Source organism: Streptomyces sp. NPDC031426, from assembly GCF_055581585.1.
This window is the reverse complement of sequence record NZ_JBVIJE010000015.1, coordinates 114,766-170,856: the sequence shown is the minus strand read 5'-3', so window position 1 is coordinate 170,856 and position 56,091 is coordinate 114,766. Positions and strand designations below refer to the sequence as shown.

Sequence of the window (56,091 nt, the reverse complement as noted above, 5' to 3'; positions counted from 1 at the left end):
CGGCTCATCCCGCCCGTCCTCTCCCCCGTCGGCGCCGTCCAGGACCAACTCCGGCCGCAGCCGGGCCACGAGCTCCTCGGCACCGTCCTGGAGGTCTCCGGGGACGGCGAGTTCGCCCTCCCGGGACCCGTCGGCGAGGGCGCCGAGCACGGTGCAGCCGCCGAGGTATGCGAGCCAGGCGAGCTGGACCTCCATGGTTTCGCGGGCCACCCGGCCCAGGCGTTCGCCGAAGCGCGTCCGGTAGGCGCCCTCCAGGCCCTCGCCCATGGCGACGAGGGTGCGGTCGACGGTCGCCCACAGCTCCTCGGGCGTCGTAGCGGCCTCTCCGGGCGCATCGACGGGGAGGGCGGGTTCGCTGTCCGGGGCGAACCGGTGGACCAGCTCGGCCCACTCCTGCACCCAGTCGGCCCGGGTGACGGTGTTGCCGTTGACGGTGACGAGCCGCAGCTTTCCGCTTGCCGCGCCTGCGACCTCGGCGGTCAGATAGCGCGCCCAGGCCGAGGCGGAGCAGTACGACAGCACCAAGGCCGGCCCGTTCACCCGGCCGACGGCCTCGCGACTTGCCTCCAGCGCCTGCCGGAACTCGTTCCCTTCCAGGCTCCGGGGCACCGTCAGTTCGACCACCAGGCACTCGGGGAACCGTTCGCGGACGAAGTCGGCGAGCGCCGGCTCACTGCGCGCCCCCGGGTAGTCCACGGTGAACACCGTGAGTTCACGGGCGCGTTCGCCGGCTGCCTCCCGTACCCGCTCCACCAGGTCGCCGACGGTCGCGGCGGCGCCGGCCGGGTCGGTCAGCCGCGCCACACCGGCCCGTACGGCGGCGAGGATGCGCCGGGCGTCCGCCTCACCGACGAGCGCGAGGCTGTAGTCCAGGTCGAGGGCGAGGGTGTCCGGGGTGTCGACGAGGTGGATGTTGCAGTGCCGCTTGATGCTGCCGGTGCCCAGCGAGTGGGCCGCCCAGCTGCCGTCGCGGATCGCGGGCGGGTCGATGGGGGCGTCCGCCGCCTGGAAGAGGATGTTGGCGTACGGGGCGAGGGTGCGGGCCTTCGTGTACGCGTCGAGCTCGTCGAGCACGACCTCGACGGGCAGTTCACTGCGGCCCAGGCTCTCCACCACGTCCGCGTGGACGTCCCGCACGTAAGCGGCGGCCGGCCCGCCGGTGCGGCGGAAGTCGCCGAGGAAGAAGATCTGGTTGGTGAACAGGCCCACGGTGTCCCGGACGCGCGCGGAGTTACGGTTGGCGACGCCGCTCATCACGATCACGTCGTCCTCGCCGGACAGCACGTGGGCCGAGGCCAGCAGGACGGAGAGCAGCAGGCTGTAGGTGGTGACGCCGAATTCCCGGGCGGCGGCGCGGACGGCCTCGGCCTCGCCGGGACCGTCCCAGCCCAGCCGGAGCGAGCCGGCCCGCTGGCCGCCCGCTCGCGCCTCGCGCCTCGCGATGGTGAAGTCGGGCGAGACCCGCTCGAACTTCTTTCGCCAGTACGCGATGTCGTCGGCATAAGCGCCTTGGCGGGCACGTGAGTCCAGCATCAGCGCGTAGGTGCTGAAGGGGGTGGCGGCGGGCAGGGGGGCCTGAGGATCGGTGTACAGCTCCAGGAACTCGCCCGCGAGCAGGTCGGTGGACCAGCCGTCGGCGGCGATGTGGTGGATGGCGAAGTACACGACGCCCCCGCCGTCCGGCAGCGGGACGCAGCCGCCGCGGACCGGCGGCTCCTGCCCCAGGGAGAAGGGCCGTCCGACCGCGGCGCGGATCGCCGCGGTGGCCTCCTCAGGGGAGCCGGCCTCGCTGTGGGACTCGAAGACGACCCGGGCCGGCCAGTCCGGGACCTCACGCAGCATCAGGCGCTCTTCCTCGTCGAGGAGGTAGACGCTGCGGAGCGACTCGTGGCGGGCGACCAAGGCGCGGAAGGCGGATTCGGCCCGGTCGGCGTCGAAGTCCCGTACGCAGCGGATGGCATGGCCCATGTTGAGGAAGGCGGCGGAACCCTCGCCCTGCGCGTGCCGCCAGTGCCGCCGCTGGGACGCGGTCGCCGGCACGGCCCGCCCATCGGTCCAGGTCTCCTGGAGGACCGGCGCGGCGGGAGCCGTCGGGACCGAGGCGAGTACGTCGTCCAGCGACTGGGGGCCGAGGAGCCGGGCCACCGGTACGACGACGCCCAGTTCCTGCTCGATGCGCATCACCGCGGCGTACGCCTGAAGGGAAGTGCCGCCGTTGCGCGCCCAGGACCGTCCGGGGGCGGCCGCGGTGTCCTGGTCCTCCTCGAGGTCGAGCTGCTGGAGGAGGACGGCCGTCATGGCCGCCTTCAGTTCTTCGGTGCTCATGCTGTCCCACCCGGGGTCGTCGTGAGGGTCCTGGCAGGTGTGTCGAGGGTCTGCCGGACCAGTTGTTCGATGGCGCGCAGGTCGGTCTTGCCGTTGCGGAGCCGGGGCAAGGAGGTCACGCGCACGAGCGTGCGGGGGCGCGCGTACTCCCGCAGCCCGGTCGGTTCCGGTAGCGCCGCGTCGGGATCGGCGGTCTCGACGACTGCGTGCAGGGCGTCGTCGAGCACCAGGGCCCGTACGTCGGTCACGCCAGGCAGCAGGCCGAGTTCGGCCTCCACCGCGGAGAGGTCGACCCGCTTGCCGCGGACCTTGGTCTCGTGGCCGATCCGGCGCCGGTAGACGAGGCCCTCGTGGGTGTCCTCGACGATGTCGCCGGTGCGGTACCAGTCGGAGGGCGAAGGTGTCTCCTCGCCGAGGATCCGGAGCCGGCCGTCGCCCTCGTCGCGGTAGAAGCGGCCGGCGTTGTCCCGGGGATCGAGGTAGCCGTCGAACAACTGGGCCCCGCGCACGCAGAGTTCGTGCTCGTCGGGGGTGTCGTCCGGGGCGACGAGCCGTCCCTCCAGGTGCGGCAGGACACGCCCGATGGGGATGTCGTCGCCGTCGAGGCGCCGCCCGGGCGGAAGTTCGAACTCGGCGCAGGCGATGGTCACCTCGCTGGGGCCGTAGCTGTTGACCACCATGGAGGCGGGGGCCGCGGCCCGCCACAGCTCCAGGGCGCGGGGGCTCAAAGCCTCCCCTCCGAAGACCGCGGTCCGCACCCCGGGCAGCGAGCCGGGCGCCAGCTGTCGTAGCCGGTGCGCCATCGTGACCTGCGAAGGTACCGAGTTCCACACGGTGATGCCCCAGCGCTCGCAGAAGCGCTGGACGAGCATGTGCTCGCGGCCCTCGGGCACCACGACGGTGGCGCGGCCGAGTGCGGCCATCATGAGCACCTCGTAGAACGGGTCGAAGAGGGGCTGGTAGTTCTGGACGGTCCGGTCCCCCGGGACCATGCGGCCGACTGCGCGAAGATGCCCCGCGTAGCTCTCCAGGTTCCGCTCCGAGACGGCCACGTCCTTGGGCGCGCTGGTCGAGCCGGAGGTGGAGAGCACATACGCCTCCGCCTGCGCCGCGCGGCGCGGCGCGCGGGCGGCGTCAGCCGGCACCACCACGGGTGCGTCCTGGCCGGCGGCAACGGTGCCCCAGACCCCGAGCCGGTCGAGGCGCTGGTGCTCGCCGTCCCGGCCGTCCGCCAGGTAGGGCACGATCGAGCAGTCGAGGGCCGAGACTGCGAGGACAACGGTGTGCAGGTCAGCGCCGAGGTCGTCGGCGACGCCGATGCGCAGCCCCGGGACCGCGCCGGCCCGGGACAGGCGGTCGGCGAGCCGGTCGACACGCGCGAGGAGGTCGGCGTACGTGAGGGGTCCGCCGCTGCCGTCGAAGGCGAGCGCGCCACCGGCATCGGCCGCGGCCTGCGCGTAGAGGGTGTTCAGGAGCCCCATGTCAGACTCCCGCCTCCGAGGACGCGGGAGCCGGCGCTGCTGCGTCCGTGCTCGGCGCGAGGGGTGCGTCCGCGGTCAGCCGGGCGATCATGGTCTCCGTCCAGTCCCCCTGGCCGACGCCGTCGGCGGCGAAGAGCGTACGGACTCGGTCGAGGAAATCCGCCGCGCCATATCGCAGTTCACGCAGGTCGGTGTGGTCGAGGACGACGTTGCAGGCGATGCCGTCGCTGTCCGCGCGGGCCGCGCCGGCCCGCGCGACCTCGTCCACAGACACCGCGCCGACGGCGCGCAGATCGGCGGGCGAGACCTCTGAGGCGACGGTGCCGTCCACAGTGGCCAGGGGTACGAACATCCCGGCCACGGCACGGTCGCCGGCCGCCTCCGGGAGCGGCTGCGGGTCCAGTCCGGCGGTGATCAGCAGGGCCTGCCGCACCAGGTCGAAGCCGCTGCGGCGGCGCAGCAACCGGCTGAGGTGGCCGCCGACCCGGCAGTTGATCTCGATGATCTCGGGGCCGTCGGCCCCGAGTTTGACCTCCGTGTGGCTCACGCCGTCACCGATACCGAGCGCCTCGTGCGCCTTGAGGACCAGCGCGGTGACCCGGCGCCGGGTCTCGTCACCAAGCCCGTCCGGCAGGATGTCCCCGGTGGTGGCGACCTGGCCGGCGGTCCCGGCGCGGGTGTACACGGGGAACTTGCCGAAGACGGTGATCACGTCGTGCCGGCCGGCGACGCTCTGGACCTCCACCGAGACGTAGTCCGCCCGCCAGGCCCCGGTCTGCGCGGGCGCGTCGGGGATGAACCCCTCGGCGAAGCGGTAGGCCTCGCGGGGCCAGGACTCCTGGAGTGCCCGGAGCTGCTCCTCGGTACGGACCACGGTGACGTCCTCGCCGCCGGCGCCGCGCCGCGGCTTGACGACGAACGGCAGGCCCAGCCGGTCGCAGGCGGTGTCGAGGTCTGCCGGACCGCTCAGCGGCAGGGCGCCCATGCGGGTGAGGCCGGCCTCGGCGAGCGTGCTCCGCTGGACGTACTTGTCGGCGGGGCGCGCGTTCCGGTGGCGCACGGCGAGGCGGCGTCCGATCTCAGCGGCGAGCTCCAGCTCGGCGTCGCCGAAGGTGACGACGCCGGCGAGTGGGGGGCCGGGGACGACGGGGTCGGCGGCGTCGACCTCGAAGACCTCGCCGAAGAGCCGGGTGGCGAGGGTGGTGAGCCCCGGCCATCGGGCGGACACCTCACGGCGCAGCAGGGGGACGATCCGTACGTCCGGTCCGGCGGCGACGAGGAGGTCGCGGACGCCGGCTGCGCCTCGGGGCGACAGGACGACACCGACGCGGGGCGGGGCGGGGGCGGGCGAGGGGTCCGTCCCCGCGGGGGTGGCGGCACGGTGGGGGCTGATGACAGCGGTGTTGGAGGCGGGCTCGCCCGGTTCGAAGTGGGACTCGTGCGGTCTCATGCCCGGACCGCCTCGGTGGTGGCCTCGACCAGAGCGGCCAGTGTGCCGTCCAGGAACAGGACGTCGACGGGGACCTGGGCGGCGAGGTCGCTCTCGATGCGCTCGATGAGTTCGATGGCGAGCAGCGAGTCGCCACCCAGTTCGAAGAAACGATCCTGCGGGCTGCTCTCGGTGACACCGAGCACGGCACGCCAGTGGCCCTCGACGACGGAGGGAACGGAGGAAACGGAGGACATGGACACGGAGTTGCTCCCGAGCGTGAGTAGGCGAATCGGAAAGAAGGGGCGAGCGGAGACGAGGACGGGTGTCGAGGAGGCGGTGAGGAGCTACCGCAGAGCACTGCTCGCGGCCGCGCCGCCCGCAGCGTCGGACCTGCCGGCGTCGGGGCCGGCGGCGGTGACGTCGGCGTCGGCGTCGGCCACGCTGACCGCGGTGCTGTCGGGGTTCTTGCCGGCCGTGTCCGGGCCGTCCCCGGACGGGAGGTTCTCCTCGGAGGCGTTGTGGATGCGACGGACCCCGGGTGCCAGCATCACGGCGGCACGCACGCCCAGGTTGAGCACGGCGACGGTCAGAGTGATCGTCACGGGCGAGGCCACCTCCACGACCAGACCGGTGGCCGCCATGCCCAGCGGGTTGAGGGCCAACGAGCCCAGCCACTCGTACGAACTGACCCGGGACAGGGTCTCGTCGGGGATCTCGCGCTGGAGTGTGCTCAGCCACAGCGCGTCCGCCATGGTGACCCCGATGGAGCCGATGAGCGCCGTCAGCGCGACCCACTCCACCCGGGAACTGCCCGCCATTGCGAACAGGAAGAGGGACTCCAGACCGACGAGCAGGTTGCAGGCGGCCAGGGGGCGGCGGGGACGCCACCACATCAGCAGCAGACCGCCGAGGACCGCGCCCACCCCCTGGGCGACCAGGACCGCGGACCAGCCCGTCGAGCCCATGCCGCCCTCGCCGGCCGCGAGGGCCGGACCGATCACGAACATGGTGGGCAGGATCAGGCCCTGGTAGAAGCCGAAGCCGGCCACGTTCGCCCAGACCCAGCTGCGACCGGCGAACTCCCGCCAGCCGCCGACCAGCGACTCCCGCAGCGACTCCTCCGGCCGGCCCTGCGGGCGGCTCAGCGGCAGTCTGCTGAGCAGCAGAGCGCTGGTGAGGAACAGGAGGGTGTCGATGAGGACGACATAGCCGGCGTCGCAGAGCAGCAGCAGGCCGCCGGCCGCCGCGGGCCCGCCGATCGAGGCGAGGCTCCTGCTGAGTGTCACCAGTGCGGTGGCGTCCTGGATCCGCTCGGGCCGCACCAGATCGGGCACGACACCGGTGTTGGCCGGGGTGAAGAAGGCGCGGGCGGTGCCCCAGAGCGCCTGCAGCGCCATCATCGGCACGAGGCTGACGTGGCCGAGGACGATCAGGGCCGCGGTGCCTGCCTGGCAGCCGGCCATCACCAGGTTGGTGGAGACCAGGATCAGCTTGCGCGGGGCCCTGTCGCCGACGGCCCCGCCGACCAGGATGAAGAGCAGCTGCGGGGCTGTCTGGGCAGCCAGGACGAGCCCCAGGAAGGAGGCCGGGTGGTCCGCATCGAGGACGGCGAAGGCAAGGGCGACCGGCGCCATCGTCGCGCCGAACATGGTGAGGGCGCGGGAGACCAGATAGGGCGTGAATCCGGGCACGTCAAGCATGGTGAAGCGGCGCAACGCCTGCATGGGGGGTGTTTCCGTCCTATGGGCTCGTACGGGTGGAGAAGGGAGCGCTCGGCACGAGGATCCGGTGAGCGGGTCGCCGGGAGTCGGTACGCGCCGACGCCTCGGGGACCCGTCCGGGGGCGGGCTCCGGGAGGCGCGCGGTCAAGCCGCTGAGGCGTCCGGACCGGCCGTCTCCGTGGCCGCGTCCGTGACCGTCACGAGCCAGGTGGCGCTGATGACCGCGCCGCGGCGCTGCTTGACGGTGCTCGAGGAGAGCCCGAGGTCGATGCTGCGGCAGCCGAGCTCGAAGGCATGGTCGACGGGCCCGTGGATCATGGCCTGGAGATAGGCGAACTCCCGGCCGGGCAGCTCGTCGACGAGCCCGATCTCGTACCCTTCCAGGACCTCGCCCTGCACGGTGAAGAACGAGACCGCGACCAGACGTCCCGCACCGTCGCGGACGACGCTCGCGTGACAGGCTTCCTCGCCGAAGGCCCGGACCCACTCCTGAAGCCGGAACAGGCTCAGGCGGGGGTGGTCGGCGACTCCGTACTTCGCCTTGACCGCGCAGACCAGCGGGGCCGCCTCGGCCAGGACGGACGCCGCGGGCACCCTGGCCGCCAGGTAGCCGAGGGCCTCGAACCGGCGCCGGTCCTTGCGGCACCGCTCCCGCTGCGAGGGGCGCAGCGCCATCACGTGCTGTTCCGGGTCGTCGCCGGTGAGTGGGAGCTCGGCCGTCTCGTCGAGGACGCGGGCCGAGGCGCGCGGGCCGAGGCCGGCGACGAACGCCTCGGCCTCCTTCTCTCGTACGTGCAGGCCGACCGGCAGGTCTCCGGCGGCGTGTGCCGCGCCGAAGGCGTGGGCGGCGAGCGCCCGGCGGACACGGTCGGTGTCCGCCTCGCTCAGCCCCCCGGCGGTCACCGCGCCGGCGGCGAGGTCGCGGCAGCCGCCGACGAAGACCCAGCGCCGGGGGTCCTCGGGAACGGGCCGTGCCAGTCGGTCGTGGAGGAACGTCAGGTCGTACGGGCCGCCGGAGAACCGGGAGGTGGTCGGACGGTGCGTGCTGAGAGTGCCGACCGGGCGACCGTCCAGCCGGGCCACGGCCCAGCGGGTCTCCCACCGGGCGTCCTCGGACAAGGCGGCGAGCCGTCGCGGGGAGAGACTGACCGCGCTGTAGCGGCAAGGGCCGGCGAACAGGTCCTCGGGGGGACGGTTCAGGGTCTCGACGATGAGGCTCATGGGCGTCCCTCCCCCGTTGCCGTCTCCGGCACCCGCTCCGCGTCCGTCCCGCACCCCGTGAAGACCGGGACGACGAGCAGCAGACCGCCGAGGCCGCCGCCCAGCGGACCGACACCCCCCGGAATCATCCGGTGCAGGGCATCGGCCCAGCCGCGGAGTCCGTCTGAGGTGTGGCGCTGGCGCCAAGAGACCGCCATGCCTCTCCATTGCTTAAGTGAGCAGGTGAAATGCCCTCCGATCGACCAGAATTGATCATCCGTCAGAGGTGCTTGAGTACTACGAGCACGCATTCAACCATGTCGCGGGCGAAGACAGAAGTCTCAGATTGCGAGACGTTCCTGTCTCAGACTATGGACGCTTCGGGTGAGCGGGAAGTTCGCCAAGTCGGCGCGCGAACCAACGGTCAGGAAGGGGATTCAGTCTGACCACACGTCGGTTCCGGACGCCCCGACGGTGAAGACCGCTTCGGACCACTCTTCCGAAAGTTGACATGGACCTTACCGCAATCCGCGAGCCGCCGCCCCGGGACACTCCGCCCACGACACCTGCGGCCGCGGGGCGTTGGTACCTCCCGCGAGGGACACCCCCTTCCCACCCGGGCACCGACAGCACCAACCGGGCCCGTGACGCGCCTCCTTCCCCTCCCTCGGCAGGCTGGCGGAGTTCGCCGACCTCAAGCTCTGGAAGTGGGCGCACATGCTCGGCTTCCGGGGCCACATCTCCACCACGTCCCGCTCCTACTCCACCACCCTCGGCGCGCTGCGCGCCGCCCGCCGCGCTTGGCGCACCGAACAGGCCCGCGTCCACGCCAACCGGCCCGAACACGACCCGGACACCACGCTCGTAATCGGTCACTGGGCCTACCTCGGCACCGGCTACAGCCCCGGCGCCGCACTCCTCGCAGCCGCCCTCTGGCATCGAAGAGAACTCGCACGGCAGTTCATCGCCGAAGAAGGCTGCTGATCACCACGCATGCGCCGCGCCCCACCTGGGGGGCCGAGCACGCCGGAGGAACTGCTGACGGTTCCCAGGTCATGGCCCGCCTCCAGCTCGGCCGCTCCGTCTACGACCTGCTCCGCACCCGACAGCTCGCCCCGATCACCCTCGGCCACGCCCGCCGCGTCCCCGCCCACGCCCTCACATCTGCCCGCCAAAACCCGAGCATCCGAACGCCGCCTCGCCACCCACCGAATGCATCCGCTCCCTCAAGGAACACAAGGAGCGGCAGGACATGGAGCGCGAGACCGTCGGGTCGGATTGGAAGGACAGCGGCCTGGTCTTCACCACGCCGACCGGTGGACCTCTCGACCCCGCCAACATCACCCGTCGCTTCCGCAGCTTCCTCGACCGGGCCGGACTCCGCCGCATCCGCTTCCACGACCTCCGACACTCGACGGCGACCGTGCTCCTGGGGCAGGGCGTGGACCTCGTCGTCATCAAGGAACTCCTCGGCCACTCCCACATCGGCGTCACCGCCGGCGTCCACGCCCACGTCCGGCTCCGCCTCCAACGCCAAGCCATCGACTTCCTTACGAGTTGGTGCGTGATAGCGGGTGGGCATGCTCGTGTGGTGAGGGGCATGGTCGATCGGACGGTGTTGGCGCATCCGTTGTTCACGGGCGTCTCGATGGCTCATCTCGCGTCCCTGGTCGAGGAGTTGGACCGCCCGTTGGGCAGCCGCGGTGGAGGGGCGGCGTTTCCAGCAATGAGGCGGTGTGAGGAGACGTGCGCAAGGTGCCGGTGCCGACTATCGGCTGGTGTTTGTGGACCGGCTGTTGGCCACGCTGATTCATCTGCGACACGATCTGCCGCACGCTGTGCTGGCAGTACTGTTCGGTGTCGATCGCTCGACCGTCACCCGAGCCGTCGGTGAGATGCGCCGGCTGCTGGCGGAGCGGGGCTTTGCTGTTCCCGACAGGCCTGGGATGCGGCTTCGAACGCTGGAGGACGTGTTCGCCTACGCCCAGGCCGAAGGTGTCGAGCTGTGGTTGGTCGCCACCGAGGTGCAGGTCCGACGGCCGGCCGCGGGCCGGGGCGGCAGGCGGGCATTCGTGTCGGGCAAGAAGAAGCAGAACACGATGAAGGGCACCGTTATCGCAGACAGCCAGGGCCGCACCCTGTGGGCCGATGGCCTGCGGCCGGGATGGATGCACGATGCGACCGCGGCTCGCGCCGCGGGCATCACCAGCTGCTTCCACCACTTCGACCTGGTCGAAGTGTTACTCGACGACGGCTACCTGGGCCTGAGCCGTGACTATCCAGGCCAGGCCCTCACCCCGCCCAGAAAGCCACGCCCCGGAGCACTGCCCGGCAGAGTCGAACAGTGGGAACGCGATCGGCACGGCCACTCATCCGACCGCATCACCGTCGAGCACGCCCTGGCCGATCACAAACCTGGAGGCGGGCGATGCCAAGCATGGTGTCGTGCGTCGAATGAGCGTCAAGAATTTTCCCAACCGCCCCTCATCGACTGAGTATGCCGCTCCCCCGTCGGCACACCGCTGCACAAAAGCGCAGGTGAGATGCATGGAGCGAGCCTGTGGCGCGCTCCACCCGGTGGACTGTGGGAAACAGGTCGAGCACAACCGGCCTCACCCGAGGAACCCCAAAAACCCGCAGGTCAGAGCCCCTTTGTAGCGGGCTCAAGAATAACTACGCACTCCACGTGCGACGTCATCGGAAACAGATCGAACGCCCGAAGCGTCCGCACCCGGTACCCGCCCTCGCGGAAGTACGCCAGGTCCCGGGCCAGGGCGGCGGGATCGCAGGCGACGTAGGCGACGCGGCGGGCGCCTAGGGAGCAGAGGTGGTCCACCGTCGCGCGGCCCGCGCCGGCCCTGGGCGGGTCCAGGACGATCAGGTCGACCTCGGTGATGCCCGTGCGCGGCAGGACCGACTCGACCTTGCCCTGTTCGATGCGCACCCGCGGGAAGTCGGCGAGGTTGTGGCGGGCGTCCTCCACCGCACGCTTGCCGGACTCGATGCCGAGCACCGCGCCCTTCTCGCCGAGCCGGTCGGCCAGCGCCCCCGCGAACAGCCCCACGCCGCAGTAGAGGTCCAGGGCCATCTCTCCCTTGCGCGGGAGCAGGCCCTGCATGACCGCCGTCACCAGGGTGTCCGCCGCCTTCGGGTGGACCTGCCAGAAGCCGCCGTTCCCGACGCGGTGGGTACGGCCGTCCGCGCGTTCGCGGACGAAGGGGCGGCCGTGGACGCGGTGCACCCCGCCGGACTTCTCGTCGACCCTGAGGACCGACACCGGCTTGTCCAGTTCCACCAGGGGGAGGCGGGCACCCGGGCGCGGCGTCAGGATCACCTGGCGGTCCTGCGAGCCCGTCGCCGCGATCGCCTCGACCGACTCCATGCCGGTCCAGTCCCGCCGCTCGATGCCCAGCTCGCTGACGCCCTCCGCCGCGATCATGCAGTGGTCGATCCGCTCGACCTCATGGGAGCGGTGGCGGCGCAGACCCGCGTGGCCCTCGGCGTCGACGGCGTACTGCACACGCGTGCGCCACTGCGGGACCTGGCCGGCCGGCAGCTTGTCGCCTTCGGCCGGCATCACCGTGCCGTCCCAGCCGGCCTCCTCGGGCGTGAGACCCGCGAGCCGCTTGAGCTGCTCGGCGATCACCTCGCCCTTGAATCGCCGCTGGGCGCCGGGCTTGGCGTGCTGCCAGTCGCAGCCGCCACAGCGGCCGGGGCCGGCGAAGGGGCAGGGGGCCTCGATGCGGTCCTTGGACGCCTCCAGGATCGCCACCGCGTCCGCGCGGAGGAAGCGGGCTCCCTCCTCGCCCTCGGTCACCTTCGCCACCACACGTTCTCCCGGCAGCGCGTGCCGGACGAACAGCACCTGGCCCTCGGCCGTGCGGGCGATGCAGTGGCCGCCATGGGCGACGGAGCCGATCTCGACCTCGTACTCCTCCCCGACCAGCGACTTCTTCGGTTCTGCCTGCATGGCGGGGTGACTCCAGATCGGGAACGGGAAACGGCCGGACAACAGCCCACCAGTCTACGTGGCTGTCGTCCGGCCGTTCACCACAGGCCGAGGCCCGGGCTCAGCGGGCCGAGCCCCCGGCTCAGTCCTTGGCCGTCGTCGGCTCCTTGGGCCGCTCCGCCGCCGGACCGCGCCGCACCGCACCCGGCGCGTTCCACTCCTGCCGCTTGCGGGCCCGCTGCCTGGCCGCTTCGGAGGACTGCAACTGGTAGGGCACCGAGGTCACCATCACGCCCGGCGTGAACAGCAGGCGGCCCTTCAGGCGCAAGGCGCTCTGGTTGTGCAGCAGATGCTCGTACCAGTGGCCGACCACGTACTCGGGGATGATCACGGAGACCGCGTCGCGCGGCGACTCCTTGCGCAGGCTCTTGACGTACTCGATCACCGGGCGGGTGATCTCGCGGTAGGGCGAGTCCAGGACCTTCAGCGGTACGTCGATGCCGCGCCGCTCCCACTCCTCGTGCAGCACCTTGGTCTCGGCCGGGTCGACGTTGACCGTCAGCGCCTCCAGGGATTCCGAGCGCATCAGCTTGGCGTAGGCCAGGGCCCGGAGGGTGGGTCGGTGGATCTTGGAGATCAGGACGACCGAGTGCACACGGGACGGGCGGACCAGGTCGTCGTCCGGCTCCTCGGGGGCCGAGAGCTCCTCGGCGACGCCGTCGTAGTGCTTCCGGATCGCGGTCATGGTCGCGTAGAAGAGGCACATGCCGAGCAGGGCCACCCAGGCGCCGTGCGTGAACTTCGTGACCAGGACGACGACCAGCACCAGCCCCGTGAAGAAGGCACCGAACGCGTTGATCGCGCGGGAGCGCATCATGCGGCGGCGCACCGCCGGGTCCTGCTCGACCGCCAGGTGCCGGTTCCAGTGCTTGACCATGCCGGTCTGGCTGAGCGTGAAGGACACGAACACGCCGACGATGTACAGCTGGATGAGCCGCGTGGAGTCGGCGCCGTAGATGAACGTCAGCAGGGTCGCGGCGCCCGCGAGCAGCACGATGCCGTTGGAGAAGGCGAGGCGGTCGCCGCGGGTGTGCAGCTGGCGCGGGAGGTAGCGGTCCTGGGCGAGGATCGAGCCGAGCAGCGGGAAGCCGTTGTACGCCGTGTTCGCCGCCAGGAACAGGACCAGCGCGGTGGCTGCCGCGAGGACCACGAACAGGAAGCTGCCCTTGCCGAAGACGGCCTCGGCGACCTGGGAGATCACCGGGTTCTGGACGTAGCCGGAGCCGATCGGGTGACCGCCCCGGATCAGGTCGGTGGCCGGGTTCTCGGCCATGCGGACCTTGGTCGACATGGCGAGGGCGATGATGCCGCAGAACATGGTGACGGCCAGCAGGCCCATCATCGCGAGCGTGGTCGCCGCGTTCTTCGACTTGGGCTTGCGGAAGGCCGGGACGCCGTTGGAGATCGCCTCCACACCGGTCAGCGCGGCACAGCCGGAGGAGAAGGCGCGCAGCAGGAGGAAGACGAGCGCGAAGCCCGCGAGACCCTGGTGCACGGCCTTGATGTGGAAGTCCGCGGTCGGGGCGTGCATGGTGTCGCCGAGGACCAGGCCCCGGACGGCGCCCCACGCGATCATGATGAAGACGCCGCCGACGAAGACATAGGTCGGGATCGCGAAGAGCTTGCCGGACTCCTTCACACCGCGCAGGTTCATCAGCGTCAGGAGCACGATCACGGCGACCGCGCACAGCACCTTGTGCTCGACCACGAACGGGACGGCGGAGCCGAGGTTCTCGATGCCGGAGGCGATGGAGACGGCGACGGTGAGGACGTAGTCCACGAGCAGGGCGCTGGCCACCGTGAGGCCCGCCTTGGAGCCCAGGTTGGTGGTGGCGACCTCGTAGTCGCCGCCGCCGCTCGGGTAGGCGTGGACGTTCTGCCGGTAGGAGGCGACGACCGTGAACATCAGCACCACGACCGCGACGGCGATCCACGGGCTGAAGTGGTACGCCGACACGCCTGCGACGGACAGGACCAGCAGGACCTCGCCCGGTGCGTAGGCGACGGAGGACAGCGGGTCGGAGGCGAAGACGGGGAGTGCAATGCGCTTCGGCAGGAGCGTTTCGCCCAGCCGGTCACTGCGCAGTGCGCGCCCGATCAGGATCCGTTTGGGCACGTCGGTCAGTTTGGACACGAGAGAGGATGGTAGGCCTTCGAACTGGCAGCCGCCCACCCGGTCTGTGTCATCTGCCTCACGAGTGAAATCAGGGGCGCACGGAACTGCGGATTCCGTGGTCCGCGCGCTCCCCGTGCCTAGATGGCAGACCCCGCTTGTCATCGCGCACCTCGGAGGACCCATGCCCGCCACCGCGGAGCTGATCGGGGCGACTGTCGCCCTCGTCGGCATCGGAATCCTGGCCCTGTGCAGCGTGCGCAGCATCACTCGCCGGACTCCGCCCCCGTTGATCGCGGACGCCGATCGCTGACGCTGCTCACGCGCGTGATCGCGGAGGGTGATCATGGCGAACCGGCGCAGGGGGGTGCCCGCCCCCGGCGCCCGTGTGTAGCTTTGGGCCTCGGTCTGAGACCCTGATGCTGAGCAGTAACTTTTGGACACCGGAAGGACGGTCGTGCACATCGTCATCATGGGCTGCGGAAGAGTGGGCTCCGCTCTTGCCCAGACCCTGGAGCAACAGGGCCACACGGTCGCCGTGATCGACCAGGACCCCACCGCCTTCCGCCGGCTGGGCCCGGGCTTCGGTGGCCGCCGAGTCACCGGTGTCGGCTTCGACCAGGACACCCTGCGTGAGGCGGGCATCGAGGAGGCCGGCGCCTTCGCGGCCGTCTCCAGCGGTGACAACTCCAACATCATCTCCGCGCGCGTGGCCCGCGAGATGTTCGGCGTGGAGAACGTGGCCGCCCGTATCTACGACCCGCGCCGTGCCGAGGTCTACCAGCGTCTGGGCATCCCCACCGTGGCGACGGTCCGCTGGACCGCCGACCAGATGCTGCGCCGGCTGCTGCCCTCCGGTGCCGAGCCGCTGTGGCGCGACCCCACCGGCGGGGTGCAGCTCGCCGAGGTGCACGCCTCCCCGAAGTGGGTCGGGCACAAGATCAGCAAGCTGCAGGAGGAGACGGGCGTCCGCGTGGCGTTCCTGACCCGCCTCGGCGAAGCGATCCTGCCGACCTCGCAGACGGTGCTGCAGGAGGGCGACCTCGTGCATGTGATGATGCGGTCGGACGACGTCGAGAAGGTCGAGGCGGCGTTCGCCCAGGGCCCGGAAGAGGAGAGCGGTCACTGATGAGGGTCGCCATTGCCGGAGCCGGTGCCGTCGGTCGCTCGATCGCGGGCGAGCTGCTGGAGAACGGCCACGAGGTCCTGCTCATCGACAAGGCCCCGACCGCCATCTCGGTGGAGCGGGTGCCCCAGGCGGAGTGGCTGCTGGCCGACGCCTGCGAGATCACGTCCCTGGACGAGGCGGCGCTGCAGCGCTGCAACGTCGTCATCGCCGCGACCGGCGACGACAAGGTCAACCTGGTCGTCTCGCTGCTCGCCAAGACGGAGTACGGCGTCCCGCGCGTCGTCGCCCGTGTCAACAACCCGAAGAACGAGTGGCTGTTCAACGAGGCGTGGGGCGTGGACGTGGCCGTCTCCACCCCGCGCCTGATGTCCGCCCTGGTCGAGGAGGCGGTGAGCGTCGGCGACCTGGTCCGGCTGCTGCGCTTCAGCCACGGTGACGCCAACCTCGTCGAGCTGACCCTGCCCGAGGAGTCGGCCCTGGCCGGCACCCAGGTGGGCGACGTCCAGTGGCCCGAGGACACCTCCCTCGTCACGATCATCCGCGGCACCCGCGTGCTGACCCCGTCCAAGGAGGACTCCCTGGAGCCGGGCGACGAACTCCTCTTCGTGGCCGCCCAGGCCCGCGAGGAACAGCTGGAGGAGCTGCTGTCGGTGCGGCGCGAGGACACAACGAGCTAGCCGATGCGCTGCCGCGCCAAGGGCCCGGGGATCGCCGGATCCGCCGGGCCCTTCACGCTGCGCTGACCGTCGGCAGCACCCCCCTCGCTCAGCCAGCGCCACGGCAGCACACGCCCCTTCACCGCGAGAAGGCCACGCGAACGGCCCGGGACCCTCGGTGAGCCCCGAACCGGTGCCAAGCCGCGGTGCCACGGTCGGCTGACCCTCCCGGCGGTGCCGTCCCCCAGCCGCGAATGCGCTGCCGCGCCAAAAGCCCCGGGACCGCCGGATCGCCGGGCCCTTCACGCTGCGCTGACCGTCGGCAGCACCCCCCTCGCTCAGCCGGCGCCACGGCAGCACACGCCCCTTCACCGCGAGAAGGCCACGCGAACGGCCCGGGACCCTCGGTGAGCCCCGAACCGGTGCCAAGCCGCAGTGCCACGCTCGGCTGACCCTCCCGACGGTGCCGTCCCCCAGCCGCGAATGCGCTGCCGCGCCAAGGGCCCGGGGATCGCCGGATCCGCCGGGCCCTTCACGTGCGGACGCTCAGGGACTCCGGCCCCGGCCACCGGCCGTCCGCCGCTCACGCCGGTGCCGCAGCAGCACGCCGGCAGGGCGCTGCCGTACATCACCTCGAAGATGTCCCGGTCGCGGTGGAGGGATGCCCCGGGGATGCCCACCACGGAGTGGGTTCGTACGCGGGCGAGGTCCGCCGGTACGAATGGCCCGACCACCTGAGCTCCCAGGTGTTTCCCTCAGCCTTCAGCCGCCTCACGTGAGGCCGGCCGCTGGGAAGCCGCGGTGCCGTGCCGGCTAGGCCTCCCGGCGGTGCCGTCCGCCGGTTGCCTCGCCGCCCTCGGCGGCCAGCGCCGCCTTGCGCTCCGCCTCGGCCTTCTCCTCGGCCTCCATCTCGGCGAAGACGTCGATGGGCGCGGGGGCCTTGGCGAGGAAGATCCAGGTGAGCCAGACCGCCAGCAGGAACGGCGGGATCTTCAGGGCGACCAGGACCCAGCCGAGCTTGGCGGTGTCGGACCACCAGTAGAGCGGGAAGAGGATCGCGCACTTGGCGAGCAGGATCAGGCCCCAGGCCCAACTCGCCTTCGCATAGGCCTTCTTGCGGCCGGGGTTGCGGGTGCGCCAGGAGAGGTTCTCCTTGAAGACCGGGCCGAGGATGAGGCCGATCAGGGGCACACCGGCCAGCGTCGTGACGATGTACGCCACCGCCAGGCCCAGCGTGTAGAGCATGCCGGGGAGGTAGAAGTCCTTGGCGTTTCCGGTGAACATCGCGAAGACGACACCGAAGGCCACACCGAAGACACCGCTGAAGGCGTGCTTGACGGTGTCCTTCATGGCGAGCCGGACCACGACCAGGACCAGGGACACGATCAGCGCGGCGATCGCCGACACGTGCAGGTTCTTGTCGATCGTGAAGATCGCGACGAAGAGCAGGCCCGGCACGACCGTCTCGACCATGCCGCGGACACCGCCGAACGCGTCGAACAGCGCGGCCTCGGTCACCGCACGGGCATCGCCGGTTCCGTCGGGCGGACTCTGGTCGGTGCCTTCGGTCGGCTTGTCGAGGGACGTCACCGGCTACTCCCGTCCGAGGGGTCGCAGTTCGTATTTCGGGTTGAACAGCACCCGGCGGCCGCGGCTCATCGAGATCCGGCCCGATGCGATCAGCTTGCGCCCCGGTTCTATGCCCACGATGGAACGCCTGCCGAGCCACACCACGTCCAGCGCGGCGGAGCCGTCGAACAGCTCGGCCTCCAGGGCGGGGACCCCGGCGCGCGGACGCAGGGTGACCGTGCGCAAGGTACCAGTTACGGTGACGATCTGCCGGTCGTGGCAGTCGCCGATCTTCGTACAGCCCGCGGCGTCGGCGTCCTCGCGCAGTTCCTCGGACTCCAGGTCCTCCTGCGACGAGGAGAGCCGGTCGAGCATGCGCCGGAACCGGCCGGCCGGCTTTTCGGAACGAGGAACAGCACTCATACCTGAAGCGTACCGGGGCACACCGACAGCGCCGTAGCCAAGCTCACTTCGCAGCCCGCTCACTTGGCAGCGCTCACTTCTCGAACCGGTAGCCCATACCCGGCTCGGTGATGAAGTGCTTCGGGTGCGAGGGGTCCGTCTCCAGCTTCCGCCGCAGCTGGGCCATGTACACGCGCAGATAGTTGGTCTCGGTGCCGTACGACGGCCCCCACACCTCCTGCAGCAGCTGCTTCTGGCCGACCAGCCGGCCGGTGTTGCGGACCAGCACCTCCAGCAGGTGCCACTCGGTCGGGGTGAGGCGGACGTCCTTGCCCGCGCGGTTGACCTTCTTGGCGGCCAGGTCGACGGTGAAGCCCTCGGTCTCGACGCTCGTCACGTCGTCCTCGCCGGGCCCGACCGGCTCGGCCCGCCGCACCGCGGCCCGCAGCCGGGCCAGCAGCTCGTCCATGCCGAAGGGCTTGGTGACGTAGTCGTCGGCGCCCGCGTCCAGCGCCTCGACCTTCTCGTCCGAGGAGTGCCGGGCGGACAGGACCAGGATGGGCACGCGGGTCCAGCCGCGCAGGCCCCTGATCACCTCGACGCCGTCCATGTCGGGCAGGCCCAGGTCCAGCACGACCACGTCGGGGTGCCGGGAGGCCGCGAGGTCCAGGGCGGTACGGCCGTCGGGCGCCGCGTCGACCTCGTACTTGCGCGCCTTCAGGTTGATCACGAGGGCGCGCACGATCTGCGGCTCGTCGTCGACCACGAGCACCCGGGTCGTCATAGGGTCTGCCTTTCTGGTTCTGCGATGTCCGGGCCCAGGTCCAGGGGCTCGGGACCGGATCCCGCCGCCCGCAGGCTCAGGACCATGGTGAGTCCGCCGCCCGGCGTGTCCTCGGCGGTGAGAGTGCCGCCCATGGCCTCAGCGAAGCCCCGGGCGACCGCGAGGCCGAGCCCGACCCCGGCACCGCGGGGGGCGTCGCCGTACCGCTGGAACGGCTCGAAGATCCGGTCCTTGGCCTCGTCCGGTACGCCCGGCCCGCGGTCCACCACGCGCACCTCGACCCGGTCGGCGATGGCGCTGGCGGAGACCAGCACGGGCCTGCGCTTCGGGCTGTACTTGACGGCGTTCTCCACCAGGTTGGCCACGGACCGCTCCAGCAGCCCGGGATCGACCTCGACCATCGGCAGGCTCTCGGGCACGTCCAGCTCGACGCTGCCCTCCGGGACGCCCCCGAGTGCCATCGGTACGACCTCGTCCACGTCGATCTCGCGGATCAGCGGCGTGACCGTACCGGTCTGCAGGCGGGACATGTCGAGGAGGTTGCCGACGAGGTGGTCCAGCCGGTCGGCGCCCTCCTCGATGGCGGCCAGCAGCTCGGCACGGTCCTCGTCGGACCACTCGACGTCGTCGGAGCGCAGCGAGGACACCGACGCCTTGATGCCGGCCAGCGGGGTGCGCAGGTCGTGGCTGACGGCCGCGAGCAGGGCGGTGCGGATGCGGTTGCCCTCGGCGAGCGCGCGGGCCTGGTCGGCCTCCTCCTGCAGGCGCCGGCGGTCCAGGGCGACGGCGGCCTGCGCGGCGAAGGCGGCGAGCACCCGGCGGTCCTCGGCGGGCAGCACCCGGCCGGTGAGCGCGAGCGCCAAGTGGTCGCCGACCGGCATGTCGACGTCGGCGTCCTCGGGCCGCTCCAGCGGCCGGCCGAATCCGGCGCGCCCGGCGCAGGTCCAGGGCTCGGTGTCGCCCGCCCGCTCCAGCAGCGCGGCCGACTCCATCGCGAAGGTCTCCCGGACCCGCTCCAGCAGCTCCTCCAGACTGGTCTCGCCGCGCAGCACGTTCCCGGCGAGGAAGGAGAGTATCTCCGACTCGGCGCGCAGCCGGGCGGCCTGGTGGGTGCGCCGGGCGGCCAGGTCCACCACCGAGGCGACCGACATGCCGACGCCGAAGAAGATCGCGATGGCGACGATGTTCTTGGGATCCGCGATGGTCAGCCGGTGCAGGGGCGGGGTGTAGAAGTAATTCAGCAGGAGCGAGCCGAAGGCCGCCGAGGCCAGCGCGGGCAGCAGGCCGCCGAGCAGCGCCGCCGCGACGGTGACGGTCAGGAACAGCAGCATGTCGTTGGCGAGGCCGAGGGCCACGCTGTTCAGCAGCACCGCGAGGACCGCGGGGCCCAGCAGGCCCACCGTCCAGCCCCAGATGATCCGGGCCCGCCCGAGCCGGGCGCCCCGGGCCACGGGCAGCCCGCGGCCCCTGGCGACCTCCTCGTGGGTGACGATGTGGACGTCGAGGTCGGGCCCCGACTCCCGGGCGACCGTGGCGCCGACGCCGGGCCCGAAGACGTACTGCCAGGCCTTGCGGCGCGAGGAGCCCAGCACGATCTGGGTGGCGTTCACGCCCCGCGCGAAGTCCAGCAGCGCGGCCGGTATGTCGTCGCCGACCACGTGGTGGAAGGTGCCGCCCAGGTCCTCGACGAGGGTGCGCTGAACGGCCAGCTCCTTCGGGGAGGCCGAGGTCAGCCCGTCGCTGCGGGCTATGTACACGGCGAGCACCTCGCCGCCGGCGCCCTTCTCCGCGAGCCGCGCGGCACGCCGGATGAGGGTGCGCCCCTCGGGGCCGCCGGTCAGCCCGACCACGATCCGCTCGCGGGAGCCCCAGATCTTGGAGACCTGGTGTTCGCTGCGGTAGGCGTTCAGGTACTCGTCCACCCGGTCCGCCACCCACAGCAACGCCAGTTCGCGCAGCGCGGTGAGGTTGCCGGGGCGGAAGTAGTTGGACAGGGCCGCGTCGACCTTGTCCGGCTGGTAGATGTTGCCGTGCGCCATCCGCCGGCGCAGCGCCTCCGGGGACATGTCGACCAGCTCGATCTGATCGGCCCGCCGTACCACCTCGTCCGGGACGGTCTCGCGCTGCCGCACGCCGGTGATCGATTCCACGACGTCGCCGAGTGACTCCAGGTGCTGGATGTTGACGGTGGAGATCACGTCCACACCCGCGGCGAGCAGCTCCTCCACGTCCTGCCAGCGCTTGGCGTTGCGGGAGCCGGGGATGTTCGTGTGGGCGAGTTCGTCCACCAGGGCGACGGCCGGCGCCCGGCGCAGCACGGCGTCGACGTCCATCTCGCCGAAGGTGCTGTCCCGGTACTCCAGCCGCCGGCGCGGCACCTGCTCCAGGCCGTGCAGCATCACCTCGGTGCGCGGCCGGTCGTAGTGCTCGACGAAGGCCACGACACAGTCGGTGCCCCGCTCCACGCGGCGGTGCGCCTCGGAAAGCATGGCGTAGGTCTTGCCCACGCCCGGTGCCGCACCGAGGTAGATCCGAAGTTTGCCGCGTGCCATGGCTCCATTGTCTTCCGGTGACTGCTGCCTACGCAGCGTCGACCTTACGGCCAACAATCACGGCCAAACGTGACGGAGGGGCGGGCGACGGGCAACTTTGACGCAACCCTGATGAGAGTGCTGACGGCCGCCCGGTTCAGTGCTCGACGATCTCGCCGTCGCGCAGTTCCAGCACTCGGTCGGCCAGGTCGAGGAGGGTCGCGTCGTGCGTGGCGACCAGCGCGGACGGGGGTCCGTCCGGGTCGGCGGAGGCCGGCCCCTCGCTGCGTACGACGGCCCGGAGCAGCTCCATGACGGCGTGCCCGGTCTCGGCGTCGAGCTGGCCGGTCGGTTCGTCGGCGAGGAGCAGGGCCGGCCTGTTGGCGAGGGCGCGGGCGATGGCGACCCGCTGCTGCTGCCCGCCGGACAGCTCACCGGGCCGCTGGGCGGCATGGCCCGCCAGCCCGACGAGGGAGAGCAGCAGCTCGACCCGCTCCTCGCGCTCGCGCGGGTCGGCCCGGCGCAGCCCGAGCGGTACGCCGACGTTCTCGGCGGCGGTGAGGATCGGAATGAGCCCGAAGGACTGGAAGACGAACCCGATCCGGTCCCGGCGCAGCCGCAGCAGCTCGCTCTCGCCCAGCTCCCCCAGCTGCCGCCCGTCCACCTCGACCCGCCCCCGGTCGGGCGTGTCGAGCCCGCCGACGATGTTCAGCAGAGTGGTCTTCCCGGACCCGGAACGCCCCTTGAGAGCGACGAGCTCACCCCGCCGCACCTCCAGCGAGACCCCCGCGCAGGGCATGCACCACCGCGGCACCGCGCCCGTACGACTTGTGCACGTCCTCGACCCGCACCATGGTCCCGGTGACCACCCGTCCGCCCATACGGCCTCCCCCATCGATGGGGCGCCAGTATCGCGCCCCAAAGGGGCGCGGGGAACTGCCCGAGCAACCACGACGAACCCGCGCTCGGCGACGGCGCGAACCGCAAAACGGGCCGCACCCCGCAAAGGCACGGCCCGTACATCCCTGCTGAACCCAGCGGAGCGCCTAGCGGACCTCCGTGATCTCCGGCCCGCGCTGCAGCTGACCCATCCCGCCCGAGAAGCGGGAGCCCTCCTCCTGCTGCACCCCTTCGGGGACCATCTGCGCGTCGTTCGGCAGCTTGAGGACGATCGGGTCGCGAGGCGCCATCGGCCCCTCACCACGGACCACGACCGTGTCGCGGAAGATCTGCTCCAGCAGCCCGGCGGCCTGCGGCTGCACCGCGCCCTGCCCGGAGATCACACCGCGCAGGAACCACCGCGGGCCGTCCACGCCCACGAACCGCACGACCTGGAAACCACCCGTGCCGTCGGGCAGCTGCACCGGTACCTGGGCGCGCAGCTCCCAGCCGAGCGGGCCCTCGGCCTCGTCGACGATGCCACCCTGCTGGGTGATACCGGACGCGATCTCCTCGCGGACCTCGCCCCAGATGCCCTCGCGCTTGGGCGCGGCGAAGGCCTGGAGCTGGATGGCGCTGTCGCGCAGCACGACAGTCGCGGCGACGATCGCGTCACCGGCGACCTCGACCCTGAGCTCCATGCCGTCGACGCCCGGTACGAACAGTCCGCCGAGGTCCACCCGGCCCTCGGCCGGGTCGCGCACCTCGCTGCTGTCCCACGGCCCGTCGGGCCGCGGCCCGGGCTCCAGCCGGACGCGCTCGCGCTCGGCCTCGGCTTCTTCCTCGTCCGCCTCGGTGTCGACGCTGTCGACGACCTGCTCGGCCTCGCCGGCCGCGTCCTCGGCGGCACCCTTCTTCTTGCGACGTCCGAACACGTCACTGTCCTTCCCGGTCGGATACGACCGAAGCGTATCGATTCCCACCCGTCGGACCGCCATCGGCGGCCTGACCGCTTGTGCCGCTCTCGCCGCCCACCGCGGCATGACCGCCGGTGGACCCGAAGCCCCCTTCGGCCCGCGTGGAGTCGGGAAGCTCCGCGACCTCCTGGAAGCGGACCCTCTCGACCTGCTGGACGACCAGTTGGGCAATCCGGTCGAAGCGCTCGAACCGCACGCTCTCACGCGGGTCGAGATTCACCACGATCACCTTGATCTCCCCACGGTACCCGGCATCAACCGTCCCCGGGGCATTGACGAGGGCGACACCGCAGCGAGCGGCGAGACCGGAGCGTGGGTGCACGAAGGCCGCGTACCCCTCGGGCAGGGCGATCGACACACCCGTGGGGAGCACGGCTCGCTCCCCGGGACCCAGTGCGCACGGCTCGGTGGTGCGCAGATCGGCTCCGGCGTCCCCCGGATGCTCGTACGCCGGAAGCGGTACGTCGGGGTCGACGCGCCGGAGCAGCACGTTCAGGGGGCCACGGCTCACGGGTTCACCTCGAAGGCGCGGGTACGCCGGATCTGGTCCGGGTCGCTCATGGCGGCCTGGATCTCCTCCTCGCGGCCGTGGTCGGTGAAGTGGTCGACCTTGACCTCGATGAAGAGGGCGTCGGCGCGGACCGCGACGGGCCCGTCGGGGCCGCCGATGCGGCCGGTGGCGGTGGAGTAGATCTTCCGCCCGGCGACGGCGGTGACCTCCGCCTCCAGGTGCAGCGTGGTGCCGACGGGCACGGGCCGCACGAAGTCGGTCTCCAGCCGGCCGGTGACGGCGATGGTCCGCAGCAGCCAGTTCAGCGAGCCGAGGGTCTCGTCGAGGGCCGTGGCCAGCACTCCGCCGTGCGCGAGGCCCGGGGCGCCCTGGTGGGCGGGCTGGACGGTGAACTCGGCGGTCAGCGAGACACCCTCGCCGGCCCGGGCCTCCAGGTGCAGTCCGTGCGACTGCCCGGGGCCACAGCCGAAACAGTGTGCGTAGTGGGCGCCGAGGAGTTCTCCGGGCGCGGGCGCGTCGGGGTGCCGTACCGGCTTCACCGCGTCGGCGGGGGGCTGAAGGCTTGCGGAACTACCACTCACAGGCGCAGACCTTACCCGCGCGTCGGGGCGATACGGATCCCGTGCCAAGCTTGGCTCCATGCAGCTCTCCGCCACCCCCTACGAAGAACGCCTCACCACCCCCCGCTCGTGGTGGCTGATCAGCTTCCTGGTGGGCGTCTCCTTCGCCCTGATCCTGCTTCCCTTCGGCACTCTGCCGCTGCTGGGCGGCCTGGTCGGCGGTACGGCCGCGGCGGCAGTGGTCGCCAGTGCGTACGGCTCCCTGCGCATCCGGGTCGTGGGCGACTCGCTGATCGCGGGCGAGGCGAAGATCCCGGTGTCGGCGCTGGGCGACTCGGAGGTGCTGGACGCGGAGGAGGCCCGTGCCTGGCGGACGTACAAGGCCGACACGCGCGCCTTCCTGCTGCTGCGCGCCTACATCCCCACGGCGCTGCGGGTGGAGGTCACGGACCCGGAGGACCCGACGCCGTACCTGTATCTGTCGACGCGGGAGCCGGAGAAGCTGGCGGCGGCGATCGAGGCCGCGCGCAAGGCGGACGCGTAGCCCTCCGGCGGGCCGGCTAGAGCTCTTCGGGGAGGTCGCGCAGCTTCAGCGGTTCCGCCGGCTCCTCCAGCGGCGGCAGCTCGGCCAGTTCCTCCCAGGGCACCTGGATCTTGCGCAGGTCGGCCCGGACGTGCGCGGCGAGTTTCTTGGTGTCCCGGCGGTTCATGACCGCCCCGACCGCGGCGCCCACCATGAAGGGCATGAGGTTGGGCAGGTCGCGGACCACCCGCTTCATGATCTGCTGGCGCAGTTCGCGCTTCATGCGGACGCTGAGGGCCGCGTCGTACGTCGACGGCTTCATCACGTCGATGCCGCGCTCCCCCGACCAGGAGGACAGATACGCGGTACTGCGGGTCTTGATGTTCCCCGGCGGCCGTACGCCGTAGACCTCGTGCAGTTCGGCGACGAGCTTCAGCTCGATCGCGGCGACCCCGGTGATCTCCGCGGCCAGTTCGGTCGGCATCGCGGGCGGCACCGGCAGCATCGCCGCCGCTCCGATCCCGGCTCCCACCGTCGAGGTGCCGGCCGCCGCGCCCGCCACCAGCTTGTCGGCGAGTTCTTCGGGTCCGAGACCCGGGAACTGCCGGCGCAGGGTCGCGAGGTCACGTACGGGGACACGCGGGGCGATCTCGATGATGCGGTCCGCGAGGTAGGCCAGGCCCACGCGGGCGCCGCTGCCGCCCCTGCGGACCCCTTCCCGGGCCAGGTCCCAGGCCCTGTCGCGCATCACCGCAGCCCGTCGCCGGGCGACGGGCGCGGGCTGCTGCACCGGCGCCGGGTGGTCCGCCCGGTCGGTCGCCGGTTCGAGCGGGGCCACCACTCCGGGTGCGCCCCGCTCGTCGTCACGCGCGCCGTACGAGCCGTCGGACGGCTCTTCGTCCGCTTTCCCCAGGGAGGAGAAGCGGCGCTTCCGTGGAGGGGTCGAGCCAGACACGGCCGACCCCTCCTCAGTCGCAGTCGCGGCAGATCGGCTGACCGTTCTTCTCCCGGGCCAGCTGGCTGCGGTGGTGCACCAGGAAGCAGCTCATGCAGGTGAACTCGTCCTGCTGCTTCGGCAGCACCCGGACGGCCAGCTCCTCGTTCGAGAGGTCGGCGCCGGGCAGTTCGAGGCCCTCGGCGGCCTCGAACTCGTCGACGTCCACCGACGAGGTGGACTTGTCGTTCCGCCGGGCCTTCAGCTCTTCAAGGCTGTCCGAGTCGACGTCGTCGTCGGTCTTGCGTGGAGTGTCGTAATCCGTTGCCATATCGCTCTCCCCCTCTGGGTGTCTGCGGTGTCTCCAGCGCACGTAACGCGTGAGAGGCCGGACTTGTGCCCGACCTGAGGCGGAGATTTTGCCTCACATCAAGGTCTGTTACTCAATCGACACCCAACCCGACCTCTCAAGAGTGATCGGCTTGGATGGCGGTGAGGACCGTACACGGTTCGAATGCCGCACCTCAAAGGCGCCTCACCGTGTACTTCCCGTGATCATGAGCCCTGAAAACTGGGACTTTCCCGGCTTTCTGCCATGTTTCATGATCACAGAGAGTACATGGCTGAAAATCCGTCCATGTGATCGATCACACAACGGCAAGCCCATTCGGAGGCTGAAAAATTCCGCGTAAAGCGAACATCTCCCGTGTGTGTCGATTCCGGGCCCAGGTGGGCCGGTCACGGATCACAGCGGCAGGGTGACCCGCATCACCAGACCCCCGCCCTCGCGGGGCTGCGCCACGATGTGGCCGCCGTGCGCGCGGGCCACGGACCGGGCGATGGACAGGCCGAGTCCCACGCCCTTGTCGCTGCCTGTGCGCTCCGTACGGAGCCGTCTGAAGGGCTCGAAAAGGTTGTCGATCTCGTACGCCGGCACCACCGGCCCGGTGTTCGTGACGGTCAGCACCGCCTGCCCGTGCTGGACCTCGGTGGTCACTTCGACCCAGCCCTCATCCGACACGTTGTACCGCACCGCGTTCTGCAGCAGGTTCAGCGCGATCCGCTCCAGCAGCACGCCGTTGCCCTGCACCACCACCGGCTTGCGCTCGCCGCGGATCTTCACGCCCTTGGCCTCGGCCTCGGCGTGCACCTGGTCGATGGCCTGGGTGGCGACCTCGGCCAGGTCGACGGGCCCCCGCTCGACGATCTGGTTGTCGCTGCGGGCGAGCAGCAGCAGACCCTCGACGAGCTGCTCGCTGCGCTCGTTGGTGGCCAGCAGCGTCTTGCCCAGCTGCTGCAGCTCCACCGGCGCGTTCGGGTCCGACAGATGGACCTCCAGAAGCGTTCTGTTGATCGCGAGCGGGGTGCGCAGCTCATGGGAGGCGTTGCCGACGAAGCGCTGCTGGGCGGTGAAGGCCCGCTGGAGCCGCTCCAGCATGTCGTCGAAGGTGTCCGCCAGCTCCTTCAGCTCGTCGTCCGGGCCGTCCAGCTCGATCCGGCGGGACAGGTCGGACCCGGCCACCTGACGGGCGGTGCGGGTGATCCGGCCCAGCGGGGACAGCACGCGGCCGGCCATCGCGTAACCGAACGCGAAGGCGATCACGGCGAGGCCCAGCAGGGCCAGCAGGGAGCGGCTGAGCAGGTCGTCCAGGGCCGCCTGGCGCTGCTGATCCACGCAGTGAGCGATCACTTCGTTGAAGTCCGACAGCGGCACCGGGTTGGAGTTGATCGCGGTGATCGCGGGGCAGTTGTCGCTGGTGACCCGGATGTTCGTCCCGCTGACGATCTTGAACAGCGGCTGGTTGCCGGTGCTGATCGCCTGCGCGGCCAGGAGGTAGATGATCGACAGCAGCAGGATGCCGGCGATCAGGAACATGCCGCCGTAGAGCAACGTGAGCCGTATGCGGATGGTCGGGCGCAGCCACGGGAAGGGCGGCTGCGGCCTTCTGGGGTCCCAGGTGGGTTTCGGTGGCGCCTGGGGCGGCGCGGGTGTGGCGGCCATGGCGGATCAGATCCGGTAGCCGGAGCCGGGGACGGTGACGATCACCGGCGGCTCGCCCAGCTTGCGCCGCAGGGTCATCACGGTCACCCGCACGACGTTGGTGAACGGGTCGGTGTTCTCGTCCCAGGCCTTCTCCAGCAGCTGCTCCGCCGAGACCACCGCGCCCTCGCTGCGCATGAGCACCTCCAGCACCGCGAACTCCTTGGGCGCGAGCTGGATCTCCTTGCCCTCACGGAAGACCTCGCGGCGGTTGGGGTCCAGCTTGATGCCGGCGCGCTCCAGGACCGGCGGCAGGGGAACGCTCGTACGACGGCCGAGGGCGCGCACGCGCGCGATCAGTTCGCTGAACGCGAAGGGCTTGGGGAGATAGTCGTCGGCGCCGATCTCCAGGCCCTCGACCCGGTCGCTGACGTCGCCGGACGCCGTGAGCATGAGCACGCGCGTGGGCATGCCCAGCTCGACGATCTTGCGGCAGACGTCGTCGCCGTGCACCAGCGGGAGGTCGCGGTCGAGGACGACCACGTCGTAGTCGTTCACGCCGATGCGCTCCAGGGCGGCCGCACCGTCGTACACGACGTCGACGGCCATGGCCTCCCGGCGCAGTCCGGTGGCCACCGCATCGGCGAGCAGTTGCTCGTCCTCGACGACGAGTACGCGCACGTCGCTTGTCCTTCCTCATGTCCACCCGCGTAGCGCGCCGTGGGCGCGTGCGGGCAGGGGTGTTCGTGGGGTGTGACCTCCATCCTGCCCTTTTCGGCCGTAAGTCGGCTGTAAGGCGGGTTGTGGACCGCACGGATCCGCGCTCCGGGGCGGGAATACGAGATTTTCTCCTCCGGTTGAGGTTTCCGGGTGAGGGAGTGGGGGGAGGACGGCTTTACACCCCGCGATCACGCTCTGCATGTGCCGCAGCACCATGCGGTACTCCGCGATCCGCTTCCGCAGAGTGGGCGCGGGTGTCCGGCACCGTCGCCGCCCAGCAGGGCAGCGCTGGGCACCCGTGAGAGACGTGATCGCCCCTTTCCCAAACAGGCACACCCCCGTGCCACCGACCCACGACCCAGGACGAGGGGGCGCAGCATGGACGCTTTCACCGCAGGACTTCTGCAGCGCATAAGGGCGACCGAGTCCGACCTGTCGCGGGCTCGTGACGAGGGTGACGACTTCCTCGTCGAAGTGGAGCAGGCAGAGCTCGACGACCTGCGACGCCTCGCCGCCGAACACGGTGTGGAGGTCGGCGCGTCACGCGTCTGATCGGCCCGAAAGCGCAACAACGGGACCCCCGGCGAATCCAGCGCCGGGGGTCCCGTCCGTCTCTCACCTGCGGGCTCGGTTGTTTCTCACCTGCGGGCTCGGTCAGTCATGCCACGCCCCGAACTCCTCCAGCAGCCCCTGCAGCGGCTGGAACACCCCCGGCGACCCGGCGACGGTCAGATCCCGCGACGGCCGCTCCCCGGGCCGCCCACCGACCAGCGCGCCCGCCTCCCGGGCGATCAGGTCGCCCGCCGCGAAGTCCCACGCGTTCAGCCCCCGCTCGTAGTACCCGTCGAGCCGGCCGCAGGCCACATCGCACAGGTCGACCGCCGCAGAGCCGCCGCGCCGGATGTCCCGCAGCAGCGGGATCAGCCGGCCGGCCACCTCGGCCTGGTGGGCGCGGACCTCGGCGACGTAGTTGAAGCCGGTGGAGACCAGCGCCTGGTCCAGCGGGGGCGCGGGACGGCAGGCGAGCGCCCGCTCGCCCTCCCATGCGCCGGTGGCCCACGCGCCGCCGCCCCGCACCGCCTGGTACGTCTCGCCGCGCATCGGAGCGGCGACGACCCCGGCGACGGTCTCGCCGTCCTGCTCGGCCGCGATGGACACCGCCCAGGTCGGCAGCCCGTACAGGTAGTTCACCGTGCCGTCGAGCGGATCGATCACCCAGCGGACGCCGCTGGTGCCCGCCACGGAGGCGCCCTCCTCGCCGAGGAATCCGTCGTCGGGCCGCCGGCCGGAGATCAGATCGGTGATCAGCTTCTCCGCGGCGATGTCCATCTCGGTGACGACGTCGATCGGGCTGGACTTGGTCCTCGCCACTGCCAGGTCGGCCGGTCGGCCGTCCCGCAGCAGCTCACCGGCGCGGCGGGCGGCCTCCTGGGCCAGCTCCAGCAGTTCCCGGTGCAGGGGGTCGGTCACGGGTCTCCTCACGCGTAGGGGCTGTCGGCGCCGGCGGCGGCCGGGTAGGGCGCACGGGCGGGGCAGCAGCCGACCGGGCAGAGGTTGTGGCTCGCGCCCAGCGCACCCAGGGCGCACGGGGTGACCTCCTGGCCGCGCTCCACGGCGGCGCGCTCCGTGATCAGGTCGCGGACTGCGGCGGCGAACCGGGGGTCGGCGCCGACGGTGGCCGAGCGGCGCACCGGCAGCCCCAGTTCCCCTGCCTTGGCCTTGGCCTCGGTGTCGAGGTCGTAGAGGACCTCCATGTGGTCGGAGACGAAGCCGATGGGCGCCATGACGACGGCCGGGACGCCCGCCGCGTGCTGCTCCTGAAGGTGGTCGCAGATGTCCGGTTCCAGCCACGGGATGTGCGGGGCGCCGGAGCGCGACTGGTAGACCAGCCGCCAGGGGTGGTCGACGCCGGTGCGCTCGCGGACGGCGTCGGCGATCAGCTGGGCCACGTCCAGGTGCTGCTCGACGTAGGCGCCGCCCTCGCCGTGGGTCTCGACCGGGCCGGAGGTGTCGGCGGCGGAGGTCGGGATGGAGTGGGTGGTGAAGGCGATGTGGGCGCCCGCGCGGACGTCCTCGGGAAGATCTTCGAGGGCGCGCAGCACGCCGTCGATCATGGGCTCGACGAAGCCCGGGTGGTTGAAGTAGTGCCGCAGCTTGTCGATCTTCGGCAGCGGCAGGCCCTCGGCCTCCAGGGTGGCCAGCGCGTCGGCCAGGTTCTCGCGGTACTGGCGGCAGCCCGAGTAGGAGGCGTAGGCGCTGGTGGCGAGCACGAGGATGCGGCGGCGGCCGTCGGCGACCATCTCGCGCAGGGTGTCCGTCAGGTACGGCGCCCAGTTGCGGTTCCCCCAGTAGACCGGCAGGTCCAGGCCGTGCTCGGCGAAGTCCTTGCGCAGGGCGTCCAGCAGGGCGCGGTTCTGGTCGTTGATGGGGCTGACCCCGCCGAACAGGAAGTAGTGCTGCCCGACTTCCTTCAGGCGTTCCTTCGGGATGCCGCGCCCGCGCGTGACGTTCTCCAGGAACGGGACCACGTCGTCCGGGCCTTCGGGGCCGCCGAAGGAGAGCAGGAGCAGGGCGTCGTACGGGGTGGCATCGAGCGCGTCAGGCATGTCTCGATCCTGCCACTCGGTACTGACAGCCAGGAAACAGCGGGGTGACGAGTCGGGTTCCAGTCGGTTTATGCCGGTTTTTCCCGCAGGCAAAATCAGGTGCCGTTAGGGTCCCCTAACTCGTAAGCTGTATCAGCCGTATTCGCGCCTTACCGAGCCGCTTCGGAGACCCCGTGCCCAGCCCCTACAGAGCCCTGTTCGCCGAACCCGGCACCAAGGCGTTCTCCGCCGCGGGATTCCTCGGCCGGATGCCGCTGTCGATGATGGGCATCGGCGTGGTCACGATGGTCTCCCAGCTGACCGGGCGGTACGGGCTCGCGGGGGCACTGTCGGCGACCATCGCGCTGTCCGCCGCGGCGATCGGGCCGCAGATCTCCCGGCTGGTCGACCGGCACGGGCAGCGCCGGGTGCTGCGTCCCGCGACCCTGGTGGCCCTCACGGCGGCGGCCGGGCTGCTGCTCACCGCGCACCTGAAGTGGCCGGACTGGGTGCTGTTCGGGTGCGCGGCCGGGATCGGTTCGGTGCCGAGCCTGGGGGCGATGATCCGGGCCCGCTGGGCGGCGCTGTACCGGGGCACCGGCAAGCTGCACATCGCGTACTCGTTCGAGTCGGTCGTCGACGAGGTCTGCTTCATCTTCGGCCCGATCATCTCCATCGGACTGTCCACGACCTGGTTCCCGGAGGCCGGGCCGCTGCTCGCCGCCTGTTTCCTGGCCGCCGGCGTCTTCTGGCTCACCTCCCAGCGCGCCACCGAACCGGAGCCGCACCCGCGCGAGCACCACGGCGGCGGTACGGCCCTGCACTCGGCCGGGCTGCAGGTGCTGGTGGCCACCTTCGCGGCGACCGGCGCGATCTTCGGGTCGGTGGACGTGGTCACCGTCGCCTTCGCCGACGAGCGCGGCCACAAGGGCGCCGCGAGCGTGGTCCTGGCGCTGTACGCGGCCGGATCCTGCGTGGCCGGGGTGGTCTTCGGGCTGCTGCGGTTCGCCGGGGCGCCGGAACGCCGCTGGCTGCTGGGCGTGGCGGCGATGGCCGTGAGTATGATCCCCCTCCTACTGGTCGGAAACCTGCCGCTTCTGGCCGTGGCGCTGTTCGTTTCGGGGCTGTCCATCGCACCGACGATGATCACGACGATGTCCCTCATCGAAGAGCACGTACCTCGCGCGCAGCTCACCGAAGGTATGACCTGGGTGAGCACCGGCCTCGCGGTCGGGGTCGCGCTCGGCTCGTCCGTGGCCGGCTCGGTGATCGACGCAGCCGGGGCGCGGGCCGGGTACGGGGTTCCGGCCGTGTCCGGGGCCGTCGCGGTCGCGGTCGGTTTCCTCGGGTACCGCCGGCTGCGCAGGCCGGCCGCGGGTCGGGGAGGCACCGTTGAGCAGCACAGCGAGCGGGAAGAACGGCACCTGGCGTAACTGGGGCGGGAATGTCTCCGCCCGGCCCGCCCGGCAGGTCGCACCGGCGTCGGTGGAGGAACTGGCGGCGGCGGTGCGCCGGGCCGCCGAGGACGGTCTGAAGGTGAAGGCGGTCGGGACCGGCCACTCCTTCACGTCCATAGCCGCCACCGACGGAGTGTTGATCCGCCCTCAACTGTTGACCGGTATTCGCAAGATTGATCGTGCAGCCATGACGGTCACGGTCGAGGCCGGCACCCCGCTCAAGAGACTCAATGCGGCTCTGGCGCGCGAGGGACTGTCGCTCACCAACATGGGCGACATCATGGAGCAGACCGTCTCCGGGGCCACCAGCACCGGCACGCACGGCACGGGCCGCGAGTCGGCCTCGATCGCCGCCCAGATCACAGCGCTCGAACTCGTCACGGCGGACGGCTCGGTGCTCACCTGCTCCGAGAAGGAGAACCCCGAGGTGTTCGCGGCCGCCCGAATAGGCCTCGGCGCCCTCGGCATCGTCACCGCGATCACGTTCGCCGTGGAGCCGATCTTCCTGCTCACCGCGCGCGAGGAGCCGATGCCCCTGGACCGGGTCCTCGCCGAGTTCGATCAACTCTGGGCGGAGAACGAGCACTTCGAGTTCTACTGGTTCCCGCACACCGGCAACACCAACACCAAGCGGAACAACCGCAGCGCCGGTCCCGAGCAGCCCGTGGGGCAGCTGGCCGGCTGGTTCGAGGACGAGTTCCTCTCCAACGGCGTCTTCCAGGTGGCCCAGTGGGTCGGCCGCGCCGCCCCCGCCACCGTTCCCGCCATCGCCCGGATCTCCAGCAAGGCCCTGTCCGCGCGGACCTACACGGACATCCCGTACAAGGTCTTCACCTCGCCGCGCCGGGTGCGCTTCCTGGAGATGGAGTACGCCGTCCCGCGTGCGGCCCTGGCGCAGACGCTCGGCGAGCTGAAGAGCATGGTCGAACGCTCGGGGCTGCGGGTCAGCTTCCCTGTCGAGGTGCGCACCGCCCCGGCCGACGACATCACCCTGTCCACCGCCTCCGGCCGGGACAGCGCCTATGTCGCCGTCCACATGTTCCGGGGCACGCCCTATCAGGCCTACTTCACCGCCGCCGAGCGCATCTTCACCGCCCACGAGGGCCGGCCGCACTGGGGCAAGGTGCACACCCGGGACGCCGAGTACTTCACGCGCGTGTACCCGCGTTTCGGCGAGTTCACTGCGCTGAGGGACCGCCTTGACCCGGAACGGCTGTTCCAGAACGACTACTTGCGGAGGGTTCTGGGGTCGTAGGCGTCTGGGCGGCCCCGCTGGGCGTGGGGGTCGGCGGCGGGCTCGGGCCGTCACTCGCCCCGCCGCCCGGGGAGTCGCCGGGCGCCGGCGTCGCGCTGTGGGCCGTACCGTCGCCGGCACCGGGCGCGTGCTCGCGGGACGGAGTCTCCGAAGGAGCCGGTGTCTCCTGGGACTTGGCGGGCGCGTCGGGCGTCACGGAGGAAGAGCCCTGGCCGGTGACGGCGTCGCTGACCGTCGTACCAGTGCCGCCGTTGAAGCTGTTGCCGGACACCAGTTCATACGTCGTGATGCCGCCCATGGTCACTCCGAACACGAGGGCGGCCGCGACCACCGGCCGCCGCCGGCTCTTCACCCGCGCGCGGTAGAGGGTGCCCTCGGTGAACTCGCCCGGAGCCGGTGGCACTTGCTCCCTGGGACGGGCCGCGACCGTCGCCTCCCGCAACTGCTCCCCCGTCCGCTTGAAGAAGTGCTGGAACACCGTGCCCCCACAAGTGGCGACGATGCTGACGACTCCCGCGCCGAAAATCGTGCCGTACACCCCGAAGTACGACGCCAGTTTGGCCGCCACGACGGCCGCGAGAGCGCTGCCCGCGACCTGGGGGACGCTCAGGTCGATCCGTTTGCGACCCGCGTCGGGCGTCTCACGCATACCCGGAACTTGCCTGCCTTTCCCGTACTTGATCGACATTGATCCACCGACTGCACGAGATAGGGACGTACAGCGGAAACCATTAGTTCCGTTTCTGGGGATTGCGTGAAGTTCGCCACGTTCATGATCCGTAAAACCGGTTGCCGACGGCCAAGTCGCAAGCGTTGCCAGAAGTTGGGCGGCGTGCCCATCCACGCACATGGTCCAAATGGAGTACTGTTGCGAGCCCTGGGCCTGGTCTCCCACCAGGGTGTCCGCGGCCTTGAAGGACCGCCGGGAGGGGGCTAGTTGCACAGGGTGACGAATTTGGTCACTTAGCGTTGCGAATAGGTAACCGTGCCATAACGGCGGCCCAGGGCCCGTGCCCGACACGCCGGGCAACTCGGCAAGGTTGTGGCAGGCTGCACCCGGGCAGGCCACACTCGACTAGCGGAAGCAGCGACGCACGTGACGTCGGCAGGCACCACCCGGGAGGTCCCCATGCCCGAACTGCGTGTCGTGGCCGTCTCGAATGACGGCACACGGCTGGTGCTCAAGGCTGCCGACGCAACGGAGTACACCCTTCCGATCGACGAACGGCTGCGCGCCGCCGTGCGCGGCGACCGGCCGCGCCTCGGCCAGATCGAGATCGAGGTCGAGAGCCATCTCCGCCCCCGTGACATCCAGGCGCGTATACGCGCCGGTGCCACAGCGGAAGAGGTCGCCCAGCTCGCCGGCATCCCCGTCGACCGGGTCCGGCGCTTCGAGGGGCCCGTACTGGCCGAGCGCGCCTTCATGGCCGAGCGCGCCCGCAAGACCCCGGTCCGCCGCCCCGGCGAGAACTCGGGTCCGCTGCTCGGCGAGGCCGTGCAGGAGCGGCTGCTGCTGCGCGGCGCCGAGAAGGACACCGTGCAGTGGGACTCCTGGCGCCGCGACGACGGCACCTGGGAGGTGCTCCTCGTCTACCGGGTCGCGGGCGAACCGCACTCGGCGAGCTGGACGTACGACCCGCCCCGGCGGCTCGTCCAGGCCGTGGACGACGAGGCACGCTCGCTGATCGGCGAGTCCGACGACCTCGCCGTGCCCGAGCCGAGCTTCCCGTTCGTGCCGCGCATCGCCCGCCTGCCACGCGAGCGTTCGATGGACCGCGCGCTGGACCGGGGCGAGCGGGAGCGGCCGAGTCTGCCCGCGCAGGCGTCCGAGCCTCCCGAGGAGAGCACGGGCGAACGCGACTCGCTGACCAGCCTGCTGGAGGCGGTGCCGAGCTTCCGGGGCGACCTGGTGGTCCCGGAGCGCCCGGCGGAGACACCGGAGGAACCCGACGGCGAGACGGCCGCCGAGGAGCCGCCGGCCCCCGCCGCCTCGGCCGGTTCGGCGTACGCGGACGTCCTCATGCCCCGCTCCGTCGGCAGCCACCGCGATCGGCTGATCGGCGCCACCGACCGCCAGGCCGAGGCCGACGGCGTCCGCCCCGGCCGCCGCGCCGCCGTGCCGAGCTGGGACGAGATCGTGTTCGGCACGCGCCGCAAGAAGCAGGAGTAACCGGCCGTACGGAAGCGGAACGTGGGGGGCACGCGCGCATGCCCCCCACTTCCGGCTGCGCGCGCGTGCCCGGCTTTCGGGCTGTACGCGCGCGTGCCCGGTTTTCAGGGTGCACACGCGCGTGCCCGCCTTCCGGCCGCACGCGTGCGTGCCCCGCCTCTCGACTGCCGCTACTGCGGATCCGCGCCCACCGCCACCGGCCGGGACGGGTCCGAGGACCACTCGGACCAGGAACCGACGTACAGGGCCGCCGGGATGCCCGCCACGGCCAGCGCGAGCACTTCATGGGCGCCGGAGACGCCCGAGCCGCAGTACACACCCACCTCGGTGTCCGTGGAGACGCCCAGGGCCTTGAAGCGGTCCCGTAGCTCCGCCGCGGGCAGGAAGCGGCCGTCGGGGCCCACGTTCTCCGTCGTCGGCGCCGACACCGCGCCGGGGATGTGCCCGCCGACCCGGTCGATCGGCTCCACCTCACCCCGGTACCGCTCCCCCGCCCGCGCGTCCAGCAGCACACCCGCGCGGGCCAGGGCCGCCGCCGCGTCCGCGTCCAGCAGGCCCGACGCGTCCGGCGCCGGCCGGAAGTCGCCCTCGGTCACAGCGGGCACCTCCGTGGACAGCTCGCCCTGCCAGGACGGCAATCCGCCGTCGAGGACCCGCACGTCCGGGTGACCCGTCCAGCGCAGCAGCCACCAGGCGCGCGCGGCCGCCCAGCCCTGGCCGCCGTCGTAGACGACGACCGGCCGGTCGGCCGACACGCCCGCGCGGCGCATCGCGGCGCCGAACTCCGCGAGGTCCGGAAGCGGATGCCGGCCCCGCTCCCCGGGCACACCGGCCAGCTCCCGGTCCAGGTCGACGAAGACCGCGCCGGGGATGTGCCCGGCCGCGTACTCGGCCGGCCCGTCGAAGGCCGGCGCGCCCGCCGCCTTCGCCAGGCTCAGCTGCCAGCGCACGTCCAGCAGTACCGGAGGGCGGTCGCCGGTCAGCTCGTGTGCGAGATCGGATGCGGTGATGATGGCTCTCATGGCGCCATGCATACGCCAGGGGTGGCCGCGGCGTCCAGGTCCGGCTACTCTGCTCGGCCGGACAGGCTCGATCACCCGGCGTATGGGATCGAGCACGTGCTGTACAGCCGGCGGGCACCCGCCGGCCCTCGTCAGGAAGCGGCGAAAGACGACGGACCGGGCATCCTCCCGGAGGTGTCGCCGAGCGTCGGCGCGGTAAGTCCCGGCGCGGCGTGGAGGATGCGGGCACCGGCGCGGGCGAACCCGCCGTCGGCGTGGACACCCCTTCCGGGGAGCGGAAGCGACACGGCCACCGCGAGGGGCCGGGGAGAGAGTGATCGATGACCGAGGCACGGGAGCCGGCCGGCCCGCACGCGCGGCGTGCGCCCGGCACGCCCTGCTGGGTGAGCCTGATGGCGCACGGGCTGGCCGCCACCGAGGAGTTCTACGGTGAGCTGTTCGGCTGGGAGTTCCGGCCGGGCCCGCAGCAGCTCGGCCCGTATGTGCGGGCGCTGCTCGACGGGTGCGAGGTGGCGGGCATGGGCCAGCTGCCGCCGGACCACCGGCTGCCGATCGCCTGGACGCCGTACCTCGCCTCGCAGGACGTGGACCAGACGGCCGACACGGTGCGGGAGTGCGGCGGAACCGTGGCGGTCGGGCCGCTGGACGCCGCCGAGGCCGGGCGGATGGCCATCGCCGCGGACCCCTCCGGGGCGGTGTTCGGCATCTGGCAGGGCTCCGCGCACCTCGGCACCGCGATCAGCGGAGTGCCCGGCACGCCCGCGTGGAACGAGCTGGTGACCTTCGAGACCGAGAGCGTGTCCAAGTTCTACGCGACCGTGTTCGGTTACGAACGGGAGCCGGTGGTCTCCGCCGACTTCGACTACGTGACCCTCCACCTCGCCGGTCGTCCGGTGGCCGGTCTGCACGGCGTCGGCCACGCGCTGCCCCGCGACCGCGGACCGCACTGGCAGACGTACTTCGAGGTCGCCGACGCCGACGCGACGGTGCGGCAGGTGGCGGATCTCGGCGGCCGTGTCATCAGACAGCCGCACAACAGCCCGCACGGCCGGGTGGCGACGGTGGCGGACCCGGAGGGCGCGGAGTTCTCGGTGATCCAGAACCCGCACTGAGCGCTCGGGGGGACCAGCCGATTCGCCCGGTCGGGTTCAGCCGGAGGAGACCGGCAGCACGTCCGGCGACAGAGCCGCCGCGCGGGCCGTTGCGGCGGTCATGCGGCGGCGGTGGTGGCGGCGGCACAGCACCTCGTAGCCGACCTCACCGGCCGCCTGGTTGACGTCGCCGACGACCACCTGGGCGCCCTCGACCACCATCTCGCCGCCTATCGTGCGGGCGTTGTGCGTGGCCCGGGCGCCGCACCAGCACAGCGCCTCCACCTGGAGCACCTCGATACGGTCGGCCAGCTCCACCAGCCGCTGCGAACCGGGGAAGAGCTTGGAGCGGAAGTCGGTGGTGATCCCGAAGGCGTACACGTCAAGGCCGAGATCGTCCACCACGCGCGCGAGCTGGTCTATCTGCTCGGGCGCGAGGAACTGCGCCTCGTCCGCGATCACGTAGTCGGCCCGGCGGCCCTGCGAGAGGTGGTCCACGAGGGAGGCGTACAGATCCTGGTCGTCGGCGACCTCCACCGCGTCGGTGACCAGCCCGAGCCGGGAGGACAGCTTGCCCTCGCCCGCGCGGTCGTTCCGGGTGAAGATCATGCCGACGAGGCCCCGGGCCGAGCGGTTGTGCTCTATCTGCAGAGCCAGCGTCGACTTCCCGCAGTCCATCGTTCCGGAGAAGAACACCAGCTCGGGCATGAGGGGTTGAGCACCTTTCGGCGAGAGGTCGTGCGGGGCGGGAGGGTCAGGAGCGTACTTCGAGCAGCGGGATCAGCTGCTCGGCGGGCGTCATCGAACCGTGGTTGCCCACCAGCGACGACTCCTTGGGCTCCCGCTCGGACGCGATGATCAGGACGTCGTCGTACGCGGCCGCGACCACGTCCCCGAGCCGGGGGTACACCCGTTCGTCGATGTGCGGCCCGAACCAGCCCGCCGCGATCGCCTCGTCCCGCGAGGCCACCCAGAACTGCTCGCCGAGCACCTCGCGCCAGACGGCCACTACGTCGTTCTCGGCGCCCGGCACCGCGTACACGTGCCGCGCCCGGCCCTCGCCGCCCAGCAGGGCGACCCCGGCGCGCAGCTCCCAGTCCGTGTCGAAGTCGATGCGGTGCTCGTCGTCGAACGGGACGTCGACCATGCCGTGGTCGGCGGTGACGTAGAGCGCGCTGCGCGGCGGCAGTTGCTCGGCGAGGCGCTGGGCGAGCCGGTCGACGTACATCAGCTGGCCGCGCCAGGTGTCGGAGGCGACGCCGTAGCGGTGTCCAGCGCCGTCCAGCTCGGAGTAGTACGTGTAGACCAGCGAGCGGTCCCCGGCGGCCAGTTGCTCCGCCGCGAGGTCCATGCGCTCCTCGCCGCTGAGCCGGCCGTGGAAGCTGCCGCCACTGAGCGCGATCTTGGTGAGCGGGGTGTGCTCGAAGATGGGCGAGGTCACCTGGGCGGCGTGCACCCCGGCTGCCTGGGCCAGCTGGAAGACGGTGGGGTACGGCTGCCAGGCGCGCGGATCGGTGTACGGCTGCCAGCGGAGCTGGTTCATCAGCTCGCCGGTGGCCGGGTTGCGCACGGTGTAGCCGGGCAGGCCGTGGACGCCGGGCGGCAGACCGGTGCCGACGGAGGCGAGGGAGACGGCGGTGGTCGCCGGGTAGCCGGCGGTGAGCGGGCGGCCGGTGCCGCCGCGCGAGGTGCCGAGCAGCGAGGTCAGGAAGGGCGCCTCGTCGGCGTGCGCCCGCAGCTGCTCCCAGCCGAGCCCGTCTATCAGCAGGACACAGACCCGGTCGGCCGGGGTCAGCTCCTCGATCGTGGCGGTCAGGCCGGGGACGCCCATGCCGGCGGCCAGGGTGGGCAGCAGATCGGCGAGGGAGCCGGTGCCGTACTCGGGCAGCGGCGCGGTGTCCAGGGCGAGCGGTTCCGGGTGGTCCCAGGCGGAGAGCTGGGACATCAGCGGGCGATGTCCGCGGTCGCCTCCGAGATGGCCTGGGCGAAGGCGAGCGCCTGGCGCACCGTCTCCGGGCCGTCCCCGGCCTCGCTGACGCGCAGGCTGAGGTCGTCCGCCGTGGAGCTGCCCGTGTAGCCGTGGTCGGCGTCGCAGTTGGGGTCGCCGCAGGCGGCGGGCTCCAGGTCGATACGGCTGACCGCGCCCCAGCCGATGGTCAGCACGACCTCGCGGGGCAGGGTGCCCGGCGCGTACTGCTCGGGGTTGGCGACCACCCGGCTGACCACGACCGACGAGATCCGGTCGATCTTGACGGACTCGGTGGAGGTGGTGGCGTACGGCGTCGGAGAGGTGCTGTCGGCGGCCTGCTCGTCGGTGTGGCTGACGATGAAGCGGTTGCCGGTGAGGACGAGCACGGTCACATGCCGCCGCACCTCGTTCTGATCGAAGGTGGTCTCCTGGTGGACCAGGTACGACCGGACGGGCTCGCCGCCCACAGCGGCCTCCACCGCCTCGGCCACGAGGGCCGGGTAGTAGCCGCTGCGCTCGATCGCCGCGCGCAGCCCCTGGGTCGTCGTACTGGTCTTGGCCATGGCGTCCATCCTAATCCGTGGGCATGGGGGGTCCGGGCCAGTCACGAAGACCGGGGTCCGCCTGCGCACGCGCGCGTGGGCGCCGCGGGACGAGCCCCGGCAGGATGTCCAGCCCCTGCGTGGCGATCAGGCAGGAGACGGGTTCGGGTCCGCCGCCGTCCGCCTCGAACGCCACCACGACGGGCAGCGTTTCGCCCAGCGCTCGCCGCAGCCGTGCCGCCTCCTCGGCGGCGGGCTCACGGAAGACGGGGCCCTGGAAGGCGGACGCGCACGAGACGAAGCCCGGGGCGGTGAAGACGATCATGCGGTCCCCCTCCCCTGATCAGCAGGTGATCAGTAGGCCGGCATCGTGCGCGGGCCCAGGTCGTCGCGGGCCGGTGGCGGCGCGAGCCGTACCGTGGCGCTGAGGACGCTCACGCCGTGCGGGGCGACGACGACCGGTTCCAGGGTGACGGCGACCACCTCCGGATGATCGTCGACCAGCCGGGACACCCGCAGCAGCAGTTCCTCCAGCGCCGGGGTGTCGACGGGCGTGGAGCCGCGCCAGCCGAACAGCAGCGGCGCCGTACGGATCGACCGCACCAGCGAGGCCGCCTCCCGGTCGGTGACCGGGACCAGGCGGTGCGCCATGTCGCCGAGCAGCTGGGAGGCGGCCCCGGCGAGTCCGAAGGACAGCACGGCCCCGGCCGCCGGGTCGATCACGGCCCGTACGACGGTGTCGACGCCGCGCGGTGCCATGCCCTGCACCACCGGCCGCAGCTCCTCCGGCTTGCCGAACAGCTCGGTCAACTCGGCGTACGCCCGGCGCAGTTGCTCCTCGTCCGCGAGGTCGAGGCGCACGCCGCCCAGGTCGGCGCGGTGTCTGAGGTGCGGGGCGGTGGCCTTGAGGGCGACCGGGTAGCCGAGGGCGCGGGCGGCTTCGGCGGCGGCGTCGGCAGTGGGTGCGGGCAGCGCGCGCCGCACGGGGATGCCGTACTTGCCGAGCAGCTCGCAGGTCTCCGCGTCGGAGATCGTGAGCCCTTCCCCGCGCGCGAGCAGCTCACCGATCAGCCGCGCGGCCCCCTTCTCGTCGATGTCGTCGTACTCGGGCACCTTCCCCGGGTCCATGGCCTCCCGCCGCCACTGCCCGTACTTGACGGCTTCGGCCAACGCCCGCACGGCACGTTCGGCGGCGGGGTAGGCGGGGATGAGGTGCATGCCCTCCGGAGGACTGGCCGCACCCGCTCCCGCGGTGGGCAGGCGTTCCGCAGCGCGGAACAGGCGGGCACCGCCCTCGGTGCCGGGTGCCTTGTCAACGGCCGCGGGTGCGGTGCTGGCCGCAGCCGACAACGCCTCCGCAAGCCCCCCGAGCTCCACATGCACCACCAGCACCGGCTTCCCCGGAATGGCAGCCGCGGCCGACCGCAACGCCTCCGCCAGCTCCGCATCCCCCGGCGACGCTTCCCCGATCGCGGGGATCGCCGTCACCACGACGGAGTCGCACGACTCGTCGGCCAGCGCAGCTCCCAGTGCCCGATGGAAGTCCTCCGCCGTCGCCCCCGTCGTCAGGTCCAGCGGACGCGAAGGCCGCAGCCCCTCCGCCAGACACCGGTCGTACGTCAGCACGCCCAGCGACTCCGAGTTCCCCAGGATCGCCACCCTCGGCCCCGCCGGCAGCGGCTGCCGGGCGAGCAGCAGCCCCGCGTCGACCAGCTCGGTGATCGTGTCGACCCGGATCACCCCGGCCTGCCGCAGCAGCGCGGAGACGGTGGCGTGCGGCAGCCGGGTGGCCCGCACCGCGTGTCCCTGCGGGGCGGACCCGTCCCCCTGCACCACGACCAGCGGCTTCGCCGCCGCCGTCCGGCGCGCGAGGCGCGTGAACTTGCGCGGGTTACCGATGGACTCCAGGTACATGAGGACGACGTCGGTCTCGGGGTCGTCGTACCAGTACTGGAGGACGTCGTTGCCGGAGACGTCCGCGCGGTTGCCGGCGGAGACGAAGGTGGACACGCCGGTGACCCCGGTGACCCCTCCGCCGCGCCGGTGCAGCCGGGACAGCAGGGCGATGCCGATGGCACCGGACTGGGCGAACATCCCGATGCGGCCGGGGCGGGGCATCTCCGGGGCGAGGGAGGCGTTGAGGCGCACGTCGGGCGCGGTGTTGATGATCCCGAAGGCGTTCGGGCCGATGATCCGCATGCCGTACGCGCGTGCCTGCCGCACGAGGGCCCGCTGCCGCTCGCGCCCCTCGGGCCCGCTCTCGGCGTACCCGGCGGAGAGCACGACGAGCCCCTGCACCCCGTGTTCCCCGCACTCGGCGACCACGGCGGGCACGTGCTCGGCCGGTACGGCGACCACGGCGAGGTCCACCGGACCGCCGATGTCCCGCACGCGCCGGTAGGCCGGCACCCCGTCGACCTCGCCGAGGCCCTCCGGGAAGGCGTTGTTCACGGCGTGCAGCAGGCCGCCGTAGCCGGCGTCCCGGATGTTGCCGAGGACGCTGCGGCCCACGCCGCCGGGGGCGCGGCCGACGCCGACGACCGCCACCGAGCCGGGCATGAGCAGGCGCCGTACCGAGCGCGCCTCGGCGCGCTGCTCGCGCGCTCGCTGCACGGCGAGGGAGCGGTCGGTGGGTTCGAGGTCGAACTCCAGGCGGACGACGCCGTCCTCGAAGCTGCGCTTCTGGGTGTAGCCGGCGTCCGTGAACACCTTGATCATCTTGGTGTTGGCGGGCAGCACCTCGGCGGCGAAGCGGCGGATGCCGCGCTCGCGGGCGACCGCCGCGATGTGTTCCAGCAGGGCGGAGGCGACCCCGCGGCCCTGGTGCGCGTCCTGCACCAGGAAGGCGACCTCGGCCTCGTCGGCGGGCGCGGAGGCGGGCATGCCGTCGGCGCCGATGCGGTCATAGCGTACGGTGGCGATGAACTCGCCGCCGATGGTGGCCGCGAGTCCCACCCGGTCCACAAAGTCGTGGTGCGTGAAGCGGTGGACGTCCTTGGCGGAGAGTCTGGGGTACGGCGCGAAGAAGCGGTAGTACTTCGACTCGTCCGAGACCTGCTCGTAGAAGCTGACCAGGCGGTCGGCGTCATCAACGGTGATGGGCCTGATGCGCGCGGTACCACCGTCGCGCAGCACCACGTCCGCCTCCCAGTGGGCGGGGTACTGGTGCCGGTCCTGCCGGTCCGCCGAGGTCTGCATGGGCCCCAGAGTACGGCTCGCGTCCGACAACGGCGCAGGGCAGTCTGTGGAGGACGGAAGCCGGAACCGAGGCCGCGGTTCCGACGCCACGCCGGGCGGACGAAGGTCCGCTCCGGGGCATGCTTCGCGATATGGGAAACTGGTCTAGACAACCCTGAAGACTGAAGGGCAGCAACACATGGCTGAGCGCCGCGTCAACGTCGGCTGGGCCGAGGGCCTCCACGCCCGCCCCGCCTCCATCTTCGTCCGAGCCGCCACGGCCGCAGGCGTCCCGGTGACGATCGCCAAGGCTGACGGCAACCCCGTCAACGCGGCCTCCATGCTGGCTGTCCTGGGCCTGGGCGCCCAGGGCGGCGAGGAGATCGTGCTGGCCTCCGACGCCGAGGGTGCGGACGTCGCCCTCGACCGTCTGGCCAAGCTGGTCGCCGAGGGCCTCGAGGAACTGCCCGAGACGGTCTGAACAGCAGCACGCTGACACACCGGAGCCGCGTCGCCCTTTTCGGGCGGCGCGGCTCTGCGTTTCCGGGCTCTTTGCGCGCACACCGGAATTGAGGCAGCGGGAAATACTGCGCAGCCGAATACCTCTTCTTTGTATACGGCGCCCGTGTTAATGCCGCAGGCCCGACATGTTTACGGCATGTTGCGAAGTCCTCACACGCTCGCCGGCCCCGGAAAAGCGCAGCCGGTGCACGGCCGTCGCGCGCTCGGTGTGCAGCGCCGTGAGCGCCCGCGCACGCTCCCCGTCGCCGCGCGCCACCGCGTCGACGATGGCGCCGTGCTCCGTCCAGTAGTCCACCGGGCTCGACGGCGCCTCCACCGCGTACATCCAGGCGATCTTGTGCCGAAGCTGGCTGAGCATCGCGGTCAGCGAGGGGCTGCCCGAGGCCTGGGCGAGCGTCTCGTGGAACCAGCCGCCCAGCGACCGCAGATCGTCGCTGCTGCCCCTGCGGGCCCGCTCCTGGCCCAGCCTGACCAGGCCGCGCAGCACCTTCAGATGGGCCTCGGTGCGCCGCTGGGCGGCCCTGGCGGCCCCGAGCGGCTCCAGCAGCAGGCGCATCTCCAGCAGGTCGGCGGCCTCCTGCTCGGTCGGCTCGGCCACGCACGCGCCCGCGTGCCGGCGGGTCACCACGAAGCCCTCGGCCTCCAGGGTGCGCAGGGCCTCGCGGACGGGGACGCGCGAGACGCCGTAGCGGCGGGCCAGGACTTCCTCGGTCAGCCGGCCGCCGCGCTCGTAGACCCCCGCGACGATGTCGTCCCGGATGGCCGTGCACACCGAGTGCGCCGGAATACGCATGACCGACCTCCGCTTTAATCCCCGTGAAACGTCGACGATGGACGCCTGTTCCGTGACTCTATTCCAATGAGCCGGAATTTCCGACGGCGGGCCGGAATCCATGGATATTTTTTGGTCAGCGGATCGGGTGGCGCCCGTGAAAAGACGACGAAAGCCCCGGCTCGGTGAGCCGGGGCTTCGCATGCCAGGCGATGAGGCGTCAGACGTTCACGCCGTGCTTGCGGAGGTAGGCGACGGGGTCGACGTCCGAGCCGTAGTCGGGGGTCGTACGGGCCTCGAAGTGCAGGTGCGGGCCCGTGGTGTTGCCGGTCGCGCCGGACAGGGCGATCTGCTGGCCCGGCGTGACCTGCTGGCCCACCGAGACGCCGATCGACGACAGGTGGCCGTACTGGGTGTACATGCCGTCGGCCATCCTGATCACGATCTGGTTGCCGTACGCGCCGCCCCAGCCGGTGGAGACGACGGTGCCGGAGCCGACCGCGTGCACCGGGGTGCCGCTCGCCGCGTGGAAGTCGATGCCGGTGTGCGTGCCGGAGGACCACAGCGAGCTGCTCGCCTTGTAGCCGGTGGAGACGTAGGAGTTCGCGATCGGGGCGACGAAGGTGCTCATCAGGCGCTTGCGCTCGGCCTCCCGGGCGGCGCGGGCCCTGGCCTCGCGCTCCTCCTTCGCCCTCTTCGCCGCGGCCTCCTCGGCCGCCTTGTGCTCGGCGGCCCGCTGCTGCGCGGCGGCCTGCGCGTCGATGTGCTCGGCCACGTCGTCGCTCAGGGTGAGGACCGGCGTGAGGCCGGTCTGCTCCACGGTGTTCTCGGCGGCGAGCGCCGGGGAGGCGGCCAGGGTGCCGATGACACCGGTGGTGGTGAGGGCCGCGATGCCTGCCGCCTGAGCGGTGGTGCGCTTGACCCGGCCGGGCTTGCGGTGCTTCCCGGTGGCGCACATGAACGCCATGGAGTGGCTGGTCCTTTCCTTCCCTCTCGCCTACCGGGTTAGCTGACGGGTTCGGAGCAGGAAGGTCTCCTACGGGTCCCCTCGCGAAGCGCGGGCGCCCGATTCACCCCAGGGACTGCGTGGGTCCCCGGCTCCCCTGGCTCGCGCCGTACGGGGACTCGGCGATGGCTGTCCGGTGCCGCGGGTGCGGCGCACTGCTACCGACGAACAGCCCGGGTGACGCTACGTAAGCCTGCTTTCGAACCCCAAACGGATCCAGGCTTTTGTAGCGCATCCCACAGGGCAGACAGGCAACCTCCGCCTCAAATCGGGCATCCCGGTAAGGGAGTGAGAACGGCAGGGGCCCTGACGGTCCAAAGACCGTCAGGGCCCCACGCGCGTGCGGTTACTCGGCCGCCACGACCGTCACTTCACCGATGCCGAGTGCCTCCACCGGTGCCTTGATCTGGGAGGCGTCACCGACGAGGACGGTCACCAGACGGTCCACCGGGAAGGCGTTCACCACGGCCGCCGTGGCCTCCACCGTGCCCGTCGCGGCCAGCTGCTGATAGAGCGTCGCCTGGAAGTCGTCGGGCAGGTACTGCTCGACCTGGTCGGCCAGCGTGCTCGCGACGGCCGCCGCGGTCTCGTACTTCAGCGGCGCCACCCCGACGAGGTTCTGCACGGCCACGTCCCGCTCGGCGTCGGTCAGACCGTCCGCCGCGAGGGTGCGCAGCACCTTCCACAGGTCCTCCAGCGCCGGGCCGGTGTTGGGGGTGTCCACGGAGCCGCTGATGGCGAGCATCGAGGCGCCCGTGCCGTCCGGTGCGGACCGGAGGACCTGGCCGAAGGAGCGCACACCGTAGGTGTAGCCCTTCTCCTCGCGCAGGACCCGGTCCAGGCGGGAGGTGAGGGTGCCGCCGAGGCAGTAGGTGCCGAGCACCTGGGCGGGCCACACCCGGTCGTGCCGGTCGGGGCCGACGCGGCCGATGAGCAGCTGCGTCTGCACGGCGCCGGGCCGGTCCACGATGACCACGCGCCCGGTGTCGTCGGCGGTCACCGGCGGCACGGGCCGCGGCTCGCCCGGCGTGCCGGTCCAGGCGCCCAGGGTGTCGCCGAGCAGCGCGTCCAGGTCGACCCCGGTAAGGTCGCCGACCACCACCGCGGTGGCCGTGGCGGGGCGTACGTGCCGGCCGTAGAAGGCACGTACGGCGGCGGCGTCGATCTTCTCGACGGTCTCCTCGGTGCCCTGGCGGGGCCGCGACATGCGCGAGGCCACCGGGAACAGCTCCTTGGAGAGCTCCTTGGCGGCCCGGCGGGAGGGGTTGGCCAGCTCGTGCGGGATCTCGTCCAGGCGGTTGCGGACCAGCCGCTCCACCTCGCTGTCGGCGAAGGCGGGCGCGCGCAGCGCGTCGGCGAGCAGGCCGAGGCCCTTGGCCAGGCGCGAGGCGGGGACCTCCAGGCTGAGCCGGACGCCGGGGTGGTCGGCGTGCGAGTCCAGCGTGGCGCCCGCGCGCTCCAGCTCGGCGGCGAACTCCTCGGCGGAGTGCTTGTCGGTGCCCTCGGAGAAGGCCCGCGCCATGATCGTGGCGACGCCGTCCAGGCCGGCCGGCTCGGCGTCCAGGGGCGCGTCCAGCAGCACCTCGACGGCGACGACCTGCTGGCCGGGGCGGTGGCAGCGCAGCACGGTCAGGCCGTTGTCGAGCGCGGTGCGCTCGGGCGCCGGGAACGCCCAGGGCCTGGCCTCGCCGGCCTGCGGCTGGGGATGGAAGTCCATGGTGGCGAGCTCGGTCACTTGGCCGTCTCCTCGTTCTCGTTACCGGCCTCTACGGTGGCTTCCTGCTCCGGGTCCTCGGGAACGTCGGCGTCCGGGGCCTGCTCCGGGGACTTCGGCTCATACACCAGGACCGCCCGGTTGTCGGGGCGCAGACGGGCCTGGGCGACCTCCTGGACCTCCTGGGGGGTCACCTCCAGGACGCGCTTGACGGCGGTGAGGGCGAGCTGCGGGTCGCCGAACAGGACGGCGTACCGGCACAGTTCGTCGGCGCGGCCGGCGACCGTGCCCAGCCGGTCCAGCCACTCGCGCTCCAACTGGGCCTGGGCGCGCTCCATCTCCTCGGCCGTGGGGCCCTCCTCGGCGAACCGGGCCAGCTCCTCGTCGATGGCGGTCTCGATGACCGGCACCTCGACGTCACCGGAGGTCTTCACGTCCAGCCAGCCCATGGAGGGCGCGCCGGCGAGGCGCAGCAGGCCGAAGCCGGCCGCGACGGCCGTACGGTCGCGGCGGACCAGCCGGTTGTACAGGCGGGAGGACTCGCCGCCGCCGAGGATGGTCAGGGCGAGATCGGCGGCGTCGCACGCGCGCGTGCCGTCGTGCGGAAGGCGGTAGGCGGCCATCAGGGCGCGCGCCGGAACCTCCTCGACGACGACCTCGCGCTTCTGCTCGCCGATGACGTCCGGCAGGGAGCCCTCGCGAGGGGCGGCCTTGCCGTCGTGGGACGGGATGGAACCGAAGTACTTCTCGATCCAGGCGAGGGTCTGCTTGGGGTCGATGTCGCCGACCACGGAGAGCACCGCGTTGTTCGGCGCGTAGTAGGTGCGGAAGAACTGGCGGGCGTCCTCCAGGGTGGCCGCGTCCAGGTCCGCCATCGAGCCGATCGGCGTGTGGTGGTAGGGGTGGCCCTCCGGGTACGACAGGGCGGTCAGCTTCTCGAAGGCGGTGCCGTAGGGCACGTTGTCGTAGCGCTGGCGGCGCTCGTTCTTGACGACGTCCCGCTGGTTCTCCATGGACTCGTCGTCCAGGGCGGCCAGCAGCGAGCCCATGCGGTCGGCCTCCAGCCAGAGCGCCAGCTCCAGCTGGTGGGCGGGCATGGTCTCGAAGTAGTTGGTGCGCTCGAAGCTGGTGGTGCCGTTGAGCGAGCCGCCGGCGCCCTGCACCAGCTCGAAGTGACCGTTGCCCTTGACCTGCGCCGAGCCCTGGAACATCAGGTGCTCGAAAAGGTGAGCCAGGCCGGTACGCCCCTTGACTTCGTGGCGGGAGCCGACGTCGTACCAGAGGCAGACCGCCGCCACCGGGGTCAGGTGGTCCTCGGAGAGCACCACGCGCAGACCGTTGGCCAGGCGGTGCTCGGTCGCTGTCAGGCCCCCGGAGCCTGCCTCGGCTGTGGTCGTGTGACCCATGGGCATGTACATCCCTTCGCGAGCGGAGGCGGTTGTGAAAACCGCGGTTTTCCTGCCGTTCCTGCCACTGTATGCAAACCGTGCGGGGCCTCGGCGAAGTTCCCGCGGGACGTACGCCCACAGCGGATCGCGTAGCCTGCGACTCGCGTGCCCGCAGGACGGCCGGCGGGCACTGTGCGGTGCCGGTCCGGTGCGCCTTGCGGTGCCGGGCGGACCGTGGAAGACCGGGCCATGGCCCCGGTTGTCAGTGCCGCGGTCCACAATGGTCCGCGTCAGATCCATCAAACGCTTCAGTAGCAAGGAGCCGGCAGCGATGGCCCGCCGCAGCACGAAGACCCCGCCGCCCGACGATTCGTACGAGGAGAAGATCCTCGACATCGACGTCGTGGACGAGATGCGTGGCTCCTACCTCGAGTACGCGTACTCGGTCATCTACTCGCGCGCCCTGCCGGACGCCCGTGACGGCCTCAAGCCGGTGCACCGCCGGATCGTGTACCAGATGAACGAGATGGGCCTGCGCCCCGACCGCGGCTATGTGAAGTGCGCGCGTGTCGTCGGCGAGGTCATGGGCAAGCTGCACCCGCACGGCGACGCGTCGATCTACGACGCCCTGGTGCGCATGGCCCAGCCCTTCTCCATGCGCGTGCCGCTGGTCGACGGCCACGGCAACTTCGGCTCGCTGGGCAACGACGACCCGCCGGCCGCCATGCGGTACACGGAGTGCCGGCAGGCCGAGGCGACGAGCCTGATGACCGAGTCGATCGACGAGGACACGGTCGACTTCGCGCCGAACTACGACGGCCAGGAGCGGGAGCCGGTGGCGCTGCCCGCCGCCTTCCCGAACTTGCTGGTCAACGGCTCCTCGGGCATCGCGGTCGGCATGGCGACGAACATGCCGCCGCACAACCTGCGCGAGGTCATCGCGGCCGCCCGCCACCTGATCAGGCACCCGAACGCGGACCTGGACGCGCTCATGAAGCACGTCCCGGGCCCGGACCTGCCCACCGGCGGCCGGATCGTCGGCCTGGACGGCATCCGGGACGCGTACGCGACGGGCCGCGGCACCTTCAAGATGCGCGCGACGGTCTCGGTCGAGGCGGTGACCGCCCGCCGCAAGGGCCTGGTCATCACGGAACTGCCCTTCGCGGTCGGCCCGGAGAAGGTCATCGCGAAGATCAAGGACCTGGTCAACAGCAAGAAGGTCCAGGGCATCGCCGACGTCAAGGACCTGACCGACCGCGAGCACGGCCTGCGCCTGGTCATCGAGGTCAAGAACGGCTTCGTGCCGGAGGCGATCCTGGAGCAGCTGTACAAGCTGACCCCGATGGAGGAGTCCTTCGGCATCAACAATGTCGCGCTGGTGGACGGCCAGCCGCTCACGCTGGGCCTGAAGGAGCTGCTGGAGGTCTATCTCGACCACCGCTTCGACGTGGTGCGGCGCCGCAGCGAGTTCCGCCGCGGCAAGAGGCGCGACCGGCTGCACCTGGTCGAGGGTCTGCTGACGGCGCTGGTCGACATCGACGAGGTCATCCGGCTGATCCGGTCCAGCGAGAACTCCGCGCAGGCCAAGGAGCGCCTGATGCAGCGCTTCTCGCTGAGCGAGATCCAGACGCAGTACATCCTCGACACGCCGCTGCGCCGGCTCACCAAGTACGACCGCATCGAGCTGGAGGCGGAGAAGGACAGGCTCACCGCGGAGATCGCGGAGCTGACCCGGATCCTGGAGTCCGACGCGGAGCTGCGCAAACTGGTTTCGAACGAACTGGCCGCCGTGACCAAGAAGTTCGGCACCGACCGGCGTACGGTCCTGCTGGAGTCCGCGGGCGCCCCGGTGGCGGCGGTGCCGCTGCAGGTGGCCGACGACCCGTGCCGGGTGCTGCTGTCCTCGACGGGGCTGCTGGCCCGTACGGCGACGGCGGAGCCGTTCCCGGAGGAGGCCGGCGGGAAGCGCGTCAAGCACGACGTGATCGTCTCGGCGGTCCCGGCGACCGCGCGCGGCGAGATCGGCGCGGTGACCTCGGCGGGCCGGCTGCTGCGCATCAACGTGGTCGACCTGCCCCAGCTGCCGGAGACGGCGACCGCGCCGAACCTCTCCGGAGGCGCGCCGCTGGCGGAGTTCGTCTCCCTGGAGGACGACGAGACGGTGGTCTGCCTGACCACGCTCGACGAGTCGTCCCCGGGCCTGGCGCTCGGCACCGAGCAGGGCGTCGTCAAGCGCGTGGTGCCCGACTACCCGTCCAACAAGGACGAGTTGGAGGTCATCACGCTGAAGGAGGGCGACCGGATCGTCGGCGCGGTGGAGCTGCGCACCGGTGAGGAGGACCTGGTCTTCATCACCGACGACGCGCAGCTGCTGCGCTTCCAGGCGTCCATCGTGCGCCCGCAGGGCCGTCCGGCGGGCGGTATGGCGGGCATCAAGCTCACCGAGGGCGCGAAGGTCATCTCCTTCACGGCGGTCGACCCGGCGGCCGACGCGGTGGTGTTCACGGTCGCGGGCTCGCGCGGCACGCTGGACGACTCGGTGCAGACGACCGCCAAGCTGACGCCGTTCGACCAGTACCCGCGCAAGGGCCGGGCCACGGGCGGTGTGCGCTGCCAGCGGTTCCTGAAGGGCGAGGACTGTCTGTCGCTGGCCTGGGCGGGCGCGGTTCCCGCGCGCGCGGCGCAGAAGAACGGCACCCCGGTGGACCTGCCGGAGCCGGACCCGCGCCGGGACGGTTCGGGCACGTCGCTGCCGAAGACGGTGGCGGTGGTCGCGGGACCGGTGCTCTAGGCGGGCGGATCTTCCAGGTCCGCCTCGTCGGGGCCTTGGACATAGCGCAGGACGCCCCACATGCCGTGTTCGTCGGCGTGTGGGGCGTCGTTCCGGCACCCCTTGAGCTCCTGGCCGAGGGCCTCGCCGTCGATGCCGGAGCCGATCAGCACGAGCTGGGTGAGACGGTCGCCGGCAGCGGCCCAGGGCTCCGGGTAGAAGCGCAGGAACCGGCCGACGGCGTGTACGGCGTACCGGTTGCGCGTGTCGTACGACCCGAAGTCCACATGGCCCTTGATCCGGTACAGCCCCTCTGGCCGGCTGTCCAGGAACCGCATGAGCCGGCGGGGTTCCAGGGGGACCTCCGAGGTGAAGGACAGGCTGTCGTAGCCGGTGTGCAGATGACCGGCGTGCTCGTCGTCCCCGGTGTGCTCGTGGAGGTCGTCGAAGGACAGCTGCCCGATCCGCTCCTCGCTCGGCCTGCAGTCGAAGAGGAACTCGGGGTCGATACGGCCGTAGGTGGCGGGGACGACGGCAGCCCGGTCGGTGAGCGAGCGGACGAGGGCCAGCACCCCGTCGGCGTCGTCCGCGCGGTCCAGCTTGTTGACGACGACGAGGTCGGCGAGCGCCAGGTGCCGGTCGATCTCGGGGTGCTTCGCGCGCGTGTCGTCGAACTCGGCGGCGTCCACGACCTCGACCAGGCCGCCGTAGACGACTCTCGGGTGCTCGCCGGCCAGCACCATCCGCACGAGTTCCTGTGGCTCGGCGAGCCCGCTGGCCTCGATGACGATCACGTCGATGCCGGTGCCCGGGTCGGCGAGCCGCTCCAGATAGCGGTCGAGTTCGCTTGCGTCGACGGCACAGCACAGGCAGCCGTTGCCGAGCGAGACGGTCGAGTCGCCGAGGGCTCCCGCGACGGCCATCGCGTCGATCTCGATGGCCCCGAAGTCGTTGACGATCGCCCCGATCCGGCTGCCTCCGCTGCGGTGCAGGAGGTGGTTGAGGAGTGTGGTCTTCCCGGAGCCGAGGAAACCGGCGAGCACGACGACCGGGATCTGCTGCGGGCTACGGCTGCTGTCCGGGCTGTTCGCCAGGCTGTTCCCCAACGGGCGACCTCTCTCGTGCGGACCGACTGCCGGTCCAGGATAGGAGGGGCGCCTGGGGCGGGTGCGTCAGCCGACGACCGGCACCGCGACCGGCGGCGTCGGCCCCACGTACCGCGCGACCGGCCGGATGATCTTCGAGTCGGCCGCCTGTTCCAGGATGTTGGCGCTCCAGCCCACCACCCGCGCCGCGGCGAACGTGGGAGTGAACATCTCGCGGGGCAGTCCGCAGAGTTCCATGACCACGCCGGCGTAGAACTCGACGTTGGTGTGGAGTTCGCGGCCGGGCTTGAGCTCGGCGAGGATCGCCTCGACGCGGCGTTCGACCTCCACCGCGAAGTCCACCCGCGGTCCGCCGAAGCTCTGGGCGATCTCCCGCAGCATCCGGGAACGGGGGTCCTCCGTGCGGTAGATGGCGTGTCCGAAGCCCATGATCCGGTCGCCGGCGAACACCCGCTCGCGGATCCAGGGGTCGATCCGGCCCGGCGTGCCGATGGCGTCCAGGGTGTCCAGGGCCCGGCTGGGCGCGCCTCCGTGCAGCGGTCCGGACAGCGCGCCCACGGCTCCGGTCAGGCAGGCGGCCACGTCGGCCCCGGTGGAGGCGATGACGCGGGCCGTGAAGGTTGATGCATTGAACCCGTGATCAATGGTTGAGATCAGGTATTGCTCGACCGCACGCGCCCGCCGCGGCTCGGGCTCCTCGCCCGTGAGCATGTACAGGTAGTTGGCCGCGTACGGGAGGTCCTCGCGCGGCTCGACCGGCTCGAGGCCCTGCCCGAGCCGGTACAGCGCGGTGAGCAGCGTGGGTACGGCCGCGCAGACGGCCAGGGTGTCGGCGCGGCGCCGGTCGGCGTCGATGTCGTACACCGGCCGGAGTCCGCGGGCCGAGCCGAGCAGGGACAGGGCCGTGCGCAGCCCGGACAGCGGGCCGGAGACGCGGCTCGCCGCGGCGATCCCGGGCAGCGCCGAGGCCACCTCCTCGGGCAGCCGCCGCAGCGCCGCCGCCTCGGCGGTGAAGGCGGCGCGGCGCTCCGCGTCCGGGAGCGTGCCGTGCACAAGGAGGTGCCAGACGTCCTCGAAGCCACGGGTCCGCGCGAGTTCGACGGCCGAGTACTGGCGGTAGTGGTAGAAGCCCTCGCGCCCCCGGACGTCACCGATCTCGGTCTCGGTGACGACGACGCCGGCGAGGCCGCGCGGTGCGTCGATGTACGGGGCCGCGGCCCTGTTGATCGCCATGATTCTCCTCCCTGGACTTGATCCGACTGTCCATGCTTGACGAGTTCCTTGTCAATATTGATTGCATCAACATAGATCGATCAACATATGCAGAGGCGGCTACGGTGACCCCCATGCGCGATCACGAACCCGCTCCCGGCCGTCCCGGGCGCAGGCTGACCACCAAGGAGACCGCCGAACTGCTCGGCGTGAAGCCGGAGACGGTGTACGCGTACGTCAGCCGCGGTCTGCTCAGCAGCAGGCGCGAGCCCGGCGGACGTGCCAGCACCTTCGAGGCGAAGGAGGTCGAGGCCCTCGCCCGGCGCCACCGCCGGGAGGCGGCGGGAACCCCCGGCTCCGCCGGGGACCTGTCCGTCCGGACCCGCCTCACGCTGATCGAGCAGGACCGGTACTACTTCCGGGGCGTGGACGCCGTAGAGCTGGCACTCCGTCACTCCTACGAGGAGGTCGCGGAGTGGCTGTGGACGGGCCGGCTCACCCCGGGCGTGACCTTCTCCGCGCCCGCCCCGACCGTCGAGGTGGCGCGCCGCGCGGTGAACGCGCTGTCCGAACACGCCTCCCCCACCGACCGGCTGCGCGTGGCGGCCGTCGCCGCGGCGGCCGAGGACCCGCTGCGCTTCGACCTGTCCGAAGACACCGTGCTGAACACCGCGCGGATCCTGATCCCCACGCTCGTCGACGCGCTGCCGCCGGTCCGGCGCGACCACAAGGACGACGGCCCGCTCGCCCACCGGCTCTGGGGCCGGCTCACCGGCCACCCCGCCGACGAGGCGTCCCTGCGCGTCCTGGACACCGCGCTCGCCCTGCTCGCCGACCACGATCTGGCCGCCTCCACGCTCGCGGTCCGGGTCGCCGCCTCGGCCCGCGCGCACGCCTACGCGGCCGTCTCGGCCGGGCTCGGCGTCCTGGAGGGCCCGCTGCACGGCGCCGCGAGCGGCAACGCCCACCGCATGCTGCTCGACGTGCTCGACCAGGGCACAGCGGTCCCGGTGATCGCCGACGAGTTGCGCGCGGGCCGCCGGGTCCCGGGGCTCGGCCACCGGCTGTACATCGGCGAGGACCCGCGGGCGAGCGTGCTGTTCGGCCTCCTGGAGCGGGTCCCGCGCGCGGAGTCCGCCCTGCTCGCCGCCCGGGACATCGTCGCCACCACCGCCCGGCGCACCCCGCTGCACGCCAACGTCGACCTGGCCCTGGCGGTGTTCACGGCGTCCAGCGGCATGCCCGCCACGGCCGGCGAGACCATCTTCGCCGTCGCGCGGACCGCGGGCTGGATCGCCCACGCCCTGGAGGAGTACGGCGAGCGCCCGCTGCGCATGCGCCCGGTGGGCCAGTACGTCGGTCCGCGCCCTCCGCAGCCGCTGCCCGAACCGCTCGGCCCCGAAACCCGCCCGGAGTAGGACACCACCACGGCCGGAAGTCGCCCCAGGGAGAGTCAGGTTAGGCTCGCCTCTGTGAGTAGGTGTGCGACCGTTTCCCGGAGCCTCGCCGAGCCCGTTTCCGGTACGGCGGCCACGGCGACGACGTGGCTGCTCCTGGAACAGCCTGGCCCGTGGGGTGCCAAGGCGCTCACTTCGAGCCACCTGGACTCTGCCGTCGGGCGGGCGCTGGAGGCGGCCGCCGAGGGAACCGGCGTACGCGTCGCGCTGATCCGGCGCCCCGGGCGCCATGCCGACCCCGGCACGCGCGCCGTCCGGCAGGTGTACGCCACCCACACCGTGCCGGGTCGCGTCTGGCTGCACAGCGCCACGACCCGCGATCCGCGCCGACTGCTCGGCCTCGACTTCGCCGCCCTCGGAGCGGGCGACCACCGTTCCTTCGGCGCCGCGCTCGGCGGAAGGCCGTACGGCGGCGAGCCGCTCGCGCTCGTGTGCACCA

Annotated in this window: 49 protein-coding genes, 5 pseudogenes and 1 riboswitch (3 of these 55 running past the window's edge); of the genes and pseudogenes, 17 read left to right on the top strand and 37 right to left on the bottom strand. The window is 71.7% G+C overall.

The genetic code is table 11. The features are described from left to right. Positions 1 to 8: the 5' portion of a GH3 auxin-responsive promoter family protein gene (locus tag ACZ5NH_RS28820; RefSeq protein ID WP_468779265.1), read on the bottom strand. The gene continues 1,645 nt to the left of window position 1, outside the view; 8 of the gene's 1,653 nt are visible here — the first part of the coding sequence; the start codon lies at positions 6 to 8; its stop codon lies off the left edge, out of view. Beyond that, positions 1 to 2,325 carry the 5' portion of a condensation domain-containing protein gene (locus ACZ5NH_RS28815; protein WP_468779263.1) on the bottom strand. 3 nt of this gene lie to the left of the window's left edge, so the window shows 2,325 of its 2,328 coding nt (coding positions 1-2,325); its start codon is at positions 2,323 to 2,325; its stop codon lies off the left edge, out of view. Before ACZ5NH_RS28815 ends, ACZ5NH_RS28820 begins: the two co-directional genes overlap by 11 nt. Then, the gene (locus ACZ5NH_RS28810) at positions 2,322 to 3,806 is read right to left on the bottom strand and encodes an AMP-binding protein (protein ID WP_468779261.1); all 1,485 of its coding nucleotides are present in this window, start codon (positions 3,804 to 3,806) and stop codon (positions 2,322 to 2,324) included. Before ACZ5NH_RS28810 ends, ACZ5NH_RS28815 begins: the two co-directional genes overlap by 4 nt. A 1-nt stretch (position 3,807) precedes the next feature. Further along, positions 3,808 to 5,256: an ATP-grasp domain-containing protein gene (locus tag ACZ5NH_RS28805; protein WP_468779259.1), complete on the bottom strand. Its 1,449-nt coding sequence runs from the start codon at positions 5,254 to 5,256 to the stop codon at positions 3,808 to 3,810. Continuing rightward, positions 5,253 to 5,492 carry a phosphopantetheine-binding protein gene (locus tag ACZ5NH_RS28800; RefSeq protein WP_468779257.1) on the bottom strand — a complete coding sequence of 80 codons (240 nt, stop codon included), beginning with the start codon at positions 5,490 to 5,492 and terminating at the stop codon, positions 5,253 to 5,255. Before ACZ5NH_RS28800 ends, ACZ5NH_RS28805 begins: the two co-directional genes overlap by 4 nt. A gap of 90 nt (positions 5,493 to 5,582) precedes the next feature. Next, positions 5,583 to 6,929 (bottom strand): MFS transporter, encoded by a 1,347-nt coding sequence (locus tag ACZ5NH_RS28795; protein ID WP_468779255.1) that lies wholly within the window; start codon positions 6,927 to 6,929, stop codon positions 5,583 to 5,585. Between the two features lie 174 nt (positions 6,930 to 7,103). Beyond that, entirely contained in the window at positions 7,104 to 8,180 is a 1,077-nt protein-coding gene (locus ACZ5NH_RS28790; RefSeq protein WP_468779253.1) for a GNAT family N-acetyltransferase, read from the bottom strand. Further along, positions 8,177 to 8,377, bottom strand: coding sequence for a hypothetical protein (locus ACZ5NH_RS28785; protein WP_468779251.1), 201 nt, complete (start codon positions 8,375 to 8,377; stop codon positions 8,177 to 8,179). Before ACZ5NH_RS28785 ends, ACZ5NH_RS28790 begins: the two co-directional genes overlap by 4 nt. 448 nt (positions 8,378 to 8,825) lie before the next feature. On the opposite strand from ACZ5NH_RS28785, the pseudogene ACZ5NH_RS28780 reads away from it, so the two are divergent. From ACZ5NH_RS28780 to ACZ5NH_RS28765, 4 pseudogenes are all read left to right on the top strand, one after another. After that, a pseudogene (locus ACZ5NH_RS28780) lies at positions 8,826 to 9,143 on the top strand (replication initiator); the annotation flags it as partial. A 9-nt stretch (positions 9,144 to 9,152) separates the two neighbouring features. After that, positions 9,153 to 9,322: pseudogene (locus ACZ5NH_RS28775) on the top strand (helix-turn-helix domain-containing protein); the annotation flags it as partial. 1 nt (position 9,323) lies between these two features. Then, positions 9,324 to 9,711 (top strand): annotated as a pseudogene (locus ACZ5NH_RS28770) (tyrosine-type recombinase/integrase); the annotation flags it as partial. A 48-nt stretch (positions 9,712 to 9,759) separates the two neighbouring features. After that, positions 9,760 to 10,573, top strand: a pseudogene (locus ACZ5NH_RS28765) (transposase); the annotation flags it as partial. A gap of 227 nt (positions 10,574 to 10,800) precedes the next feature. Here ACZ5NH_RS28765 and ACZ5NH_RS28760 read toward each other — a convergent pair. Together ACZ5NH_RS28760 and ACZ5NH_RS28755 are read right to left on the bottom strand one after the other, a co-directional pair. Next, positions 10,801 to 12,129, bottom strand: a complete 1,329-nt coding sequence (locus ACZ5NH_RS28760) for a class I SAM-dependent RNA methyltransferase (protein WP_468779249.1) — start codon at positions 12,127 to 12,129, stop codon at positions 10,801 to 10,803. A 121-nt stretch (positions 12,130 to 12,250) separates the two neighbouring features. Further along, on the bottom strand, positions 12,251 to 14,302 hold the full coding sequence (locus ACZ5NH_RS28755; protein WP_468779247.1) for an APC family permease: 2,052 nt from the start codon (positions 14,300 to 14,302) through the stop codon (positions 12,251 to 12,253). 163 nt (positions 14,303 to 14,465) lie between these two features. Here ACZ5NH_RS28755 and ACZ5NH_RS28750 point away from each other — a divergent pair, with 163 nt between their 5' ends. From ACZ5NH_RS28750 to ACZ5NH_RS28740, 3 genes are all read left to right on the top strand, one after another. Then, a complete protein-coding gene (locus ACZ5NH_RS28750) occupies positions 14,466 to 14,594 on the top strand; it encodes a hypothetical protein (protein ID WP_468779245.1) in 129 nt (42 codons plus the stop codon). 144 nt (positions 14,595 to 14,738) lie between these two features. Continuing rightward, a complete protein-coding gene (locus ACZ5NH_RS28745) occupies positions 14,739 to 15,410 on the top strand; it encodes a potassium channel family protein (RefSeq protein ID WP_055704256.1) in 672 nt (223 codons plus the stop codon). Continuing rightward, positions 15,410 to 16,087, top strand: coding sequence for a potassium channel family protein (locus tag ACZ5NH_RS28740; RefSeq protein WP_055704257.1), 678 nt, complete (start codon positions 15,410 to 15,412; stop codon positions 16,085 to 16,087). The genes ACZ5NH_RS28745 and ACZ5NH_RS28740 overlap by 1 nt, the downstream gene beginning before the upstream one ends. 792 nt (positions 16,088 to 16,879) lie before the next feature. Here ACZ5NH_RS28740 and ACZ5NH_RS28735 read toward each other — a convergent pair. The 8 genes and pseudogenes from ACZ5NH_RS28735 to ACZ5NH_RS28700 form a co-directional block, all read right to left on the bottom strand. Further along, complete coding sequence (locus tag ACZ5NH_RS28735) at positions 16,880 to 17,656, bottom strand: DUF3159 domain-containing protein (protein ID WP_388624808.1); 777 nt, start codon at positions 17,654 to 17,656, stop codon at positions 16,880 to 16,882. A gap of 3 nt (positions 17,657 to 17,659) precedes the next feature. Further along, positions 17,660 to 18,058 (bottom strand): OB-fold nucleic acid binding domain-containing protein, encoded by a 399-nt coding sequence (locus tag ACZ5NH_RS28730; RefSeq protein ID WP_351806002.1) that lies wholly within the window; start codon positions 18,056 to 18,058, stop codon positions 17,660 to 17,662. 73 nt (positions 18,059 to 18,131) lie between these two features. Next, positions 18,132 to 18,821 (bottom strand): response regulator, encoded by a 690-nt coding sequence (locus ACZ5NH_RS28725; RefSeq protein ID WP_388624811.1) that lies wholly within the window; start codon positions 18,819 to 18,821, stop codon positions 18,132 to 18,134. Further along, a complete protein-coding gene (locus ACZ5NH_RS28720) occupies positions 18,818 to 21,373 on the bottom strand; it encodes an ATP-binding protein (RefSeq protein WP_468779241.1) in 2,556 nt (851 codons plus the stop codon). Before ACZ5NH_RS28720 ends, ACZ5NH_RS28725 begins: the two co-directional genes overlap by 4 nt. 136 nt (positions 21,374 to 21,509) lie before the next feature. Then, positions 21,510 to 22,233: pseudogene (locus ACZ5NH_RS28715) on the bottom strand (ABC transporter ATP-binding protein). A gap of 165 nt (positions 22,234 to 22,398) precedes the next feature. After that, entirely contained in the window at positions 22,399 to 23,166 is a 768-nt protein-coding gene (locus ACZ5NH_RS28710; protein WP_388624820.1) for a DUF3710 domain-containing protein, read from the bottom strand. A 1-nt stretch (position 23,167) separates the two neighbouring features. Further along, complete coding sequence (dut, locus tag ACZ5NH_RS28705) at positions 23,168 to 23,719, bottom strand: dUTP diphosphatase (protein WP_468779239.1); 552 nt, start codon at positions 23,717 to 23,719, stop codon at positions 23,168 to 23,170. Further along, the gene (locus ACZ5NH_RS28700; RefSeq protein WP_388624826.1) at positions 23,716 to 24,300 is read right to left on the bottom strand and encodes a PaaI family thioesterase; all 585 of its coding nucleotides are present in this window, start codon (positions 24,298 to 24,300) and stop codon (positions 23,716 to 23,718) included. Before ACZ5NH_RS28700 ends, dut begins: the two co-directional genes overlap by 4 nt. A 58-nt stretch (positions 24,301 to 24,358) precedes the next feature. Between ACZ5NH_RS28700 and ACZ5NH_RS28695 the strand changes: the two genes are divergently transcribed. Continuing rightward, positions 24,359 to 24,823 (top strand): DUF3093 domain-containing protein, encoded by a 465-nt coding sequence (locus ACZ5NH_RS28695; RefSeq protein WP_388624829.1) that lies wholly within the window; start codon positions 24,359 to 24,361, stop codon positions 24,821 to 24,823. 16 nt (positions 24,824 to 24,839) lie between these two features. On the opposite strand, the gene ACZ5NH_RS28690 is transcribed toward ACZ5NH_RS28695, so the two are convergent. The 4 genes from ACZ5NH_RS28690 to ACZ5NH_RS28675 all read right to left on the bottom strand — a co-directional run bounded on the left by ACZ5NH_RS28690 (position 24,840) and on the right by ACZ5NH_RS28675 (position 28,398). Further along, on the bottom strand, positions 24,840 to 25,757 hold the full coding sequence (locus ACZ5NH_RS28690; RefSeq protein WP_468779236.1) for a hypothetical protein: 918 nt from the start codon (positions 25,755 to 25,757) through the stop codon (positions 24,840 to 24,842). A 13-nt stretch (positions 25,758 to 25,770) separates the two neighbouring features. Further along, positions 25,771 to 26,067 (bottom strand): DUF4193 domain-containing protein, encoded by a 297-nt coding sequence (locus ACZ5NH_RS28685; protein ID WP_003997302.1) that lies wholly within the window; start codon positions 26,065 to 26,067, stop codon positions 25,771 to 25,773. 414 nt (positions 26,068 to 26,481) lie between these two features. Then, positions 26,482 to 27,738: a sensor histidine kinase gene (locus tag ACZ5NH_RS28680; RefSeq protein WP_468779234.1), complete on the bottom strand. Its 1,257-nt coding sequence runs from the start codon at positions 27,736 to 27,738 to the stop codon at positions 26,482 to 26,484. A 6-nt stretch (positions 27,739 to 27,744) separates the two neighbouring features. After that, on the bottom strand, positions 27,745 to 28,398 hold the full coding sequence (locus ACZ5NH_RS28675) for a response regulator transcription factor (protein WP_023546086.1): 654 nt from the start codon (positions 28,396 to 28,398) through the stop codon (positions 27,745 to 27,747). Between the two features lie 417 nt (positions 28,399 to 28,815). Here ACZ5NH_RS28675 and ACZ5NH_RS28670 point away from each other — a divergent pair, with 417 nt between their 5' ends. Beyond that, the gene (locus ACZ5NH_RS28670; RefSeq protein ID WP_023546087.1) at positions 28,816 to 28,989 is read left to right on the top strand and encodes a hypothetical protein; all 174 of its coding nucleotides are present in this window, start codon (positions 28,816 to 28,818) and stop codon (positions 28,987 to 28,989) included. Between the two features lie 102 nt (positions 28,990 to 29,091). Here ACZ5NH_RS28670 and ACZ5NH_RS28665 read toward each other — a convergent pair whose 3' ends face one another. Both ACZ5NH_RS28665 and ACZ5NH_RS28660 read right to left on the bottom strand, forming a co-directional pair. After that, positions 29,092 to 29,907 (bottom strand): inositol monophosphatase family protein, encoded by an 816-nt coding sequence (locus ACZ5NH_RS28665; RefSeq protein ID WP_451554715.1) that lies wholly within the window; start codon positions 29,905 to 29,907, stop codon positions 29,092 to 29,094. A gap of 8 nt (positions 29,908 to 29,915) precedes the next feature. Then, a complete protein-coding gene (locus tag ACZ5NH_RS28660; RefSeq protein WP_468779231.1) occupies positions 29,916 to 31,043 on the bottom strand; it encodes a ferrochelatase in 1,128 nt (375 codons plus the stop codon). Between the two features lie 173 nt (positions 31,044 to 31,216). Here ACZ5NH_RS28660 and ACZ5NH_RS28655 point away from each other — a divergent pair, with 173 nt between their 5' ends. Together ACZ5NH_RS28655 and ACZ5NH_RS28650 are read left to right on the top strand one after the other, a co-directional pair. Continuing rightward, a complete protein-coding gene (locus tag ACZ5NH_RS28655; protein WP_468779230.1) occupies positions 31,217 to 32,455 on the top strand; it encodes an MFS transporter in 1,239 nt (412 codons plus the stop codon). Continuing rightward, entirely contained in the window at positions 32,415 to 33,734 is a 1,320-nt protein-coding gene (locus ACZ5NH_RS28650) for a D-arabinono-1,4-lactone oxidase (protein ID WP_468779228.1), read from the top strand. Before ACZ5NH_RS28655 ends, ACZ5NH_RS28650 begins: the two co-directional genes overlap by 41 nt. Here ACZ5NH_RS28650 and ACZ5NH_RS28645 read toward each other — a convergent pair. Continuing rightward, on the bottom strand, positions 33,658 to 34,383 hold the full coding sequence (locus ACZ5NH_RS28645) for a hypothetical protein (RefSeq protein ID WP_468779226.1): 726 nt from the start codon (positions 34,381 to 34,383) through the stop codon (positions 33,658 to 33,660). The two genes, ACZ5NH_RS28650 and ACZ5NH_RS28645, sit on opposite strands and share 77 nt — an antisense overlap. Positions 34,384 to 34,863: 480 nt before the next feature. On the opposite strand from ACZ5NH_RS28645, the gene sepH reads away from it, so the two are divergent. Continuing rightward, a complete protein-coding gene (gene sepH, locus ACZ5NH_RS28640; protein ID WP_388624851.1) occupies positions 34,864 to 35,904 on the top strand; it encodes a septation protein SepH in 1,041 nt (346 codons plus the stop codon). 170 nt (positions 35,905 to 36,074) lie between these two features. On the opposite strand, the gene ACZ5NH_RS28635 is transcribed toward sepH, so the two are convergent. Next, positions 36,075 to 36,926 (bottom strand): sulfurtransferase, encoded by an 852-nt coding sequence (locus ACZ5NH_RS28635; protein WP_468779224.1) that lies wholly within the window; start codon positions 36,924 to 36,926, stop codon positions 36,075 to 36,077. A gap of 320 nt (positions 36,927 to 37,246) precedes the next feature. Between ACZ5NH_RS28635 and ACZ5NH_RS28630 the strand changes: the two genes are divergently transcribed. Continuing rightward, a complete protein-coding gene (locus ACZ5NH_RS28630) occupies positions 37,247 to 38,038 on the top strand; it encodes a VOC family protein (RefSeq protein WP_388624857.1) in 792 nt (263 codons plus the stop codon). A 36-nt stretch (positions 38,039 to 38,074) separates the two neighbouring features. Here ACZ5NH_RS28630 and ACZ5NH_RS28625 read toward each other — a convergent pair whose 3' ends face one another. Genes ACZ5NH_RS28625 through ACZ5NH_RS28605 form a run of 5 tightly spaced genes read right to left on the bottom strand, consistent with a single transcriptional unit; the run spans position 38,075 to position 43,726 of the window. Then, the gene (locus ACZ5NH_RS28625) at positions 38,075 to 38,725 is read right to left on the bottom strand and encodes a thymidine kinase (RefSeq protein ID WP_451557339.1); all 651 of its coding nucleotides are present in this window, start codon (positions 38,723 to 38,725) and stop codon (positions 38,075 to 38,077) included. 46 nt (positions 38,726 to 38,771) lie between these two features. Beyond that, positions 38,772 to 39,962, bottom strand: a complete 1,191-nt coding sequence (locus tag ACZ5NH_RS28620) for an alkaline phosphatase family protein (protein ID WP_388624863.1) — start codon at positions 39,960 to 39,962, stop codon at positions 38,772 to 38,774. Then, positions 39,962 to 40,549 carry a DUF5998 family protein gene (locus tag ACZ5NH_RS28615; protein WP_468779221.1) on the bottom strand — a complete coding sequence of 196 codons (588 nt, stop codon included), beginning with the start codon at positions 40,547 to 40,549 and terminating at the stop codon, positions 39,962 to 39,964. The genes ACZ5NH_RS28620 and ACZ5NH_RS28615 overlap by 1 nt, the downstream gene beginning before the upstream one ends. Before the next feature lie 10 nt (positions 40,550 to 40,559). Continuing rightward, positions 40,560 to 40,853 carry a hypothetical protein gene (locus ACZ5NH_RS28610; protein WP_468779219.1) on the bottom strand — a complete coding sequence of 98 codons (294 nt, stop codon included), beginning with the start codon at positions 40,851 to 40,853 and terminating at the stop codon, positions 40,560 to 40,562. A gap of 29 nt (positions 40,854 to 40,882) precedes the next feature. Next, a complete protein-coding gene (locus ACZ5NH_RS28605) occupies positions 40,883 to 43,726 on the bottom strand; it encodes a bifunctional acetate--CoA ligase family protein/GNAT family N-acetyltransferase (RefSeq protein ID WP_468779217.1) in 2,844 nt (947 codons plus the stop codon). Positions 43,727 to 43,904: 178 nt separating this feature from the next. Here ACZ5NH_RS28605 and ACZ5NH_RS28600 point away from each other — a divergent pair, with 178 nt between their 5' ends. Continuing rightward, positions 43,905 to 44,186 carry an HPr family phosphocarrier protein gene (locus ACZ5NH_RS28600; RefSeq protein ID WP_053655224.1) on the top strand — a complete coding sequence of 94 codons (282 nt, stop codon included), beginning with the start codon at positions 43,905 to 43,907 and terminating at the stop codon, positions 44,184 to 44,186. Between the two features lie 147 nt (positions 44,187 to 44,333). Here ACZ5NH_RS28600 and ACZ5NH_RS28595 read toward each other — a convergent pair whose 3' ends face one another. The 4 genes from ACZ5NH_RS28595 to ACZ5NH_RS28580 form a co-directional block, all read right to left on the bottom strand. Further along, positions 44,334 to 45,020, bottom strand: a complete 687-nt coding sequence (locus tag ACZ5NH_RS28595; protein ID WP_388624873.1) for a GntR family transcriptional regulator — start codon at positions 45,018 to 45,020, stop codon at positions 44,334 to 44,336. Positions 45,021 to 45,219: 199 nt separating this feature from the next. After that, a complete protein-coding gene (locus tag ACZ5NH_RS28590) occupies positions 45,220 to 45,966 on the bottom strand; it encodes a M23 family metallopeptidase (RefSeq protein WP_468779214.1) in 747 nt (248 codons plus the stop codon). A 12-nt stretch (positions 45,967 to 45,978) separates the two neighbouring features. Further along, a riboswitch (cyclic di-AMP (ydaO/yuaA leader) is annotated at positions 45,979 to 46,140 on the bottom strand. A gap of 211 nt (positions 46,141 to 46,351) precedes the next feature. Next, positions 46,352 to 47,740, bottom strand: coding sequence for a M16 family metallopeptidase (locus tag ACZ5NH_RS28585; protein ID WP_451555886.1), 1,389 nt, complete (start codon positions 47,738 to 47,740; stop codon positions 46,352 to 46,354). Then, positions 47,737 to 49,131, bottom strand: coding sequence for a M16 family metallopeptidase (locus ACZ5NH_RS28580; protein WP_468779212.1), 1,395 nt, complete (start codon positions 49,129 to 49,131; stop codon positions 47,737 to 47,739). The genes ACZ5NH_RS28585 and ACZ5NH_RS28580 overlap by 4 nt, the downstream gene beginning before the upstream one ends. Before the next feature lie 307 nt (positions 49,132 to 49,438). Here ACZ5NH_RS28580 and ACZ5NH_RS28575 point away from each other — a divergent pair, with 307 nt between their 5' ends. Then, positions 49,439 to 51,898: a DNA gyrase/topoisomerase IV subunit A gene (locus ACZ5NH_RS28575; RefSeq protein WP_468779210.1), complete on the top strand. Its 2,460-nt coding sequence runs from the start codon at positions 49,439 to 49,441 to the stop codon at positions 51,896 to 51,898. Here ACZ5NH_RS28575 and ACZ5NH_RS28570 read toward each other — a convergent pair. Then, positions 51,895 to 52,983, bottom strand: coding sequence for a CobW family GTP-binding protein (locus ACZ5NH_RS28570; RefSeq protein WP_468779208.1), 1,089 nt, complete (start codon positions 52,981 to 52,983; stop codon positions 51,895 to 51,897). The two genes, ACZ5NH_RS28575 and ACZ5NH_RS28570, sit on opposite strands and share 4 nt — an antisense overlap. Before the next feature lie 66 nt (positions 52,984 to 53,049). Further along, entirely contained in the window at positions 53,050 to 54,216 is a 1,167-nt protein-coding gene (locus ACZ5NH_RS28565; RefSeq protein WP_468779206.1) for a citrate synthase/methylcitrate synthase, read from the bottom strand. Between the two features lie 113 nt (positions 54,217 to 54,329). Here ACZ5NH_RS28565 and ACZ5NH_RS28560 point away from each other — a divergent pair, with 113 nt between their 5' ends. After that, a complete protein-coding gene (locus ACZ5NH_RS28560; RefSeq protein WP_468779204.1) occupies positions 54,330 to 55,613 on the top strand; it encodes a citrate synthase in 1,284 nt (427 codons plus the stop codon). Positions 55,614 to 55,667: 54 nt separating this feature from the next. Continuing rightward, positions 55,668 to 56,091: the start of a sucrase ferredoxin gene (locus ACZ5NH_RS28555; protein WP_468779203.1), read on the top strand. It continues 518 nt past the right edge of the window; only the first 424 of its 942 coding nucleotides appear in the window; its start codon is at positions 55,668 to 55,670; the stop codon falls past the right edge of the window.

Bases quoted from the DNA above. Each gene is read 5' to 3' on its own strand.
- ACZ5NH_RS28730 (WP_351806002.1), bottom strand. From the start codon at position 18,058: ATGAGTGCTGTTCCTCGTTCCGAAAAGCCGGCCGGCCGGTTCCGGCGC.
- ACZ5NH_RS28565 (WP_468779206.1), bottom strand. From the start codon at position 54,216: ATGGCGATCAACAGGGCCGCGGCCCCGTACATCGACGCACCGCGCGGC.
- ACZ5NH_RS28720 (WP_468779241.1), bottom strand. From the start codon at position 21,373: ATGGCACGCGGCAAACTTCGGATCTACCTCGGTGCGGCACCGGGCGTG.
- ACZ5NH_RS28645 (WP_468779226.1), bottom strand. From the start codon at position 34,383: ATGCGTGAGACGCCCGACGCGGGTCGCAAACGGATCGACCTGAGCGTC.
- ACZ5NH_RS28670 (WP_023546087.1), top strand. From the start codon at position 28,816: ATGGACGCTTTCACCGCAGGACTTCTGCAGCGCATAAGGGCGACCGAG.
- ACZ5NH_RS28790 (WP_468779253.1), bottom strand. From the start codon at position 8,180: ATGAGCCTCATCGTCGAGACCCTGAACCGTCCCCCCGAGGACCTGTTC.
- ACZ5NH_RS28660 (WP_468779231.1), bottom strand. From the start codon at position 31,043: ATGCCTGACGCGCTCGATGCCACCCCGTACGACGCCCTGCTCCTGCTC.
- ACZ5NH_RS28805 (WP_468779259.1), bottom strand. From the start codon at position 5,256: ATGAGACCGCACGAGTCCCACTTCGAACCGGGCGAGCCCGCCTCCAAC.
- ACZ5NH_RS28725 (WP_388624811.1), bottom strand. From the start codon at position 18,821: ATGACGACCCGGGTGCTCGTGGTCGACGACGAGCCGCAGATCGTGCGC.
- ACZ5NH_RS28740 (WP_055704257.1), top strand. From the start codon at position 15,410: ATGAGGGTCGCCATTGCCGGAGCCGGTGCCGTCGGTCGCTCGATCGCG.
- ACZ5NH_RS28685 (WP_003997302.1), bottom strand. From the start codon at position 26,067: ATGGCAACGGATTACGACACTCCACGCAAGACCGACGACGACGTCGAC.
- ACZ5NH_RS28610 (WP_468779219.1), bottom strand. From the start codon at position 40,853: ATGATCGTCTTCACCGCCCCGGGCTTCGTCTCGTGCGCGTCCGCCTTC.
- ACZ5NH_RS28560 (WP_468779204.1), top strand. From the start codon at position 54,330: ATGCGCGATCACGAACCCGCTCCCGGCCGTCCCGGGCGCAGGCTGACC.
- ACZ5NH_RS28615 (WP_468779221.1), bottom strand. From the start codon at position 40,549: ATGGCCAAGACCAGTACGACGACCCAGGGGCTGCGCGCGGCGATCGAG.
- ACZ5NH_RS28695 (WP_388624829.1), top strand. From the start codon at position 24,359: ATGCAGCTCTCCGCCACCCCCTACGAAGAACGCCTCACCACCCCCCGC.
- ACZ5NH_RS28810 (WP_468779261.1), bottom strand. From the start codon at position 3,806: ATGGGGCTCCTGAACACCCTCTACGCGCAGGCCGCGGCCGATGCCGGT.
- ACZ5NH_RS28630 (WP_388624857.1), top strand. From the start codon at position 37,247: ATGACCGAGGCACGGGAGCCGGCCGGCCCGCACGCGCGGCGTGCGCCC.
- ACZ5NH_RS28620 (WP_388624863.1), bottom strand. From the start codon at position 39,962: ATGTCCCAGCTCTCCGCCTGGGACCACCCGGAACCGCTCGCCCTGGAC.
- ACZ5NH_RS28580 (WP_468779212.1), bottom strand. From the start codon at position 49,131: ATGCCCATGGGTCACACGACCACAGCCGAGGCAGGCTCCGGGGGCCTG.
- sepH (WP_388624851.1), top strand. From the start codon at position 34,864: ATGCCCGAACTGCGTGTCGTGGCCGTCTCGAATGACGGCACACGGCTG.
- ACZ5NH_RS28605 (WP_468779217.1), bottom strand. From the start codon at position 43,726: ATGCAGACCTCGGCGGACCGGCAGGACCGGCACCAGTACCCCGCCCAC.
- ACZ5NH_RS28635 (WP_468779224.1), bottom strand. From the start codon at position 36,926: ATGAGAGCCATCATCACCGCATCCGATCTCGCACACGAGCTGACCGGC.
- ACZ5NH_RS28625 (WP_451557339.1), bottom strand. From the start codon at position 38,725: ATGCCCGAGCTGGTGTTCTTCTCCGGAACGATGGACTGCGGGAAGTCG.
- ACZ5NH_RS28750 (WP_468779245.1), top strand. From the start codon at position 14,466: ATGCCCGCCACCGCGGAGCTGATCGGGGCGACTGTCGCCCTCGTCGGC.
- ACZ5NH_RS28595 (WP_388624873.1), bottom strand. From the start codon at position 45,020: ATGCGTATTCCGGCGCACTCGGTGTGCACGGCCATCCGGGACGACATC.
- ACZ5NH_RS28600 (WP_053655224.1), top strand. From the start codon at position 43,905: ATGGCTGAGCGCCGCGTCAACGTCGGCTGGGCCGAGGGCCTCCACGCC.
- ACZ5NH_RS28590 (WP_468779214.1), bottom strand. From the start codon at position 45,966: ATGGCGTTCATGTGCGCCACCGGGAAGCACCGCAAGCCCGGCCGGGTC.
- ACZ5NH_RS28760 (WP_468779249.1), bottom strand. From the start codon at position 12,129: ATGCAGGCAGAACCGAAGAAGTCGCTGGTCGGGGAGGAGTACGAGGTC.
- ACZ5NH_RS28680 (WP_468779234.1), bottom strand. From the start codon at position 27,738: ATGGCCGCCACACCCGCGCCGCCCCAGGCGCCACCGAAACCCACCTGG.
- ACZ5NH_RS28785 (WP_468779251.1), bottom strand. From the start codon at position 8,377: ATGGCGGTCTCTTGGCGCCAGCGCCACACCTCAGACGGACTCCGCGGC.
- ACZ5NH_RS28575 (WP_468779210.1), top strand. From the start codon at position 49,439: ATGGCCCGCCGCAGCACGAAGACCCCGCCGCCCGACGATTCGTACGAG.
- ACZ5NH_RS28800 (WP_468779257.1), bottom strand. From the start codon at position 5,492: ATGTCCTCCGTTTCCTCCGTTCCCTCCGTCGTCGAGGGCCACTGGCGT.